This is a genomic window from Paenibacillus filicis, assembly GCF_038070315.1.
Classification (GTDB): domain Bacteria; phylum Bacillota; class Bacilli; order Paenibacillales; family NBRC-103111; genus Paenibacillus_G; species Paenibacillus_G filicis.
Genome location: NZ_JBBPCC010000007.1, coordinates 115,343 through 173,013, shown reverse-complemented (window position 1 = coordinate 173,013; position 57,671 = coordinate 115,343). Strand labels below are relative to the sequence as shown.

At 47.7% G+C, this 57,671-nt stretch carries 48 protein-coding genes, 7 pseudogenes and 1 riboswitch (2 of these 56 running past the window's edge); of the genes and pseudogenes, 16 read left to right on the top strand and 39 right to left on the bottom strand.

Features of this window, described 5'->3' with window-relative positions; translation table 11 throughout:
* Both WMW72_RS13095 and WMW72_RS13090 read right to left on the bottom strand, forming a co-directional pair.
* Positions 1-1,266, bottom strand: the start of a protein-coding gene (locus tag WMW72_RS13095; protein WP_341415926.1) for a family 20 glycosylhydrolase. Its footprint begins 1,758 nt before the window's first position; only the first 1,266 of its 3,024 coding nucleotides appear in the window; the start codon lies at positions 1,264-1,266; its stop codon lies off the left edge, out of view.
* A 458-nt stretch (positions 1,267-1,724) separates the two neighbouring features.
* The gene (locus WMW72_RS13090) at positions 1,725-2,636 is read right to left on the bottom strand and encodes a helix-turn-helix transcriptional regulator (RefSeq protein ID WP_341415925.1); all 912 of its coding nucleotides are present in this window, start codon (positions 2,634-2,636) and stop codon (positions 1,725-1,727) included.
* Positions 2,637-2,738: 102 nt separating this feature from the next.
* Between WMW72_RS13090 and WMW72_RS13085 the strand changes: the two genes are divergently transcribed.
* The 4 genes and pseudogenes from WMW72_RS13085 to WMW72_RS35590 form a co-directional block, all read left to right on the top strand.
* A complete protein-coding gene (locus WMW72_RS13085) occupies positions 2,739-3,203 on the top strand; it encodes a VOC family protein (RefSeq protein WP_341415924.1) in 465 nt (154 codons plus the stop codon).
* Positions 3,204-3,269: 66 nt separating this feature from the next.
* The gene (locus tag WMW72_RS13080; protein WP_341415923.1) at positions 3,270-4,445 is read left to right on the top strand and encodes an MFS transporter; all 1,176 of its coding nucleotides are present in this window, start codon (positions 3,270-3,272) and stop codon (positions 4,443-4,445) included.
* 39 nt (positions 4,446-4,484) lie between these two features.
* Positions 4,485-5,048 carry a YdeI/OmpD-associated family protein gene (locus WMW72_RS13075; protein ID WP_341415922.1) on the top strand — a complete coding sequence of 188 codons (564 nt, stop codon included), beginning with the start codon at positions 4,485-4,487 and terminating at the stop codon, positions 5,046-5,048.
* A 69-nt stretch (positions 5,049-5,117) separates the two neighbouring features.
* Positions 5,118-5,368, top strand: a pseudogene (locus WMW72_RS35590) (IS4 family transposase); the annotation flags it as partial.
* 21 nt (positions 5,369-5,389) lie between these two features.
* Here WMW72_RS35590 and WMW72_RS13065 read toward each other — a convergent pair.
* The 15 genes and pseudogenes from WMW72_RS13065 to WMW72_RS13000 form a co-directional block, all read right to left on the bottom strand.
* Positions 5,390-5,977: a GNAT family N-acetyltransferase gene (locus WMW72_RS13065; RefSeq protein ID WP_341415920.1), complete on the bottom strand. Its 588-nt coding sequence runs from the start codon at positions 5,975-5,977 to the stop codon at positions 5,390-5,392.
* Positions 5,978-6,068: 91 nt separating this feature from the next.
* On the bottom strand, positions 6,069-7,046 hold the full coding sequence (locus tag WMW72_RS13060; RefSeq protein ID WP_341415919.1) for a hypothetical protein: 978 nt from the start codon (positions 7,044-7,046) through the stop codon (positions 6,069-6,071).
* 391 nt (positions 7,047-7,437) lie between these two features.
* On the bottom strand, positions 7,438-8,184 hold the full coding sequence (map, locus tag WMW72_RS13055; protein WP_341415918.1) for a type I methionyl aminopeptidase: 747 nt from the start codon (positions 8,182-8,184) through the stop codon (positions 7,438-7,440).
* Entirely contained in the window at positions 8,172-8,792 is a 621-nt protein-coding gene (locus WMW72_RS13050; RefSeq protein ID WP_341415917.1) for a TetR/AcrR family transcriptional regulator, read from the bottom strand. Before WMW72_RS13050 ends, map begins: the two co-directional genes overlap by 13 nt.
* Positions 8,793-9,043: 251 nt before the next feature.
* Entirely contained in the window at positions 9,044-9,913 is an 870-nt protein-coding gene (locus WMW72_RS13045; RefSeq protein ID WP_341415916.1) for a protein kinase family protein, read from the bottom strand.
* 77 nt (positions 9,914-9,990) lie between these two features.
* Positions 9,991-10,467: a GNAT family N-acetyltransferase gene (locus tag WMW72_RS13040; RefSeq protein WP_341415915.1), complete on the bottom strand. Its 477-nt coding sequence runs from the start codon at positions 10,465-10,467 to the stop codon at positions 9,991-9,993.
* A gap of 79 nt (positions 10,468-10,546) precedes the next feature.
* The gene (locus tag WMW72_RS13035) at positions 10,547-11,425 is read right to left on the bottom strand and encodes an NmrA family NAD(P)-binding protein (protein ID WP_341415914.1); all 879 of its coding nucleotides are present in this window, start codon (positions 11,423-11,425) and stop codon (positions 10,547-10,549) included.
* Positions 11,426-11,672: 247 nt separating this feature from the next.
* On the bottom strand, positions 11,673-14,288 hold the full coding sequence (ppsA, locus tag WMW72_RS13030) for a phosphoenolpyruvate synthase (RefSeq protein ID WP_341415913.1): 2,616 nt from the start codon (positions 14,286-14,288) through the stop codon (positions 11,673-11,675).
* Between the two features lie 230 nt (positions 14,289-14,518).
* Positions 14,519-14,659, bottom strand: a pseudogene (locus WMW72_RS13025) (GNAT family N-acetyltransferase); the annotation flags it as partial.
* 39 nt (positions 14,660-14,698) lie between these two features.
* The gene (locus WMW72_RS13020) at positions 14,699-15,817 is read right to left on the bottom strand and encodes a phosphotransferase enzyme family protein (RefSeq protein ID WP_341415912.1); all 1,119 of its coding nucleotides are present in this window, start codon (positions 15,815-15,817) and stop codon (positions 14,699-14,701) included.
* Positions 15,818-16,007: 190 nt separating this feature from the next.
* On the bottom strand, positions 16,008-16,238 hold the full coding sequence (locus WMW72_RS13015; protein WP_423227546.1) for an SLAC1 family transporter: 231 nt from the start codon (positions 16,236-16,238) through the stop codon (positions 16,008-16,010).
* Positions 16,181-16,477, bottom strand: a complete 297-nt coding sequence (locus WMW72_RS35585; protein ID WP_423227545.1) for an SLAC1 family transporter — start codon at positions 16,475-16,477, stop codon at positions 16,181-16,183. The genes WMW72_RS13015 and WMW72_RS35585 overlap by 58 nt, the downstream gene beginning before the upstream one ends.
* 353 nt (positions 16,478-16,830) lie before the next feature.
* Entirely contained in the window at positions 16,831-17,571 is a 741-nt protein-coding gene (locus WMW72_RS13010; protein WP_341415910.1) for an alpha/beta fold hydrolase, read from the bottom strand.
* A 14-nt stretch (positions 17,572-17,585) separates the two neighbouring features.
* Positions 17,586-18,338: an alpha/beta fold hydrolase gene (locus tag WMW72_RS13005; protein ID WP_341415909.1), complete on the bottom strand. Its 753-nt coding sequence runs from the start codon at positions 18,336-18,338 to the stop codon at positions 17,586-17,588.
* A 184-nt stretch (positions 18,339-18,522) separates the two neighbouring features.
* Complete coding sequence (locus tag WMW72_RS13000; protein WP_341415908.1) at positions 18,523-19,161, bottom strand: nitroreductase family protein; 639 nt, start codon at positions 19,159-19,161, stop codon at positions 18,523-18,525.
* Positions 19,162-19,277: 116 nt separating this feature from the next.
* Here WMW72_RS13000 and WMW72_RS12995 point away from each other — a divergent pair, with 116 nt between their 5' ends.
* Complete coding sequence (locus WMW72_RS12995) at positions 19,278-19,637, top strand: MerR family transcriptional regulator (RefSeq protein WP_341415907.1); 360 nt, start codon at positions 19,278-19,280, stop codon at positions 19,635-19,637.
* Between the two features lie 20 nt (positions 19,638-19,657).
* On the opposite strand, the pseudogene WMW72_RS12990 reads toward WMW72_RS12995, so the two are convergent.
* A pseudogene (locus WMW72_RS12990) lies at positions 19,658-19,891 on the bottom strand (winged helix-turn-helix transcriptional regulator); the annotation flags it as partial.
* Positions 19,892-19,894: 3 nt separating this feature from the next.
* Between WMW72_RS12990 and WMW72_RS12985 the strand changes: the two are divergent.
* Positions 19,895-20,724 (top strand): annotated as a pseudogene (locus WMW72_RS12985) (arginase family protein).
* A 58-nt stretch (positions 20,725-20,782) separates the two neighbouring features.
* Here WMW72_RS12985 and WMW72_RS12980 read toward each other — a convergent pair.
* The 5 genes from WMW72_RS12980 to WMW72_RS12960 form a co-directional block, all read right to left on the bottom strand.
* Positions 20,783-21,364 carry a TetR/AcrR family transcriptional regulator gene (locus tag WMW72_RS12980; RefSeq protein ID WP_341415906.1) on the bottom strand — a complete coding sequence of 194 codons (582 nt, stop codon included), beginning with the start codon at positions 21,362-21,364 and terminating at the stop codon, positions 20,783-20,785.
* Positions 21,365-21,630: 266 nt separating this feature from the next.
* A riboswitch (ZMP/ZTP riboswitch) is annotated at positions 21,631-21,710 on the bottom strand.
* A 74-nt stretch (positions 21,711-21,784) separates the two neighbouring features.
* Positions 21,785-23,395, bottom strand: a complete 1,611-nt coding sequence (locus tag WMW72_RS12975) for a GMC oxidoreductase (protein ID WP_341415904.1) — start codon at positions 23,393-23,395, stop codon at positions 21,785-21,787.
* Between the two features lie 74 nt (positions 23,396-23,469).
* Entirely contained in the window at positions 23,470-24,588 is a 1,119-nt protein-coding gene (locus WMW72_RS12970) for a Ger(x)C family spore germination protein (protein WP_341415903.1), read from the bottom strand.
* Positions 24,585-25,682, bottom strand: a complete 1,098-nt coding sequence (locus WMW72_RS12965) for a GerAB/ArcD/ProY family transporter (RefSeq protein WP_341415902.1) — start codon at positions 25,680-25,682, stop codon at positions 24,585-24,587. The genes WMW72_RS12970 and WMW72_RS12965 overlap by 4 nt, the downstream gene beginning before the upstream one ends.
* Positions 25,675-27,216, bottom strand: a complete 1,542-nt coding sequence (locus tag WMW72_RS12960; protein WP_341415901.1) for a spore germination protein — start codon at positions 27,214-27,216, stop codon at positions 25,675-25,677. Before WMW72_RS12960 ends, WMW72_RS12965 begins: the two co-directional genes overlap by 8 nt.
* Positions 27,217-27,612: 396 nt before the next feature.
* Here WMW72_RS12960 and WMW72_RS12955 point away from each other — a divergent pair, with 396 nt between their 5' ends.
* From WMW72_RS12955 to gerPC, 3 genes are read left to right on the top strand one after another with little or no spacing between them, the layout of a single operon-like run.
* Positions 27,613-27,831 (top strand): spore germination protein, encoded by a 219-nt coding sequence (locus WMW72_RS12955; RefSeq protein ID WP_341415900.1) that lies wholly within the window; start codon positions 27,613-27,615, stop codon positions 27,829-27,831.
* Between the two features lie 13 nt (positions 27,832-27,844).
* A complete protein-coding gene (locus WMW72_RS12950; protein ID WP_341415899.1) occupies positions 27,845-28,027 on the top strand; it encodes a hypothetical protein in 183 nt (60 codons plus the stop codon).
* 46 nt (positions 28,028-28,073) lie between these two features.
* A complete protein-coding gene (gene gerPC / locus WMW72_RS12945; protein WP_341415898.1) occupies positions 28,074-28,484 on the top strand; it encodes a spore germination protein GerPC in 411 nt (136 codons plus the stop codon).
* Between the two features lie 75 nt (positions 28,485-28,559).
* Here the strand turns inward: gerPC and WMW72_RS12940 are convergent, their stop codons facing one another.
* The 6 genes and pseudogenes from WMW72_RS12940 to WMW72_RS12915 form a co-directional block, all read right to left on the bottom strand.
* Positions 28,560-30,824, bottom strand: a complete 2,265-nt coding sequence (locus WMW72_RS12940) for an ATP-binding cassette domain-containing protein (RefSeq protein WP_341415896.1) — start codon at positions 30,822-30,824, stop codon at positions 28,560-28,562.
* A 142-nt stretch (positions 30,825-30,966) separates the two neighbouring features.
* Entirely contained in the window at positions 30,967-31,389 is a 423-nt protein-coding gene (locus WMW72_RS12935) for an SRPBCC family protein (RefSeq protein ID WP_341415895.1), read from the bottom strand.
* On the bottom strand, positions 31,386-31,715 hold the full coding sequence (locus WMW72_RS12930) for an ArsR/SmtB family transcription factor (protein WP_341415894.1): 330 nt from the start codon (positions 31,713-31,715) through the stop codon (positions 31,386-31,388). The genes WMW72_RS12935 and WMW72_RS12930 overlap by 4 nt, the downstream gene beginning before the upstream one ends.
* 196 nt (positions 31,716-31,911) lie before the next feature.
* Positions 31,912-32,682: pseudogene (locus WMW72_RS12925) on the bottom strand (nucleotide disphospho-sugar-binding domain-containing protein); the annotation flags it as partial.
* A 556-nt stretch (positions 32,683-33,238) separates the two neighbouring features.
* A complete protein-coding gene (rarD, locus tag WMW72_RS12920; RefSeq protein WP_341415893.1) occupies positions 33,239-34,117 on the bottom strand; it encodes an EamA family transporter RarD in 879 nt (292 codons plus the stop codon).
* Between the two features lie 857 nt (positions 34,118-34,974).
* Positions 34,975-35,874, bottom strand: a complete 900-nt coding sequence (locus WMW72_RS12915) for a LysR family transcriptional regulator (RefSeq protein WP_341415892.1) — start codon at positions 35,872-35,874, stop codon at positions 34,975-34,977.
* A gap of 124 nt (positions 35,875-35,998) precedes the next feature.
* Between WMW72_RS12915 and WMW72_RS12910 the strand changes: the two genes are divergently transcribed.
* The 4 genes and pseudogenes from WMW72_RS12910 to WMW72_RS12895 all read left to right on the top strand — a co-directional run bounded on the left by WMW72_RS12910 (position 35,999) and on the right by WMW72_RS12895 (position 38,273).
* The gene (locus WMW72_RS12910; RefSeq protein ID WP_341415891.1) at positions 35,999-36,853 is read left to right on the top strand and encodes an alpha/beta fold hydrolase; all 855 of its coding nucleotides are present in this window, start codon (positions 35,999-36,001) and stop codon (positions 36,851-36,853) included.
* 564 nt (positions 36,854-37,417) lie between these two features.
* Positions 37,418-37,534, top strand: a pseudogene (locus tag WMW72_RS12905) (ArsR family transcriptional regulator); the annotation flags it as partial.
* Positions 37,535-37,611: 77 nt separating this feature from the next.
* Complete coding sequence (locus WMW72_RS12900) at positions 37,612-37,980, top strand: MIP/aquaporin family protein (RefSeq protein WP_341415890.1); 369 nt, start codon at positions 37,612-37,614, stop codon at positions 37,978-37,980.
* Positions 37,959-38,273 (top strand): aquaporin, encoded by a 315-nt coding sequence (locus tag WMW72_RS12895; protein ID WP_341415889.1) that lies wholly within the window; start codon positions 37,959-37,961, stop codon positions 38,271-38,273. The genes WMW72_RS12900 and WMW72_RS12895 overlap by 22 nt, the downstream gene beginning before the upstream one ends.
* On the opposite strand, the pseudogene WMW72_RS12890 reads toward WMW72_RS12895, so the two are convergent.
* From WMW72_RS12890 to WMW72_RS12870, 5 genes and pseudogenes are all read right to left on the bottom strand, one after another.
* Positions 38,192-38,440, bottom strand: a pseudogene (locus WMW72_RS12890) (glycosyltransferase); the annotation flags it as partial. The gene WMW72_RS12895 and the pseudogene WMW72_RS12890 sit on opposite strands and share 82 nt — an antisense overlap.
* Positions 38,441-38,631: 191 nt before the next feature.
* Positions 38,632-39,816, bottom strand: a complete 1,185-nt coding sequence (locus tag WMW72_RS12885) for an aminotransferase class I/II-fold pyridoxal phosphate-dependent enzyme (protein WP_341415888.1) — start codon at positions 39,814-39,816, stop codon at positions 38,632-38,634.
* Positions 39,809-40,747 (bottom strand): D-alanine--D-alanine ligase, encoded by a 939-nt coding sequence (locus WMW72_RS12880; RefSeq protein ID WP_341415887.1) that lies wholly within the window; start codon positions 40,745-40,747, stop codon positions 39,809-39,811. The genes WMW72_RS12885 and WMW72_RS12880 overlap by 8 nt, the downstream gene beginning before the upstream one ends.
* Before the next feature lie 38 nt (positions 40,748-40,785).
* On the bottom strand, positions 40,786-42,270 hold the full coding sequence (locus WMW72_RS12875; protein ID WP_341415886.1) for an aminotransferase-like domain-containing protein: 1,485 nt from the start codon (positions 42,268-42,270) through the stop codon (positions 40,786-40,788).
* A 103-nt stretch (positions 42,271-42,373) separates the two neighbouring features.
* Positions 42,374-47,029 (bottom strand): AAA family ATPase, encoded by a 4,656-nt coding sequence (locus WMW72_RS12870; RefSeq protein WP_341415885.1) that lies wholly within the window; start codon positions 47,027-47,029, stop codon positions 42,374-42,376.
* Between the two features lie 786 nt (positions 47,030-47,815).
* Here WMW72_RS12870 and WMW72_RS12865 point away from each other — a divergent pair.
* Positions 47,816-48,034, top strand: a complete 219-nt coding sequence (locus WMW72_RS12865; RefSeq protein WP_341415884.1) for a hypothetical protein — start codon at positions 47,816-47,818, stop codon at positions 48,032-48,034.
* Positions 48,035-48,047: 13 nt separating this feature from the next.
* Positions 48,048-48,359 carry a hypothetical protein gene (locus WMW72_RS12860; RefSeq protein WP_341415883.1) on the top strand — a complete coding sequence of 104 codons (312 nt, stop codon included), beginning with the start codon at positions 48,048-48,050 and terminating at the stop codon, positions 48,357-48,359.
* A gap of 174 nt (positions 48,360-48,533) precedes the next feature.
* Here the strand turns inward: WMW72_RS12860 and WMW72_RS12855 are convergent, their stop codons facing one another.
* Complete coding sequence (locus WMW72_RS12855) at positions 48,534-49,343, bottom strand: putative protein N(5)-glutamine methyltransferase (RefSeq protein ID WP_341415882.1); 810 nt, start codon at positions 49,341-49,343, stop codon at positions 48,534-48,536.
* Between the two features lie 44 nt (positions 49,344-49,387).
* On the bottom strand, positions 49,388-51,118 hold the full coding sequence (locus WMW72_RS12850) for an ABC transporter ATP-binding protein (RefSeq protein ID WP_341415881.1): 1,731 nt from the start codon (positions 51,116-51,118) through the stop codon (positions 49,388-49,390).
* A 698-nt stretch (positions 51,119-51,816) separates the two neighbouring features.
* On the opposite strand from WMW72_RS12850, the gene WMW72_RS12845 reads away from it, so the two are divergent.
* On the top strand, positions 51,817-54,141 hold the full coding sequence (locus tag WMW72_RS12845; protein WP_341415880.1) for a golvesin C-terminal-like domain-containing protein: 2,325 nt from the start codon (positions 51,817-51,819) through the stop codon (positions 54,139-54,141).
* A 93-nt stretch (positions 54,142-54,234) separates the two neighbouring features.
* Here WMW72_RS12845 and WMW72_RS12840 read toward each other — a convergent pair whose 3' ends face one another.
* The 3 genes from WMW72_RS12840 to WMW72_RS12830 all read right to left on the bottom strand — a co-directional run.
* The gene (locus WMW72_RS12840) at positions 54,235-54,585 is read right to left on the bottom strand and encodes an alpha/beta fold hydrolase (RefSeq protein ID WP_341415879.1); all 351 of its coding nucleotides are present in this window, start codon (positions 54,583-54,585) and stop codon (positions 54,235-54,237) included.
* Positions 54,586-54,673: 88 nt separating this feature from the next.
* The gene (locus WMW72_RS12835; protein ID WP_341415878.1) at positions 54,674-56,941 is read right to left on the bottom strand and encodes a family 78 glycoside hydrolase catalytic domain; all 2,268 of its coding nucleotides are present in this window, start codon (positions 56,939-56,941) and stop codon (positions 54,674-54,676) included.
* Positions 56,942-57,133: 192 nt separating this feature from the next.
* Positions 57,134-57,671: the 3' end of a response regulator transcription factor gene (locus tag WMW72_RS12830; protein WP_341415877.1), read on the bottom strand. Its footprint extends 1,067 nt past the window's final position; 538 of the gene's 1,605 nt are visible here — the last part of the coding sequence; its start codon lies beyond the right edge, outside the window; the stop codon is at positions 57,134-57,136.

The window sequence follows — 57,671 nt, the reverse complement described above, 5'->3', positions numbered from 1 at the left end:
GTAGTAGCGCATGTCGATATAAGTATTTGCCGGAGATACGATGACCTTCAACCCTTTTGCTTTCGCCGCAGTTCCAGTTGTAGGGGTGCAATTCCAGTTCTGCAGAACAGTATCGCTAGTTGTTCCGCTTGAGGTATCAGACGGGTCCCACCCAATAGCTTTCTTACCATATTTATCAAGAATGGCTGTTGCTCTTCCAATGAAATAATCGTAATCACTGGCTGAAGTTACATGAGATTCATCTCCTCCTAGATGAAAATAGGGGGAAGGTGATATGGCTGCAATCTCACGAACCACATCATCAACAAATTGATAGGTAATCTCGGAGCGGGCCATGAGTGTGCTATACCCTACAGCTGTATCCGTACGCATGGGTTTTCTTTTCCCATCAGGATTTAGTTCAGCAATGGAAGCTAAAGCCGCATTCGTATGACCAGGCATATCGATTTCTGGAATGACTTCAATATACCGTTCAGCGGCATAGTTGACGATTTCTTTAAATTCCTCCTGTGTGTAATATCCACCAGGACCACCGCCTACCTGCCCCTTGCTTCCATACTCGATGAGTTCAGGTCTGGATTTAATTTCAATACGCCAGCCTTGATCATCAGATAAATGCATATGAAACTTATTAATCTTATACTGCGAGGCCAGATCGATCTGACGTTTAACAATATCCACCGGGAAGAAATGTCGTGCCACATCAAGCATGAATCCACGGTATTCGTAAGTAGGCTTGTCACTAATCGTGGAATTAGGGATCACCCATTGTACGCCAGAAACAATGCTGCTCTTTTCAATATCTGCCGGTAAGAGCTGTAATAAGGTTTGAATACCTCTAAAGACGCCTTCCGGCTTATTAGCAGTCAGTTTAACTTGATCGGAAGTGGTGTTTAAATCATACCCCTCATTACCTTGGGCAGCATTTCCGCCTACTGTAGTTAAGTAAATACTACCTGCACTTGGATTGTTCGATTTTATGACGTTGATCTGATACCCTGTCGATCTATTCAGTTTGCTGGCGAGCACTTGCCCATTTTTGAACAACTCATCTGTTTCCTCAGCGGAATTGCCGGCTACATAGATGGAAGTGGATCTTGTTAACAGAAATTGCCCAGTTCCGACGGAATAACTTACAGGATTCGGGAATATGGAAGGCTGACTTGTTGCAGCGCTAGCAGCTGTAGGAATTAAGCTCATGATGTTCGCGGATAAAAGTAAAGCCATAGCTGTAGAAGCTGCTTTTTTAACGATTGATTTTTTCATTCTTATTGATCACCCCTACTCAATTTTTACATAACCTCTAGGCATGCGCCGAGGCGGTTAGCACGAATTTTGTTAATCACATGACAGTCATTCATGGTGGAAAGTCTTGGAACTTTTCTGCCAAGTCACTTAACGAACTGCCGATTGATCCTGAGGTGGTCTCGTGATGCATGTATGGCACAATCATTCTCCGTTAAATTTTGATGAACTCACCCCCTTCGTATGATCAAGACGACAACACCGAATGGAAAGAACTGGGATTCGGAGCGTTGAAGCGTGATCATTCCGTTATTTTTCTCAAGCGCTAAGATGGTAAAAGCAAAAAGAGCATGAGTAAAAGAAGTTCTTTTTACTCATGCCCTTTCGGTAACACGTAAAGTTTTTATTAATTTAATCAAATTGTATATGGAGAAAAATATATTGTCAATAAATAAATTTTAATTTGGCCGTGGTGCTTGTTAAGTATATTTCTTCATCATTTTATTCAAATAATCTCGAAATTCTTCAACATAGGTTTTCGGCTCTATGATTTCCAGATCCGTACCGAAGCTCGCTAAAAATTGAAATCCATTACTGTTTTGCGGAACATGGATGGTTGCTAATAAATAATCTGAGCTATAGGTTTCCATGCTCTTTCGACCGTACCTTTCAATGAATTGATCTTTGATGCCAGGCGAAATCAACGCCTTGACGGCGACTAGCTCCGGTTGATAGCTTGCTTCCTGCTCTTGTTCCAACAAATCATCTCTAGGGCTAAACGTTTGTTCATTCATATTAAGCTGATCGATCCGAGATAATTTGAAGGTTCTATATCCCATACGTTGCAAACAGAATCCTTTCAGATACCAGCTCATTTCGCTAAAATGAAGCTGATAGGGCTCGACAGCTCTTTTCGTCGCCGTGCCATTTTTATCTATATAATCAAATGAAACTAATCTTCTCTTTACTATGGCTTCCTGACATGTCCTCAAGGTTTGACGAATCTCAGCCCGACCCTCCCAATCATAAAACGACAGTTGAATGGAACCTTTCGGAGCCAACGGGCTAACCATGGCTTCTATTTTTTTGATCGTTATTTCAACTTCTTCGCTAATTAGAATTTGTTCCAATCCGCCGAGCGCAGTCAATATATTCTCTAAGTCGGAGCTGCTCAGAAGACGTTTATCTACCTTGTATTCATCCATCATGCCGTAGCCGCCATGAACTCCAGTGACCGAATAGATCGGGATGTTGGATAAACTCAAGGTTTCCATATCGCGAAGAATCGTTCTTTTGGAGACATTAAATAACTCCACGAATTCTCTGGTGGAAACGACATCCTTTTTCAGCAAGATCATAATGATAGAGATTAATCTCTCAACTTTTTCCATAGATTCCCCTCTTTTTTTCTGCTTCAATATGAAACGGTGACATAAAGCTGTCACCTCTTATGAATTATACTACATGTATAACAAGAAGGAGGTAATTACTTTATGGCAGCTATTGTATACGTAAACTGTGATGGAAATGCAGAACAAGTGATTGAATTTTATTCGGAGGCTTTAAACGCAATTGAAGTAAAAAAAGTGAGATTCGGGGATATCCCGCAAGATCCAAACTACCCCATGCCGGAAAATGAGTTAAATATGATCATGGAGTCTTCCCTAGAATTCGTAGGCGGGAAAATCATGATGTCGGACATTTTGCCTTCCATGAAGGCGGCAACAGGTGAGCTGGTACAGGGGAATAATATTCTGATTAGTCTAGTCATCGATGATAAGCAAAAACTGGAACAATACTTTAATGGTTTGTCCCTTGGCGGCCATGTCATCATGCCGTTATCCAATTATCCCTGGTCTTCGTGTTTTGGAATGCTAGTCGATAGATTTGGAGTTAACTGGAAATTTAATAGTGACGCAGATCAGTTTCTTAATAACGTAATATCCAATAAACAGTAACCCATTCTGAAAAAATGGTCTTCCAACTGAAGGCCATTTTTTTATATACCGATGGAGGCACGATTTATGAAAAACAGCTATTCTTCGCTTATCTTTTTCCTGGCTTTAGGTATATTTGGCATCATAACAACTGAAATGGGCATGATAGGAGTGCTTCCCCAAATCACTCAAAAGTTTCACATCTCGCCCTCGGAGGCCGGGTACCTTGTGAGTGCCTTTGCTTTAATCGTTGCCATTTCAGGCCCATTCCTAACCTTACTCGCTTCAGGCATGAATCGAAAAGCGATCTTACTATCCGCTATCCTGATGTTCGCCGTCTCTAATTTGGTGTATGCTTATACGACCAGCTTCGAAGTTATGCTGGCTTTCCGGATTGTTCCTGCGTTTTTTCATCCTGTCTTTTTTTCGATTGCGCTTGCGACTGCTGCCAGCCTTGTTCCTCCCGAAAAGATCGGTAAAGCAGTCACCCAGGTTATGGCCGGAGTAACCGTTGGGTTCGCTTTTGGCGTGCCGATTACATCCTACCTCTCCACAAAAATTTCGCTGGAAGCTGCTTTCCTGTTTGGAGCTATTGTGAGCGTCATTGCCTTTATAGGCATACTGGTCTGGCTTCCTTCCATGCCTGTTAGGGAAAGAATGTCTTTCGGCAAGCAGCTCGGCATATTGCGCAAACCTCAATTGTGGTTGACGATCTTGATCGTGGCGGTGATCTTTACAGCGATGAGTTCGGTTTATAGCTACTTTGCCGAATATCTCGGAGAAGTCACCCAGATGAACGGTACCTGGATCAGCGTGATGTTGATGATTTTTGGCGTCACCATGATTGCAGGGAACTTCTTGTTCGGGTACTTTCTGAACAAAAGCATGACCAAAACGGTTATCCTGTTTCCTCTCGTCTATGCGGTCATTTACTTATTTGCTTATCATGGGGGTTCTCATTTTGGGCCGATGGCGATCATCGTATTTGTGTGGGGAGCCGTGCATTCCGGTGGGCTTATTCTAAGTCAAGCCTTATTGATGACTGATGCGCAAGAAGCCCCCGAATTCGGTAACAGCTTATTTGTTTCCTTTTCTAATGTTGGCATTACGGTAGGGACATGGATCGGCGGCTTGTTTATTTCCCGGTGGGGCGCGCATCAGCTTGTCTGGAGCGGTATTATGCTTTTGGCGCTTGCTTTCATACTGATCATAATAAAAACAGCAATTTCCAAATCACAGGTTGAGAAAGCAAGCATGAATTAACGGATCTATGATAAATGTAGAAAGGAAATTCTTTTTCAAATGGATCATTTAATTCTTGTAAAATCGAGAGAAGAGTTGAGGTTTTGGCTGCAGGAAAATAATAAGACTGAAAAATTTTGTTGGGCCTTGGTTAGTATGAAGCCCAAATCGGATACACTCTTGTATCTGGACGCGGTCGAGGAAGCTTTGTGCTTTGGATGGATCGATGGAGTCAAGAAGAAAAGTTCTGAAACGGAGCTGGCTCAGAGACTATCCCCCCGAAGCAAAAAAAGCTCATGGACTGAATTGAATAAAGAACGTGTCCGCCGCCTCGAAAAGCTGGGATTGATGACAGACGAAGGAAGAAAGGTTCTTCCTGATATGGATTACGATTCTTTTCGAATCGATCCGGTTATAGAGCTAAGGCTGAAAGAAGAAAAGCAGATATATGAGAATTTCAAGGCATTTCCGTATCTGTATACAAGAGTTCGGATCGACACGATACAAAGCATAAAAAATCAACCGGAATTATTTGAGAGCAGATTAGATAAATTCATAGCCAATACGAGAGAAAACAAAATGTACGGTCAATGGAATGATCATGGACGTCTATTAGATTATTAACTTAACTTTCGCAGAGCAAAAATCAGCTTGATTTCTTGTAATTACAGGCTTTCTGTGCAATCCGATAAGGCTCCGCAGGTCATCATCTCCATGCTGGATCAGGCGCTGATCGCCCGATCCAGCGCCTCCTACGTCCTGAGGGACAGTTGGTTTAGGCATACGCCGCGGCGTCTCTCATTGTGAGCAAGAAGCGCGGCATGCTACGCTCCATCCGAACCGAGCTTCCTTCGGGCATTCCGGTTCAGGTCGTGTTTGTTCGCCATCGTTCGAAGAAAAACAAATGGCCGGTAATTATGGGGACCGATCTTTCCCTTATGGTAAGATTGAGCTTAGCATCTTGGCTATGTATGATGATGTTTGTTAAGGAGATATTCCGTATATTCATCCTTAGTTAATCCGTACAGGATGGAATCGTGATATCTTCCGTTTATGTAAAACACTTGGCGTCGAACTCCTTCTTGAACGCATCCTACTTTTCTAAGCATAGCGGCCGATGCCTCGTTCCCTTCAAGAACATTATTATTGAATTTATTAAGTCTTCGCTCGAAGAAAGCATACTTTAAGAGTATGTGTATTGCTCTGGTACCATACCCCTTACCCCGGTATGGATTATCAATCACTATGCCTATACTAAATGTGCCGTTCCTCTCGTCTATGCTGTTTATATTAATGCCGCCTACAATTTCACCATTCAAATTTTCAATAGTAAACATTATCCTTCTGTTCGTTGAAGAAAAGTCCGCATTTTCTTCTGTAAACTTTTTCGCTCCTGAAATTGTAGGAGGCAGTTCTATAGCACACTCTAAAAACCGACGTGCTGGAGTATCATATGCACTTACATAACAACTTTCCCAATCATCTGGTGCAATCGCACGCAATCTTATAGCCTCGTCTTGCCAAAAGTAAGCGCTGTAATTTATATTTTGCATAGAAACACCTCCATTTTCTGGATACTCTCTATTATAACCATGGTTTTTAGTGAATGTATGGTAATTTTAGATTATAAGTATTCTTCCCCCATCAATCGAACATGTAGACTCTCCACTCATTGCTGCTTTGCTGCTTTCGCACACAGATCGCCATAGTTCCGACTGAATCATCTTTTACATCAATTTGATATCGAAGTCCCACGCAAAACGGAGCCTGCTTATCTTCGTTTGTTGGTGGGTATGCTCCGATAAAAGTATATTTGTGCTTCTTCATGGGCTCGATCCACGATTCGGATGCCCCTTCTACAAATAGCTCACGGACTTTCTGCTCATCTTGTGCTAACCAGTGGTCGGCAAAACGTTTGATGATGTCAAGAGCCGCTGGATTACCATGAAATCGCAGGATGGATGCCGTGTTGAAGAGATGCCAGCTTGAGCCGTTGTCTATTGTTTCATAATAAACAGTATCGGATCCCTTTTCCTTTATAAAATCGGACCTGACCGTTCCAAACCTAATCCCATCCTCTTGAACCATCATTGAGTTGACAAACCCGCTGATACTGGATGTTAAGTCACTATTGAAGGTCCATGTTGTTCCGCCGTCTTCTGATAGGTACAGCGTTTTTTGGGTTATATCCCCTTTTGGCTCAGATTGCAGCAAGAGCCAAGAGGATCCATTCTGATGAAGTGATGCTAGGATATGATCTTGATCCACTTCAGCTTCCCATGCTTGCTCGATTGGCAGCTGATTGGAGTTCCAATTTACCCCATGGGTATCCGTACGATAGACTTGGAGCCCTGTCCTGACGCTAGCATTTGGTGGTCGGTCGACTGTCCATCCTGTCAAATCGCCTTCATAAGTAAAAAATATCCGATTCCCGCTTGTTAATGGCATGGGAAACCCACTCAACACGACTGGAGTGGACGTTGTGTCAGGAGTTTCGATAGGATCCTGGCTGATAATTGCCATTGACGCAGGAGTTTGCTCATTTTGTGGTTTAGAATGATCACAACCTGCAGCAAGTATGGCTGACAGTATCAAGGTCTGGATGATCAAACATAGTTTCAATTCGTGCCTGTCCTCCTTTGTTAGCCTCGTTGCTTAAACAAGTGCTGTTCCTTGAAGAGCCCTCGGAGTATGTCGGCAGCCCTTCTTATAATCGAGCTAACTTCTCTGCAGTGCGAACTGCTTTGTCTGCGAAGGCCCCTATTCAAGCGCAAGTTCTTTTACTTGTTAAGACTCCTCCCTAATTATTTATATCTTGCTTACATACTACCATGTCTAGAAATGTTATTGGAATATTTTACATATCAGGTCAATGTGCTAGATTCGAAGCCATTCAAGAAAAACAAAAATCGGCCCTTTCACAAACATGTGAACGGTGGCCGATTTTTGGCTTGAAATCTGAAGCGGGAAATCACCGCTCAAAATCAAATTTGAATAAATAAAGGATTGAATTCTATTGTGCGGTCAATATAATCGGTCCATCCGCAGTGATGGCGATCGTATGTTCGTATTGCGCAGAAAGCGAGCCGTCAGCGGTTCTGGCGGTCCATCCGTCGGCATCAACCGTCATGAACGCTTTTCCGGCATTTAGCATCGGCTCGATCGTAAAAACCATTCCTTCCTTCAAGCGGAACCCTTTTCCCGGATACCCGACGTGAGGATAATTAGGTTCCTCGTGCATCTCCCGGCCTACACCATGACCGAGCAGATCGCGCACCACCGAGAATCCGTTTCGCTCGGCATGGGTTTGAACTGCGTGCATCACATCACCGATCCGGTTGCCGACGACAGCTTTTTCGATACCCAGATCTAAGCATTCCTTCGTTACCCGCATCAGCTTACGGGCTTCTTCCGACACCTCGCCGACCGCATAAGACCAAGCTGAATCGCCGACCCAGCCATCCGCTTCCGCGACGATGTCGATTGTGACGATGTCGCCTTCCTTGAGCGGCTTCTGGCTCGGAAAACCATGCGCAATGACGTCGTTGACAGACGCACATGTTGCATAAGGATAGCCGTTGTAGCCTATCGTATAAGCCTTAGCGCCATGCTCCTTCAGGAACCGCACCGCGAACGACTCGATATCGAGCGTCGTGACACCCGGCCGGATCATACCTGCGATGGCTTGATGAAAATCGGCGACAATTCGCCCGGCTTTTCTCATTTCTTCTATTTCTGATCCTGATTTCAGGATGACCATTCGATTCCTCTCTCCTTTGCCTGTATGCCTGAAAAAATCATATCGACGATCCCTTCCACATCCATCTCGCTGCGCATATTGTGGTGGATGTTCAATGCTGCGTAGCCGACAAGCGAGCCGAATATCAGATTAGCTGTTTTCTCCGGTGATTGGGAACCGGTTCCTTCACGAATCATGTCCACAAACGGCAAATAGATCCGTTCCTGAAAATCGGCAAACAGCTTGACAAACCGGTTTCCCGGGAAGTGATGAAAATTATCCGCTACCGTTTTAAGCAAAATAAATAGGGAAGGATCCTGGATGCAATTCCGCAGGAGCAGCCTTGAGAACGATTCCGCTTTGAGCAAACTGCTGCCGTCCTCCGTCAAAGCAGGCAGTATTGCAGACTCCGTTCGATTCAAGGCATCCCACAGCAAGTCTTCCAACAGCATGTGCTTATTTTTGTAGTAATGATACACGGTTCCGTAGCCGAGCTCTGCCTTGACCGCAACATCGCGTATTTCCAATTGAATGCCCTTCTCCACATATACTTCCGCTGCCGCTTGCATAATTTGGTTCATCCGCATCTCTCGAATCTCTTCATTCTGTTCTTTGGTACGTGGTGACATGGCTCCTCCTTTTTTTAGACCTGCTGAAATGTCAATGTAAAATAATATACATCATTTAGAAGTAAGGATCAAGTGACATCTGATTCTTCACCCCACCGAACCTTTCAGGCTATATAACTACTTTTGTCCTTAACCAATCAAGAAAGGTTCCAGTTAGTTAAGAAAAGGCAACCCATAAAAAGCCGGCTGCCTGCAGAAGTTCTTTATTCAAATACGTGAGCACAATTAAATTCTTACAACATTTCAATGGATTATTTAGCTGAATCCCAAGCATGTACAAATTCATGAATCGTATTATATCGTTGTTCTCGTTCCTTACTAACGGCTCGTAAAGCGACTTCGTAAAGTGATCTGTTTGCTTCCCATTGTGAAAACGAATGATCCATTTCCCCGCCAAGTAACCCGAATGCGATAGCTCCCATTGTGAAAACATTCGTTCTTGTATCAATAGGAGAACCTAATATAAATTCTTCCGGAGATTTCGAACGTCTTGCTCCCCAAAAATTCTCTCCCATGTCATTTACAGAAGGCGCTACCCTGTAGAAGTCGATGTCACAGATCTTGGTTAAGTCCTTTGAAAAATCATACAGAATACTACCGTCATAAAAATCAACGGCAACGTACCCTTTTGACTCCACGTATCTATGGAATTCATATAGGGTATCCAGGGACTGCAGCCTTTTCTCGATGGATAATTGTTTAAATCTGTAGAAAGGCGACTCAGGATGACTATGCTTTGCTTCACCTGCAAATAACCAATGTGAATGCAAGCATTCGCCAGTAAACCATTCAAATATGGCAGCATACCCATCTCTCGTTTCAAAATGATCCATAAGCTTAATGAGATGTGGGTGTTCTAATGCTTGGTACAACCGCACGGCAGCCGATAACCTAGAAATTGCATCTTTAGGGTTTCCGGAAAACTCCAGGGGTCTACAACCCGCGTATTTAACAAATAGCTTGTTACCATTCTTCTCGATTCCGAAACTAATGTTACCAGAATCTTGCTGATCAAACACGCAAAAAACGGTGCCAATAGATTGAAGCCATGTGAAATCATGCTCATCTTGAAGCTCAAAAGAAACATTGTCAATCTTGAACTTAATCGGCTGTTGATTCATAGCATAGTCCCCCTAATACAACAATTACCCACCTAATATACTGCTCCATCAGAATTAACAAATCAACTATCAGAAGATCAGAGTCGTAATACAGTTATGGATTCGTCGTTGATGACTTCACCGTTGTCACGGAAGCCGTAGCTTTCATATAGCTTTTTGGCAGGGATGTTATCGGATTTATAAGGGATCCAGCAGTAACCAGCTGGCCCTGCTGGAAAGGTGCGGATAAATTCCAAGATTCTTTTCATAGCTTCCCGGCCATAACCCCGGTTCTGGTATTGCTTGTCAATCATCAGTCGCAAGATGCAATAGTTGTCTTCTGCGATGGACGGTTCTTCGTATCCTGTGATTCCATAAACCAACATAACAAACCCCACGGGCTGCTCATCCGCGTAAATAACAAATGGGAATGGATGTCCCCCATTGGTTACAAGAACATAGCAGGAAGCCACGCTTGATAGATTAGATGCAACAAAGCGTCGCTGGTCCTCTGAAACTTCCAAGTTAAACATGGCACGCCGGTTTTCCAGTGTGATTTTTCTAAGCGTAATCATAGAAAACTCCTCCTTTCATGATCGCTTTATTTCACCCCTCAAACAAAGAATAATAAAAAATGTATGGTTCACGCTGCGTTCAAGGTGTTGGATTCGAATAACCCGCCGTTTTCCATACGCTGGCATGCGCGGCAGCAAAATCGGCCAGTGATCGCGGCCGTCTTCCCGTCACCCGCTCCACGGTATCTGTGACCTGATCTTCCACACCGCCCCTGCGGATTCCCTCATCCAGGCCGGCAAGGAATTCTGCATAATCTGCGGGAATTCCGGCTTGCGCTATTCCGCTGCTAAGCTCGCGGACTCCGATCGACTCGTGCCGGACGTTGATCCCTGCCGCGTTCCCTATCATGCGGGCCGCATCTGCGTAGCTGAGCGCTTCGGGTCCCGTGATGACATGGTCCTGGTTATGGGGCTGCTCATCGGTGAGGGCGCGAACGCCGACCTCACCGATGTCATCCGCGTCCACAAAAGCAACCCGACCTTCCCCTGTTGCCGTAACAATCTTCCCCCCATCCCGAATTGTGGCGGCATGCTGTCCTTCGGTAAAGTTCTGCATAAAGTAAGAGGGCCGCAGTACAGCCCATTCCGATGCGATTCTCCTTAATGCCTCGTGTATGCCGCCAAATACAGGGCCTCCTTCGGCTATAGAGGCGCTACTGAGTAAGACGAATCTCTGCGCACCGGCTTGTACAGCCTCTTCCACAAAAGGAATCACCAATTCTTCCGGATTCATAACCGCGATAGGGGCGACCATATATATGGATTTGACGTCGTTATAAGCATTTTTGTAAGTGCTTCTGTCATTCCAATCGAAATAAACGTGCTCAGTCTTGTCTGCTCCTGGGCGACGTCCGGCTGACCGGACTGTGTATCCGAGCTGATTCAGCTTTGCTGTAATTCGGGTGCCTGTCTTGCCGGTTGCACCGAGCACCAGAATTTTGTCTTGCGGAGTAGTCATGTGGATTCGCTCCTTCGGTATATTTGTCACATACTTCTTCCTTGCTCTTTTATTCCGGACCATTCAGTCTAATTTGAGCAAAGGATGATCTCAGTTTCCTTACGACAGCCATCGTATCATTTCCAGATCGTTCAGTCAATAATGGATTTTCATAGGTGTATGGGTCTAGTAAAAAGGATGAGTTCAGATCCAATGGTTACCCATGTGAACCTCGCTCATCCTTGTCTACACTAGATGTACTCAGCCATTACAATATTTCGATATATCCTTCTGTTCCATGCAAGCGGATTCGCTGCCCGTCTTTGATTAGTTTGGTAGCATTCTCCACGCCGACAACGGCTGGTAAGCCATATTCACGGGCAATAACGGCTCCATGGGTCATCAGTCCGCCAACTTCGGTGACCAGGCCTTTGATGGATACAAACAAGGGGGTCCAGCTGGGGTCAGTAAAGGCCGTGACTAAGATATCTCCCTCTTCCAGATCAGCAGCTTCTAGGTTTAGGATGACACGTGCTCGTCCCTCAATAACTCCGGAAGAAACAGCCAGACCTGCAATAGCTTCGGCTGGGAGATGTTCTCGGTTGTACTTACCTGCAATGATCTCACCATCAGACGTCATCACACGCGGCGGAGTTAGTTTCTCATAACATTTGTACGTTTCTTTCCGTGCGCTGATGATCTGGTCATCCAGTTTATGGGTGCTTACGACTTCATGAAGCTCTTCGAAAGTGAGATAGAATATATCTTCTTTCTCATGAATAATACCCGCTTGTACGAGTTGTTCGGCTTCTTTCAGTAGAGCCTGCTTATAGGCGAAGTAGCGATTAATCATCCCGTATTTGGGATATTCCCGATAACCGCTGAAATTCCGGATGAGGTCGATTCTTTGTTTGGTTTCTTTGGCTTTTTGTTCGCCATCCGGTAATCGCTTCAATCGATCTAACAACTCTTGTTCTTTGTTCCAAGCTTCCTGCCGTCCCTGCTCAAATTTCCGGTGGCTGGCATGAGGCTCAAAGCTTTTGATATGACCAAGAATCATCGGGACAAGTATAGCTGGTTTTTCACTCCAACGAGTTCGAGTCATATCGATTTCCCCGGCACACCGCATTCCGTACTTGCTAAGATAATCACAGATCGCAGCTTGGGCTTCCCTCCCACCCTCAAGCTTAACCAGGTCATCCAACAAGTTATCATCTGTTACCTGTTGCAAATAAGCGATGACTTCCGGATAAGGACGAATTACATCGGCTACATCCAACAGCGCCAGCCCCATTTCCGAAGTTATATTGCCCGGTACGGATTGAGAAAGCGTGTCTGCTGCGTTTTTTTCTCCCAACCACTCCTTCATGTTTTCATTGATCCAGGATGAAGCATCCATAGCGGTCATAATCACCCTTGTACTTTGTGGGTCAAATAAGATCTTCTTTAATTGCTGCATATCTTCCAGGATAAAATCGAACAAATCCGAACCGGATTTTGTTTGGATGCTATGTTTTAACTCTTCAATCGAAGCTTGACTGCTCTTTATCAACTCCGCAACGATAGCCGGATCGTTGTCGATTGGGGCTTGAAGTCCCGCAGACGACACCCCTTTATGGCTTGGATTGGGACTCGTTTCATTTAGATCATGGGGTAACAAGGTAATAAAATTTTCTCGCTCTATGAGGGTCGTAAGTGCGTCTTTGATGAGCGGATCGGAATGGCCCAGAGTATTGACTAAAGTTTCTCTGCCGGCAGGCGAAGCAAGCATAGGTGTAACATCAACAAACAGCCTTCCACCCGCTTTGCGCATGGGTGCACGAGTCGTGAGCAGGTAAAACGACAATCCCAAGGGTTTTATCGGATCGGTCATCATCTGCTGATGCCCGACGGATACATAAACGTGATTTTCCTGATCATTCGCTTCAGGAATCGGGTATAAGGTCGTGATGGGCCGACTCTGGACGATATAAAAGGTATCATGGGCCAGACACCATTCGATATCTTGTGGGCAGCCCATATAAGCTTCGATCTGTCTTCCAATGCTTGCTAATTGTAAAATTTGTTCTTCAGTGAGGGTTTGGGTCTTTTGCAGATCAGGATCGATCGGCCGGGTCTCTGTCCCGCCTTCTTTTCGTCCATAGATGGCCAATTTTTTGGCGGCTATCCTCTTGTCGACGATTTGCCCTTCCTGCACTTGATAATTATCTGCAGATACCAAGCCGGAGACCAGTGCTTCACCAAGTCCAAAGCTTGCATCGATGGATAGCACCTTTCGGTTGGAGGTAATGGGATCAGCGGTAAACAAAATCCCTGAAGCTTCTGGGAAAACCATCCGTTGAACGATAACGGATAAATAAACTTGACTGTGGTCGAATCCGTGCTGCATCCGGTAGATGACCGCGCGATCCGTAAACAGGGAAGCCCAGCATTTGCGGATATGCTGCAGTATCGCTTCTGGGCCGATAATATTTAAATAGCTGTCTTGTTGACCGGCAAAAGAAGCATGTGGCAAATCTTCAGCCGTCGCACTAGAACGCACGGCATAAGCTTGCTCCTCTCCAAAATGAGAGAGATAGTGAGTTACGACTTGGACAACGTCGGAAGGAATCTCTGCTCCGATCATGAGTTGTCGAATCTGCCTGCTGGTTTCACCAATTTGATCTCGATCCTCTGCTTGCAGCATGGTTAGTTGCTTCAACAAAGCATGATATGTTTCATTTTGTCCGATAGCTTTTTGATAGCCCACGGTTGTCACACAGAACCCTTCTGGTACTTGTATGCCTTGAATTTTTGATAATTCCCCTAGATTTACTCCTTTTCCGCCAACGAGATCAAGCTGCGTTTTTTCCATTTCCTGAAAATCGAGAACCAAAGCATTCATTCTACATCTCTCCTAACCATTTGAAATGAGAAAAAACATTTGACAAGAGGTTACCGGCATGATAAATTTAAAGTGTAGGATGTAACAAATGTGTTCATTAGGAATAAAACTTAAAAACAGTCGTGATCCGATTATAGCACCGCGTCTGTTTATGTGCAATATAAAAGAACCTGGTAAAGCAGCCCAGGTTCTTTTTGATTTTCTGTTATCGAGTTGAACTTATCTCCTGCCTAGATATCCTCTGCCGGGTTCATGATGGCTAGAACTTGATGGTCTTCCCACACCCCATTAATCTTAACGTTGTTGCGTGAAATCCCTTCTTTATGGAAACCCACTTTTTCAAGCACGCGGATAGACCCGGGATTTCCAGGAGGGAATTGTATCACAAGAGCAAGGGGATTGTTAAATGACTAAATATCTCGTGACTCAAATGCAAAGGGTTCTTCACACGAGTAGATTTCATCGAAAAATCCCATATACGGGATATCGTCTTCCAGGCATTTGATCAGATACGACAACTCCTCATCACATTCTGGCTCATCCCCATTGTTCCGCATACACTCGAATTCATCTACAATATGCTCCATCAGGGTTGCTTGGATAAATAAGGGCAATTGTTCCACCGCCGAGTTTTCAATCCTGGTCTCGGATCTGTATCCGTCGAGGACTGTTTTAAAGTAATCATCCATAAACTTCTGGCGTTTAACAGCGTCCGGTTCAGTTCGTATCCAGCCTACCCCGCTTCTCCAGAGATCTGCCAGGTCATACATATACCAACCGAAGCATGAATTATCGAAGTCATATACCGTGATTTGCCCGGTATCAAAATCTATCATATAATTCCCATCGTTGAAATCAAAATGGATCATACCGTAAGACTCATGGCTTCTGTCCAAGCCTTCTAAGGCTTTAAGGAGCTCTACCAGCTTCTCCTTGAGCAGAGCTAAAGAGTCGGGTATCAGTTGATCGATATATTCAGCGTTGTATTTCTCCGAAAAGCTATACCGGCGATGAACAGGTGTGTATTCTTTTGACAATTGGTGCAGTTTCCCTAGGACTTTACCGCAGTTATAATAATATTCGGCAATAGGAGCTCCTTCCCGATATCGATAATGATTGTCCGCGAGTTTTTTTCCTCTGGCCCTGTCAAACAGGCAGACAAAGAAAGTGTGATGATGATGAGTGATCTCTTCCAGCAGATTCCCGCTCCTGGAGCTGATTACATCCGAGACACTGCCGCCATGCTCGAATAAATACCTGATATATTCAACTTCGGCCAGCACGTCTTCCCGGCTCCTGTCATGCAAGAAGGCGATCCTGATTATTTTTGAGCCAGCGCCCTCCTTCTCGCAGGTATAAGCGACATTTCGCCCTCCGGCATGTGCCTTCACCAGACTGATTGCATAGCCTTCTAATCCGTACAGCTCGGATACGAGTGGAAGTAAATAGTCATCACCGATTGTAACAACCTCGTTATAAGTCATAATCTCTTCGAGTCCCCACTTGTCGATGTTGTCCTTATTGAGCATGGATCCATCACTCCTTTGTGCTTTTTCCACTCTTAATTTACCTGAAAATTCCAATTGAATTCTAGAGAAACTTTCTATATAACAAAATTCAATTTCCTGTAAATAAAAAAGCCGCGATTTACGCGACTTACAAACAAGGTGAATGGTTCCGGATATTATATCGCCAAAACGATCTCCAATTGCTGATATATTATCCTCTCAGCCATTTGCCAGTGAACAGCATATTCAGCGTTCGAATAAACAACACGATCAGAACAATACTAAGCAAGGCCAGAATGACCGCGGCGATAGTGCTTAACAGCCAGGAATCCACAAACATCGCATACTTCAAAGCAGCATTGCTAAGCGCAGCCATCGGAAAGCTTACCCCCCACCAAGTGGCACCGAACGGTACTGACTTATTGAAGACTTTAAAGAACAAGCTGGTAGTGGAGCAGGATGGATCAATCTGGATACGATCAGGGTGAAGAATACTAAAGCAATCATTCCGCCGATGGCTAAGCACAACAGATTCATTTCATGCGCCCAAGGGAACGGCATGGTGCCGCCGGCAACGCCCACGTCAAGTGCAGCCACTACCGGAATAAGCCATGCAGGCACCGCATTACCTGGTTCTTGGTCCCCCTTTAACAATCGTGATACGAAGATATAACTTATCACTAAAGTGGTCTATACCTAATGCGATAAACACAATAACCGCAACGATACCAATCAGATCAGCGATGACGGGTGAAGTACCGAATAGCTTGCTCGCTTGCCGCCAAGCCAACGATAACCCTGAAATCCCCACTTTATCATAAAGTGATTCAGTTTAGTTATGAAAAGACTCGATATCCGCTATATCAAAACAAGATACTTGTTACCAGGGAGCATAAGAAAAAGCGGTAAGCATCTAAGCCCAAACAAACTTAGACGCTTACCGCTATTCTCTTATTCAAAGGCCGTTATCGAGAATCGATGGATTAATTTATTGCAAGTTGATGGGTCACTATCTTTGTGACGTATTGTCATAATTACTCCAGGAACTGCAGAATCGTATCATTTACTAAAGTTGGGTTTTCCCTAACCATATGTGGTCTATGGCTTGCGTTGGGAACAACAAGATAAGTTGATCCTTTGACAAGCCAAGTCAGACGCTTGACTCGTTCCTCACCGGCGTATGGATCATGTTCACCTGTAATAAATAGCGATGGACATCGAATACTGCTAATCTGCTCCTCTGTAAGTTGAGGGTATAGTCGCCAATCTTGTGCTGATTGCCTCATGTACTCTTCCCAATTTCCTTTATGTGCTTCTTCATGTCTTTCAAGCATTTGATTGATCGTATCGTGTAATCCTTTTTCAATTATCGATTCCGGCTCAAATTCTTCAACACCAGTTGGATCGCTGAAACCACTCGTGCCTATTGTAGTGAGCGTGATCACGCTTTCAGGATGATAAACAGCAAGGTAAAGCCCAACATTCGCCCCCAAGCTATAACCAATCAAATGAGCTTTTGTAATATCTAGTTGCTTCATGAATGCTACGATGTCATCTGCAATTTGAGGTGTAGACCATTCAAGACCTTCACACCTTGTTCTACCGTGCCCTCTGAAATCTGGAAAGTAGCAAGTATATTGTTTTTGAAAATCTAATATCTGACTGGCGAATGCCAATATACCGCGTGAATAACCACTGTGCAAAAAAATGATAGGATCCCCATTACCCATTTTTTCGTAAAACATGTCCAAGTCCTTAACCTTCACATGAGGCATTATTCCTATCCTCCTTATTCACTGTTTGTTTCTAAAAATTGAAGAATGTTATCGTTTACAAAGACAGGGCTTTCTCGGCTCATATGAGGTCTATGGCTGGCACCAGGTACTATAACATAACGCGAATGAGGAATTAGGCTTGTCACCCGTTTAAGATCTTCCTCTGGAGCGTATTCATCATATTCCCCAGCGACAAACAACGAGGGACATGGTATGCTACTTAATTGATCATTCGTTAGTTGAGGATATGTGCGCCAATCCTTTATTTTTTGTCTTAAAAATTCTTGCCAATTTCCAAGGTGCGCATCTAGATGTCTTTCTTCCATAGATCTAATAAAATCATCTTTTTTGTTTTGGATAAGCCATTCCGGTTCAAACTCTTCTGAGCCCATTGATGCCATGAAGCCACTTTGACCAATTGAAGTCAATGTTGCAACTCTATGGGGCTGATTGACAGCACAATAAAGAGCAACTCCTCCTCCCATGCCATATCCAATCAAATGGGCTTTTGGAATGTCTAACTGATCCATAAACATAAGAATATCGTCAGCATGCTGTGGGGTACTCCACACAAGGGAATCGCTCTTTGTTCTGCCATGACCTCTGAAATCCGGAAAGAAACAAGTATACTTTCCTTGGAAATCGAGTATTTGACTCGCAAAGGCTAGTATTCCTCGGGAAAATCCGCTATGTAAGAATATAACCGGGCTTCCGCTGCCCATCCGTTCGTAATAGATTTCTACACTTTTACCTGGAAGATAGGGCACTCTTATTCAGCTCCTTATTCGTAGCAAATGTCGTTTTTGCAGTAATCCATACAAGAAGTTCTACACCATCGGCGGATACTCCTTTTTCCTGAACCTCAGTTCCCTCCTTCTAAGAGAAATAAAAAAAGCGCTGGAAAAATCCAGCGCTTAGCCCTACTCATAACTTCCACTAACTCCGCAAAGACTATCTCCAAAATACAATCTTGTCAGCACCCAATCGAACGGACTCATGTCCCTCTTCTTTGGCTTTTCCGATGGAAATAATCATGACTGGGGCATAGCGTTCCTCATCTAGATCAAATGCTTTTGCTACCTGATCAACTTCAAAGCCTGCCATTGGATTCGTGTCATACCCATGTGCACGAGCCACTAACATGAACTGCATCGCAAAGAGGCTGCTATCGATTTTTGCAACTTCAACTTTGATTTCTTGTGGCAGCGTCGGATACATCGACAGTATGGTTCCGAGTTGTCGATCTCGTACTTCAGCTGGCATTTTCCCTTGTTCCACGGCTGTATTGTAAATTTCCTCCACATATAATTCGCTCTGAGTATCCCCAAAAATGATTAACATGGCCGATGAAGTATCGTTTTGTGCTGTATTGAAGCGCACAAGAGGTCTTAGTTTTTCTTTTCCTTCGGGAGTGTCTACGACGACTACACGCCAAGGCTGCATATTAGCAGAGGAAGGAGCCAGGCTAGCTTCCGAAATCATTGCGCTCATCTCTTCTTTGGATATTTTAATGCTCTCATCATAATGACGCACAGAACGCCGTCCCTTGACTATATCGGTGAAATCATTGTTTAGAATATGGTTAAGCATAAAACCTCTCCCTTTGATAACGTTAAATTTTTGACATGGGCTATGTCGTTCGTTATCATATTCGTATTATGAACTATGAACCTAAGTTTATAGCAATAGATACAGGAGGTCATGCTATGAAAATAAATGATGTTTCCAAATTAACGGGTCTGCCCATATCCACTTTGAGATTCTATGAACGTAAAAACCTGATTCCAGGCCAGTTTGTTCAAAGAGATGTCAATAATTATCGTATTTATTCGGATGAGATTGTTGAGTTTCTAAATGATGTGAAGCTGCTTTTATCCGTCGACTTTTCTATAGACGAGTTAAGGTTGCTTGTAGATCAACAAATTAACTTATCCTACGAGGCCAAGAAACAAATGGTTGAGCAAAAAATCAAGGAAATGGATGAGATCCAGAAACGTTTGAGTGCGTCGAAAAAATTCTTGTATGCAGTCTTGGAAGGAAAAGCCAATTTTCAAACAAAGTGTTGAAAATGCGATATGCAAGTTACCTATTCATTCGAGCTTTGATGTGTGACTCCCCACTCGCATAACCCTTCCAAAACGGGCAATAAGCTTTCCGCTTTCTCTGTGAGCGTGTACTCGACTTTAGGCGGAACTTGAGGGTATTCGGTCCGTTTCACCATACCAGCTGCTTCCAATTCTTTAAGCTGTGAACTCAACATTTTATACGTGATAGCCCCTATCCGCCTTTGAAAGCGAACCGGTTGATTTTCGGCCAGGAGTTGATGCCGCAATGGCAAGGGGGCAACAACCCTAACTACTCTTTTGGAGCCGAGCTGCTTGCTTGGCTGGCTCCTGATAATGATCAGCCCCTTATTCATGTTCCCGTTCAAGCTTATGACGGAAATCCGCTTGAAAACGAGAACGGCATCTATGGAAAAAACAGCTGCTTGAACAATTAGAGGCTGCTCAACATATCATTCATGCTCATAAGCCGGATCGCATAGTTATGTTCGGTGGGGACTGCTTGGTCGAACAAGCCCCATTTGCCTATTTAAACGAACGATACGGCGGGAATTTAGGGTTAGTTTGGATCGATGCACACACCGATTTAGGTAGAATTTTCGGGTATGACTACGGCCATACTTTGCCTCTTGGGAATCTGTTGGGAGAAGGCGATGCAGAGTTCGCCAAGCATGTGAACATCCCACTCAAACCTGAAAATGTCTTCTTCGCAGGATTAGATGTACAAACAGAGCTAGATACAGAAATCATTCAAAGACTAGGCCTTAGAACGGCTGGCACCCAAGAGTTAATGAAAAGTACTGAATCTATAAAAGATTGGATTAAACAAAGCAACATTGAGCACCTGGCCATTCATCTTGATCTAGATGTGCTTGATCCTAAGGAATTTCGCTCTTTATTATTCGCCAATCCTGATGCACATTATGATTTTTCCGCGGCTGGAACCATGCAAATGCCGGGGCTCCTTCATCTGATTAAAGAACTATCTGAAGAAGCAGATGTTGTTGGATTAGGTATTACGGAGCACATGCCGTGGGATTCTATAAACTTGAAGAAGCTGCTTGGAGAGATACCTATTTTGAATAAGTAAGGTCATACAGACAAAAGCCAGGATGACATCTCATCCCGGCCTTTTGCGGTACTAGCAACTATAACACAGCCTTCAACCCCATAAACCAAACGGCCATATACTGCTTGGTGATCTCCGTCATCTGGTCACGGTCGGAATGCGTCCGAATCATATCGAAATATCCTTCGAGAAAAGCGACGGCAACCGGTCTCGATACTTGCAGGCTTAAAGGGTTAGTTGGGTACTTGCGATTGTATTCATTTATATGGATGCCCATATGTTCGGCCAAATGATCGAAAAACTCGGCTTTGGCCCCCTCATACGCTGTGCCCGAGCTTCGGTATAACAAAATAAGCAGCCCTTCCCTATGCTCGTACACGAGCTCTGCAAAAATAGTACCGATCTTGTCGATGACGGCTCCTCCTTCGATCGGCTCTTTCTCATTCACTTGAATGAGCTGCAATAGCTGCTCATAAGCCGGCTTGACGACCGCCTCGAACAACGACTCTTTATTCGGGAAATAGCGATATAAATTACCGACGGCCACTCCGACTTTGCCCGCTATATCTTTCATCGATGTTTTGTCGAAGCCAAGCTCCAGGAACGTCTCTCCAGCGCGGCGTAAAATCGAATGACGAATTTCTTCCTTTAACACTTGCATATGATGAACCCCCATTCGCTAATCAAATCGTAGATAAATAAACAGCCTCTGTCAAGAACCTGGGCAATAACAACAACCATTGCAGCTTTCGATTGATATGACGGGCAGCTTCAAGTCCGTTAATAACGAATTATTATTCATTATTATGTGTTTCTTTGGCGATGTCTGCGCCAATAACGAGGGTGTTTTTTCATTCAATCCTCAAATTAATTCATTACAGGAATGGCTCCTATAAACAATAAAGAGATAATGGTGATTTTATCCATTATCTCTGCCCAGGCGTGCGGCGTTATAAATATGTGTTCCCTCGTGGTTCTCCACGTTTACGCCAGTCACATATATAGAATGAATGTAAAAATGTTCTCGTTATCGGGCGAGCATAGACATTCGGGCTGAATCTTTTGTACGCGGTAAGTCGTTTTAAGCTTGACGGATGATATGATCGGCCGTCCGGATGGCCAGAGCGACCGTTGACAACGTCGGATTCGCTGCAGATATGGAAGGCAACGCGCTGTTGTCCGCTACAAATAGACCGGATACGCCAAAGATCTCTCCATATGGATTCGCCGCTGCCGTCTGCGGATCGGTGCCAATCCGGCAGGTTCCCGAGAAATGTCTGGCACGTCCGGGATACAGAACACAAATCGGGGCTTTTAGAGTAACCCCCAGAACTTGAACAATATGCTTCACACTTTCCAAAGCTTGTCGAATCACTTTTTTATCGGTATCACTGTAAGAAAAATGCACTTGCAGCTCAGAAAGTCCAAGTTCGTCCTTTTTCAGAGGATCAAGCATCACGCAGTTGTCATAACGCGACTCGGTTTGTCCGGCTCCAAAAACAAAAAGTCCCAAATCTTTGAGTACCGGTTGCTCCTCAAATTTATAAACGTAATACTTGTCAAACCTTTGAAGTTCAACCTGGAACGGGGATTGATCCGACTCGGGGATGTATAGACTTAAATTGCCAAGGACTTCAGAGAATTGATCGCGTCTGACAAATCCATCTGCCCAGATCCCTGAATGTGCCGCAAGATAATGCCCTATCGCTCGATTTTGAATACCCGAATCAAGCAATATTCGCGGAGTTTCAAACGTACTAGCTGATATCACCACTTTTTTAGCTTTAAGCGCGAACTTTCTTTGATCTCGAGTGATGACCTCCACACCTACTGCCTGTTCATTGTCGATTAACACCTTGACTGCACGGGCATTCACAGCAATATCGACAGGTCTGCGGTTCAATGCACGAGCAAAAAAATGAATCGAGCTGAAAAAAACGTTGGAGTGGAGCATTCCATACTGTGAGGATGCCAAATCGACCGCCATCGGTCTGTAGGACGCATGGGCATATCCATTTTGCTGAAGACGTTGCAGCAAAACCTCCGAGAATGATGAACCTTTGGCAAAATCCGTATTCACATTCATGATTCGCTCCGCAATGGTGTAATAATCATTCATCTCTTGTATCGGAACCGGCCATTTTGCAATCTCGGTATTCAACATGCGCGGAGTCACTGCCCCCCAAAATAATGTCCCCCCGCCAAATACCAGTTTCTTGACGAAGCCTGAATATTTCGGTCCAATAGGTTTGTACTGCTTCTCAGCAAGCATATAACCTTGTTGGAAGTTGATCGTAGGCACATTTAAGACGTGAGTAGGCATGAAGAGATCCCCTGCTTCCACAACGCCGATCTTTTTCCCATTGTTTCCCCACTGCTCGGACAATCGCCAAAGAACGGCGCCGCCTCCTGCACCGCTGCCTATGATTAAAACGTCATATTCCGAGTCGGCCATTTGCTCCAATGGAGTAAGCGGGAGCCAATGATCGAGTTTTCCTTCAACAATCGAAGGGGGACACATCCCGATATCGGACGGCTGTCCCTCCTCAGGGAGCCTTATTTGTGAGCCTTGAACCATTCGATCAAGATCTGCAACAGAAGGATTATAAAGATGAAGCTCTGCAGCATCCAGATGAAACTGACTTGCGATTGTTCGCAAGGTATCCCCTTCCTTGGCCATATAGATTCTCAAGATCATGCCTCCGCCCTTGAATGTTCATATCATTCAAACTGTATGTAGGCGGTGCGCCTCTCATTCCACCTTCGTCATTTCACGGGCCCCATTGAGGTAATAATGGCTTTTACCACAACGTTGACGTCTGCGGTGGCCAGTGCATCGCCCCAATGATCCTCCACCTTCTTATACTGGTCGTACTCATGAGCCCGTGCATAGAGCCCCAGCCCAATCGCGTCGATATGATGTTTTTGGTTTTTTTTAATAAGCTGCTGAATTTGTTTCTGCGTTTGTTCAGAAATCATCTTCTCCAATTGGGCTCCTTTCGTTCGTACATCATAAGCAAATAATTTTTCCGTAAGCGCAACGGCCATCGTCACGTGAATATCAAATTGAAATTTATCTTGACGGTAGGAGGTCTTAATTTTCGTTTTTATTTTATGCGCCTCAACGGCTATTCGGTCTGTGTCGAACGGACCGGTCTTCGGTTTGCCGGGAATGGCAAACGTTAAGCTGGCGGACTTTTTCACACTCTTTTTCAGAATATGCAAAAAAGCCGTTTCCTGCATATTCAGCGAATCAGCATATTTACCTTGAGCATCCAGCAGCGTCGTACCGGTCAGCCTGACGTTCTTATCTATACTGATTTCTGAGATCGAAGCAGTGGTACCTTTCTCATACATTTGCCGGTGCAGCTCCTGCAAAGTCGTTCTAACCGTTTCTGACGATTTATACTTTGTATCAATTAAGCCCGCCATAAATACGGGAAGCATCGGCTTGTCTTTCGGGTTGTTATAAATTATATCAGAAACAGGTCCGTCTACAGCCACGACTCTCATAGTTACTGAGTTTCTCGAATCGCGAAAGAAAGGCTCGAGCAGGAGAAACCAGCCTTCATGCTGCAAAATTCGTTTGCCGACAAGCAGGACTTGCGTCTTCCTTCCGAGGATTGCGCCGGCCGTATAGGCATCCAATTCTTGTCTCGACATACGCACCGTTTTTGTTTTCACTTCGATTTCTTGGCTTCTCTTCTTGACATCCCTGCTGAATACGGAAGTTGTTGTATAGACGATAAGATGGTTTTCTTTGTCGAGGTCGAGTCCTAGCGCAAGAGAAAAAGCGGCATCCTCCAAATCCAAGCGATCGCTGCACCCTGGGAGGAGCGCTAATGCGAAGGAAATAAGCGAAGCGTACAATAAGCGCTTGTTCATTTGCTCCTCCTCTGATAATGATCATGCAGCCACATATAGATAAGCAAGCAGATTGGAACTACCAACTCGACGCCCATCCCGAAACGGTTTAGATATATGGACATCTGATCGCTTTGGTTAAACGTAGGCAAAAAGAAAAAGGTGCCCGCAGCAATGATCACACAAAAAAGCCGCAAAAAAACGCGATCGTGTTGCCGTCCGAATAACCAGCTTGCACAATAGACACTTAAATATAAAGTGGAAATCCAAGACAATGAAAATAAAAACAAAAAAAAGGAAAAAAACAAAATTTCGATACGTTCGATAAATTTAAATTCGATAATTTTCAAAACGTTTACAATGGGCTCATTGAACTGCGTTATTTCATCAGGACTGAATATAACAAAACAGACCAACGTAGTAAAGACTAGCGTAACCATTGAGAGCGTACTGGAAATCACAATGCCTATGGAAGCCTTCTCCTTGTTTGTCAAAAACGGATACAAGATCAGCGCGGCACCAAATCCTGAAAACGAAAGGTACGTTACGGGAAGCGCAGAAAAAATGGGTCCCCATCCCTCCTTCAGTATGGGCAGCAGATGATTCCAGTGGGCCTCCCTCAGTGGAATCAAATAAACTAACGGTACCCACAAGGACATATAAAAAATGAGCTCCGCATATCTGCCTATGATACGGAGTCCGCCGCTTGCAATCACATAGGTGGGGACGAGGAACAGAATCATGATCAGATAATTCGGAGTTTGCGGCAGAAGCCACGCCTTCGTATACAAAATCGACCTGACGATTCCCGCATATGCGTAAAACAATACCCAACTTCCATAGAGAACGGCTCCAGCTTTTCCGACCCAATGGCCCAAATACGCCTTGATTAAATCAGGCAAGGTTTTTTCAGGTTGCTTTTTCATCACTTGAATCACGACGAGGCTGGCCGTGAGCGAAATGATCCAAAGGATGATGATCGTAATCCAGCCGTCCGTGTTAGCCCTTTCGGCCAGATCCTGGGGCAATGACAATACACCGAGACTGATCTGAACGCCGAAAATAATAAATATAAACTGCAGCAGAGTGATTTTTTGGGCAGCATGATTATTCATTCGTATCATCCTCCGGACGATTCGAGCCTTGTCTCTTCATTTGAATGGCGCTTGTGCTTAAAGGACGGAGAATCATTTTCCAAAGCGGCAAGCGGACGAACCCGTCTTTCCAATCCTGGAATCTTACCGGTGCGAACGGGCTTCCGTAAGGAGTTCCAAGCGACTCGAGCTTGATGAGATGCCCGATCATGGTCATCAGTCCTATAACAATACCCACCATGCCGAAAATCGATGCTGCCAGCATCATAATAAAGCGAGTCAGCCGGACAGCGGCAACCATATCGTAATTGGGCAGGATGAACGAGGCGATGGCCGTAAAGGCAACGACAATGACCATAAGGTTGCTAATGAGACCTGCCTGTACGACTGCTTGTCCGATCACGATGCCTCCGACAATTCCGACCGTTTGACCTACTGGAGCAGGCAGCCGTACACCCGCCTCACGCATCATTTCAAGAGTTAACTCCATGATGATCGCTTCCACAAACGGTGGGAAAGGTACATGTCCCCTGAACAGACCGATGGTAAATAGCAATTTTAACGGAATGATCTCGAAGTTAAAAGAGATAACGGCGATATAGAACGCCGGCAAAAAGACTGCGGTGAAAAACGCAAATAAACGCAGTAAACGCATAAAAGTGGCCATAGACCAGCGCATGCTGTAATCATCGACACTTTGAAAGAACGAAGAAAACGTGACAGGCGCAATCAATACGCTTGGCGAACGATCCACGACAACAACGAATCTCCCCTGCAAGATCTGCGAAGAGGCCGCATCTGGCCGTTCGGTCAAAATAAATTGAGGAAATAGCGAAAACGGACTATCTTCAATAAACTCCGCCAGCTCGCCGGTGTTGATGATCGAATCAACATCCAATTGCCGGATGCGTTCTTCCAGACGGTTCAACAAAATCGGATTTGCGACATCGGCCAAATAAAGAATAGAAATGGTGCCGCGGCCTCTCTGCCCTACCGTCAATTCTTTAATCTTAAGCTCGCGATTGGGAATATAGCGGCGGATTAAAGCAATATTTTGACTGCTGGTTTCTACAAAGCCTTGGTGGGCTCCTTTCAATGAAGCCTCAAGCTGGGGATCCTCGATTGCGCGCTGCGGCCAGCCCTGGGTCGTTAATGAATAAGCCTCCATCCTTCCATCGATAAATAACACGCTGCAGCCCTGAAAGATACATGACTCGATTTGCTGCCAAGTTTGAAGCGATTGCACCTGGCCGACAGATACCTTAAACTCGCCGTTCTCTTCGCCGCTTTGCTCTTCGTATTGCAGAGGTCGAAGCACGTTATTATTAATGGCATTTTTATCGGTAAGTCCGTCCAAATACACTAGTGCCGCCGGATCTCTAGACTGCTTGATGGTAAATTGACGTATAATCAGGTCGGGAGTTAGACTAAACAGACGATTCAATTCCGCTAAATTTTGCTGCAACGATTCACTTAATGGATAAGTAGCCAACGGATTTTCCTTGGATGGAGCTGAGTGGTACTTGTTTCTTCCGAACCGTCTTGTAAATAGCATAAGTCGTCACCCCAACTCGTACGAAGGATGGACCTCTCCGTTTTTTACCGAATCTTCATTAGATTAATTATTTCCATCTGAAATCAATCTATACGCCAATGCGCCCCGATTCCTCCTGTACATTTGGAGACACAGATGCCTAGGCTAATGAATACACTACAGCACAAAGCGTGAATCAAAGGGAGTGGGAAGCCGATGAAACAGACGAATACGACTTTCCGTAGGATGCTATGACACACATCTTCGGACCGGATTTCGTGTCCAATTCGCCACTACTGCAAAAGACTTCACTCTTCGATTCCGATATCCGTGGCGTATTGAACCTTCGCATCGCAAATACCACAAGTGCGCAGATTACCGATATATCACGGTCAAACTGCCCAAAGGATGAGCTTTATGCCGAACGTGTTTAACATCTTTAACATCAGAATCAATGAAATCGCGACGGGTGGCGTCGTTAATTTTGGAGATAACCTGTTGCGTGGAAATGCGGCAAACTCCAAAGCATCTGGCGGCAACACGATCAATGGGGATGCCACATCCTCGGTTAATAATGACCTGAACAACGTCCTGGATCCGGATGTCATCGATCAGGGGAACAGCAACCTCATATAGGAGTGTGCAAGCGATGAATTTTTATATCAATCATATAAAAATCAACTCCATCGCCAACCTAGGCTCCCTCAATATCGGCTGCAACATTTTGTCGGATAACAGGGCGACAGAGATTGCGGAAGGTGTGAACGAGAAGAACGCCGATGTGGTTTCGGAAGAAGAGTTGGTGCCGCCCGTACACCCTGTAGCCAGGTGAATGGCGGTAATATATCAATCTTCACATCCTTTAAGGAGGCGGCATCATGTATGATACATACCTGCATTCCTGCCTGTGTCGATTCGAGCAAAGAATTGCCATGCTGGAGTCAAAGCAATCCGAGTTGCAGGCGGAAAACCAACGGTTGAAAGATCAACTGTTTGGACCGGTACTCCACGACCTGAATGACCAGCTTCAGGCTCAACTGAAGGACCATATGGATAAGCTCGAAGAGAAGCTGAGCCATCACTTGGATGATCTCAAGCCTGCAGCTCCACCTTCTATTACTTACAAAATTCAAGAGTTACATGTAAACGAGCTGAAAGGTACGCTGAACATCGGTCTGACCTCCACGGCAACGACCGAACAATTGCGCGGCATGCTTGAAAAGCTTAAAGCCGATCAGGGATATATGGCCGAAAACATGAATTTTTCACAGGATACGGAGAGCTCCTGATCAACGAGATTGGAATAAAGGCTGCCTATTCTGCTGGCAGCCCTGGTTGAACAGATATAAGTTTATCCTTTACCTTCAAGATGTTCCTTGCAAGTATCTCCCCGTAATCGACGCCTCTGCATGGATAATCTGCGCAGGTGTGCCCTCGAATACCACCTGGCCGCCCTGGCTGCCTCCGTCCGGTCCCATATCGATGATCCAATCCGCTTGACTGATCACATCGAGGTTATGCTCGATAACGATCACCGTATTGCCGGCGTCCACGAGGCGGTTCATGATCTCCATCAGGTGGCCGATATCGGACATATGCAGGCCGGTCGTCGGCTCGTCCATCACGTAGATGCTGCCCTTCTTATGCAGCTCACTGGCCAGCTTGATGCGCTGACATTCCCCGCCCGAGAGCGTGCTGAGCGGCTGGCCGAGCGTAATATAGTTCAGCCCCACATCGCTCATCGCCTGGAGCTTGCGCACAACCTCTTTGAGCTGGAAAAATTCGAGGGCCTGCTCGACCGTCATCTCCAGCACATCGGCAATGGACTTGCCATTCAGCTTGTATGCGAGCACCTCTTCCTTGAAACGTCTGCCCCCGCATACTTCGCACGGCAGCTTCACGCTCTCGAGGAAGGCCAGATCGGTATACACAACCCCAAGCCCTTGACAGTTCTCGCAAGCTCCCTTGGAGTTGAAGCTGAATAAGCCCTGATTCACCTTGTTGGCGGAAGCAAACGCCTTGCGCACATCATCCATAATCCCTGTATAGGTCGCGGGATTTGAGCGTGTGGACACGCCGACCGCCGATTGGTCGATGACGATCGCGTCCGAATGCTCGCTTAGAAATACGTCGTTAATCAGCGTGCTCTTGCCTGAACCGGCCACGCCCGTGACGACGGTCAACACGCCGGTTGGAAGTTCTACACTTACGTTACGCAGATTATGCAGGGTAGCCTTCTGGATGTGCAGCTTGCCGGCCGGCTTCCTAGCATCCCGCTTCAGCTGGAGCGGGCGCTTCATGTGGTTGCCTGTCAGTGTCCCCGACTCCAGCAGGCCATGGAAGCTTCCTTCATACATGATGGTACCGCCGCGGCTTCCCGCGTGAGGCCCGACGTCGACGATATGATCTGCGACCTTGATCACATCGGGATCATGCTCAACGACGATCACGGTATTGCCTTTGTCGCGGAGCTTCTGAAGCAATCCATTTAACCGGTGTACATCGCGGGGATGCAAGCCCACGCTGGGCTCATCGAAGATGTAAGTGACATCCACCAGACTGCCGCTCAGATGCTTCACCATCTTGACGCGCTGCGACTCGCCGCCGGACAAGGTATCCGTCTCACGGTCCAGCGTCAAGTAGTCCAGTCCGATATCCACTAGATGCTGCAGCCGCTCCGTCAGCGACTTGACGACTGGTCCGGCGACCGGGTCGTCAATCTCCCGGATGACGCGGATGAGCTCTCCAACCTCCATGGAGGACATCTCGGCAATGTTGAGCCCGTGAATCCGGCAGCTGAGCGCAGCCTGACTGAGTCTAGCGCCGCGGCAGCTGGAGCAGGCGCCCTCGATGATGAACGGCGCAACGGTTTGTTGGGTGCGCTCGGACATCGTTTTCACATCCCGCTTGATGTACTTGTTGGTGAACTTCTCGATGAAGCCTTCCACGGTAATGTTCATGGTCTTGCCGCCGAACTGCGTCGCCACTTTCCTTGCTTTGCCGTAAAGCAGCTGTTCCAGCTCTTCCTCTGAATAGTCACTCAGCTTCTTATCAGGATCGAAGGGTCCCGACTGCACGATCATCGTCCAATCAAAGCTATCTGTCGAATAACCAGGGAGCATGATGGATCCTTCATTCAACGACTTGGACATATCCAGCGCCTTGTTCATATCGACGCACAGGCTGCGGCCGATCCCGTTACACTCGGGACACATGCCTTGCGGATCGTTAAACGAGAACATATGCGCTTGTCCCACATAGGGTTGACCCACACGGGAGAAGAGAAGGCGGAGAATGGGAGAAATATCGGTAATCGTGCCCATCGTGGAATGGGAACCGCCTCCCAATCGCTTCTGATCCACAATCACGGCCATGCTCAGGTTCTCGATCGCATCTGCATCCGGCTGCGGAGCGCGAGGCAGAAAATTGCGCACGAACATGCTGAAGTTTTCATTCAGCAATCGTGTGGATTCCGCGGCGATCGTATCGAAGACGATCGATGACTTGCCGGATCCGGATACCCCGGTGAAGATCGTGATCTTGCGTTTGGGAATGCGCAAGGATACGTTCTTGAGATTGTTTTCCCTGGCACCTGAGATAACGATATACTCCTGATTCGATTCGCTCATGTCTAGCATCCTCCCCATCATGTTCATTTCTACTCCTATGCTCATTGTATCTCAACCGGAATCTGCAAGACATATCCGGTTGTCCGAATCAGCATAAACCGGCTGCACGAAGCTTGCAGCCGGTTTATGCTGATTCGGGTAGTTATTGTTCCAGTACCTTGGAAAGCTCCCCGCTCCATTTACCCCATCCGTACTTAGCGCCTTCAAGCCCCTGAGGATTCGAGAATCCGGTTTGCTCGAGATGAAGATTAACTTTACCGTCCCCTAGATCCTGCAGCGTCCAGGTGACCGTGTGCTTCTCCCCTCCGCTGGCCCAGGTATAGGACAAACGGTTTGGTTCGTCCACGATAAGCACTTCGCCGTTAATCACTCCATCCCACCATTCGCTAGGCTGTGTACGGAACTGGAATTGGTGTCCTACGACGGGCTTGAAATCATTTTCCATCGCCTGGCCGCTGTGGATGTTCACGATCCACTTGGCAAGCTTACTTGAATCCGTTAAGGCCGACCAAAGCTTCTCGACCGACGTCTTGTATTCAAAGTCTAAGGATAAGGATAAACTCATTGTTCTTCCTCCTCTAATAGTTGGTTCAAGCGCAGCATATTTATACTCCAGAACTTGTTGTAGAAAGCGACCCAATCCTGAATCTCTCGGAGTGGAGAGGCATTTAGTCGATATCGCGTTTCTCGGCCGACTTTTCGGTCAAGTACCAGTCCGGCCTCTTTAAGGATAGTCAAATGCTTGGACACCGCTGTACGGCCCATCTGAAACGGTGCCGTTAATTCATGAAGCGGCAGCTCCTCAGCCTCAGCTAATAGACGAATCAGCCGGCGCCTGGTTGGATCTGCAATCGCGTCAAATACGTCCCGCAACGGATTATTCTCGCTCACAACACCCTCTCCTACATCATTATTGCCAAGGAACGGCCTTACCTTTCACGGTTTTCCTTAAAGCTTGTGCCTCTTCCATGCAGTGCCTGCGAGGCGGGAATTCATGATTGGACACTGTTTGGTGTCCATTTAATAATAGGCCACCATTTGGTGTCGTGTCAACACCCATTTTTGTCCGACACATGAATACGGTCAGTCAGCTATATATGCGATACTGGCGTTTAAATTCCAAAATCTCATCCACCGCTTGATGATACCCGCCTGATTGTAAGAAGGATTCCCTGACATTTGCAGCAGCATTCTTGAATGATGAGAGGCTCCATACCCGATCTGCCGCTTCACGTAGCTGATTGGCGGTCAAGCTTTGCATATGCAAATGAATACCTGCACCGATATGGGCGACTTGCCTGGCAATGACCGGCTGATCTGCGCTTTGGGGGATCACAATTAACGGAACCCCGTAGTAGAGAGCCTCGTGGGTACTATTCATTCCGCCATGAGTAATAAATAATTTCGTGTAGGGCAGCAATACGATTTGTGGAACATAAGGCTGGACGATGAAGTTTGAAGGAAGTTCTCCTAAATCCGAGACTGGCGTTCTGTTCCCAATAGACAGGACAACCGTATGATCCGTGTTCCCAAACGCTTCGAAACAAAGCTTATAGAAATCAAGGGCTTGGTTAAAGACGGTACCTAGTGAAATATAAATGGGGTTCTTCTCCCGAATTGCAGCTAAGTTGAAGTTTTCTGGCAGGGGTCGTGCAGAGATGGAGGGTCCTACGAATGTATAGGTCGGATCAATGGCTTCCCCATCTGGTTGAAACTCTCGGGTTGTATAAACGATGGTTAGAGGTGCAGGATTACAAAACACCTCGTAAGGAGAATGGATATCCACGTCATATTTTTCCTTCAGCATGCCCGTCCAGCTTCGAAACTTATCCTGGATAGGTTGAACGATTTCTGGAGGGATTTCGGTGAAGAAGCGTTCCAATATTAGCTTCCGAAACTAAACTTTCAGGACACCTTGTCCACTTGATATAGATTGAGAAAATTCGTCTGACTTTATATAAAGATGCGTATCCCCCATATCTATAATCACCAGGAATCTTGCTGACAAATTCATTAGGATTATCAAAAGAGAATGTTCCCTTATTCTTGCTAGTATAGTATTCAGACTTAGTTGGGAGGAATCTTGTGGGGAGCAATCTAAGTTTTTCAAAAATGAAGCGTGCGACTTCTTCTGTCCCTAAGAATTTGTAGTCGTTATATGCATTCCTAAGGTTTGTGGTTGACCTTTTTCAAACATATGAATCCCCTCTTTGGAAACAATCTTATACACATTCCATGAAGATAAATCCCTGTTACATCAATGAAAAAGCAGCCGATTGTAAGGCAGGCTGCAGTATTGTGCGTTTCCAGCTATCGTACCTGATAGCTTAACCCCATACAGAAAACAGCCATCTCCCCCCCAGCGGACGGAAATGGCTGTTATGACGGTACCGGGTGGCTGGACGTGTTTGCCGTCAGCGCGCCTTCGCGAGTTTCGTGCCGCGAACTGATGCCGCAGCGTATACGACAAGTGCTGTCCAGATGAGCGCGAAGCCGATGAGAAGAACCGGCGAGACCGATTCCTTGAACACGAATACGCTCAGTAACAGCATGATCGTCGGCCCGATGTATTGTACGAAGCCGAGCGTGGACAGCGCCATCCGGGCGGCCGCTCGCGCAAAGAAAAGCAGCGGTAGCGCTGTTACCACGCCGGAAAGAAGCAGTTCGACGAAGGTGGATACAGGTAGCGTCCATGCCGTCGTCTTTCCCACGGTGGCCAAATAGATCCAGTAGCCGAGCGAAACAGGCAGGACTACAGCCGTCTCTGACAGCAAGCCTACAGAAGCGTCTTGTCCGATCTTCTTCTTCGCGAGGCCGTACAAGCCAAACGTCGCGGCCAGTGAGATTGAGATCCATGGGAACCGTCCGTAGTCGATGGCGATGATGAGCACCGCGGCGCCAGCGATGGCAATCGCGAGCCACTGGCCACGGTTTGGCTTCTCACGAAGGAAGACAACCGCAAGCAGCACGTTCAGCAACGGGTTTAAATAATAACCGAGACTTGTCTCGACGACATGGTCGTTGTTGACAGCCCAGATGAAGATGAGCCAATTAGCAGCGATCAACAGTCCGCTAGCGGTGAGCGACAGCAGGAGCGAGCGGCTAGCCGCAATCCGCTTCAGGTCACCCCAGCGACGCTGGACGGTGACGAGAATACCCATGAAGACGAACGACCAGACAACCCGATGTGACAGAATCTCGCCTGCCGGCACATCGTTAAACAACTTCCAATAAAGCGGGAGAACCCCCCACATGATATACGCGATAATAGCATTGACCAACCCGTTGTTCATAATCAATTTCCCTCTTCTCACTCCGATGTCTTAACGGATTATACGCCTCGATCATCGTTTAAGTAAAGGGATTAATATTTTGGTCCAAATAATATGTTACGGTATTGTATCACTTATTATAGGAAGGATGGCATCCCGTGAATTTTGCTTCTGTACGCATCATTATCGTCTCGTCGAGTTCTATGAGATAATCTTAGGTATTTCGGCGGAACGCCCAAAAGGCGGTTTGTTGAGTTATCGTACTTGTTAGTTCAACGATTCATTATCTACAGCATCATCGTAAGCATCACCAATTGATTTGTTTCGTGTTGAATAGGTCCAAAGCTTTAAGCTATAGCGCCTCCTGCATAGTTTAATGCACTTGCAGTAACCAAATGTCTCCGTGTATCGCCCTTGATTCTCTCAACACTTATCCTTGGACACATTATAAAATCTGGATATTCCTTCTTGATTACTGAAAAGTATCTTGTGTACAAGGTTTCCTCCAGAAGTTCTTCTTTAGGCGGTCCGACAGGTTCATCCTTCGATCACGAGTCGTTGGCTTGGTACGACTGAACAGGATGCGGAGGCGCAGATGCGCGATATATGGATGAATCCGCTTTCCTATGGACAGAACACATAACCCCCTCTAGAGAGTAAACAACCTTACCGCGCTGACGATGCAAAAAACTAGCGATGGTACCGGCATAGTTCAAAACGGCATAGACAGGAACGATTACCGCCTCAAGGTTTAGTGTTGGACGTGATCATGAACAGCGTTTATCAATATGGTGACTGATCGTTATAGCAACTTAAACGAAGTGAAACCATTGTTTTTATCAAAAGTAAGAAGCTAGCGAAGTTTTAGAAAAAATTTGCTAGCTCATATACCTATTAAAAAAGCACAGGAGTTCAGATTGAAAACTTTTTGCAGTAAAACTAAGCTCACGATTTTTATGAACAATTAGACCATGTGAAAAACTCATTTTGGAACTAAAAGGAAGCAGCTTTAGTGTACCCGTCTTTAGTTCGTTGTTGATAGCTATTTGAGGGACTAAGGCAAAGCCTTTTCCACAGCTTACATATTGTTTTATCATCTCAAGACTAGATAACTCTAACGCATCTTTAACCATAATACCGGCATTTTTTAAAACATCTACAGCAGACGTATGATACAAACAAGATGTCCCGCTACTGATAAAAAGCTCGTCATTTAGAATCTGGACTCCCGCATTTTCCACTTTCCGAGCTATATCCTCAGATGCAGTAAAAACGATCGTCTCTTCCATAATTGGATAAAAAACAATATCTTGGCGATTCGGATTTTGAGGAACAATCCCAAAATCCAACTCATAATCCAGTACACCTTTTAGGATATCTTGATACGATCCTTGTTCTATACGCAAATTTACGCTTTGATAATTTCTTGTGTATTCCTGAACAAAGGGAAGCATCCGTGTAAGAAAAAAAGATTCCTGTGTTTTAATACGTATTGTTCCGCATGGCTGATCCAGTTCATTCATACTTTCTTTAAGGGATTGACTTAAGTGAACATACTGATAAGCATATTTGGAAAATACCTTTCCCGCTTCCGTAAGTTCTATCCCTCGTGGATATCGGTGAAACAATTTTTGTCCGCTAATTTTTTCTAACTGTTGGATATGAGTTGTTACAGTGGATTGAACATAACCTAAACGATCTGCAGCTCGACTGAAACTTTTTTCTTCAAGTAAGGCAATAAAGGCCAGAATAAAACGACCTTCTAATGAATCTATCATATCGATCACCTTTCTATATTCCAATTCAAAATAGTAGATATTCGATTTATTCGTTAGTCAAATATGTATTTTTATTATACGATAACCGTAGTTTAAAACCAATTGATATAAAGGAGATATAAAAATGAAGATTACTTATCATCAGCAAAAGGTTGGAGATGTCGAAGTTTTTTATCGTGAAGCCGGCCCTAAGGACGGTCAAGTTATTTTACTATTACACGGTTTTCCATCTTCAAGTCATATGTTTCGCGACCTAATTCCCAAACTGGCAGAACAATACCGTGTCATTGCCCCTGATCTCGCTGGATTCGGTCATACAACAACCCCACCGCGCAGTCAATTTGAATTTACTTTTGACAGCTTGTTCCAAGTTATTGAAGGCTTTACTGAAGCATTAGCTCTCAAACAGTATGTACTTTATGTATTTGATTACGGTGCACCTGTTGGTTATCGTTTGGCAGTTGCTCATCCGGAAAGAGTTCAAGCAATAATTAGTCAGAATGGGAACGCTTATACTGAGGGATTCAGTGACGCATGGGGATCCTGGGAGACGTATTGGCACTCTCCAACACCTGAAAATCGTGAAGCATGTCGCGATTCCTTGACCCCAGAGACCATTCGTAACTTTCAGTACCTACATGGAGCTGATGCCAGCCTTGTTTCACCTGACGGTTATTCCCTAGATATTGCTTTCATGTCGCGTCCAGAAGCTGAAGAAATCCAACTGGACTTGATTCTTGATTATAGAACAAATGTGGATCGTTATCCTGATTTTCAAGCTTATTTCCGTAAGTATCAACCTAAACTTTTAGCCGTATGGGGTAAAAATGATCCTGCCTTCCTCCCTGCTGGAGCTGAGGCATATAAGCGTGATATTCCATCTGCGGAAGTCCATCTACTTGATACTGGGCATTTTGCTCTCGAAACACATGCTAAAGAGATCAGTGAGCTAATTCAACAATTTTTGAAAAAATGTTAAAAAAAACCGAAAATTTCGATGAACCGATTGATCCAACATTCTTTTCCTTATGCCAGGTCCCAGCCCAGTATCCATTGTTTCTTGCAAACCTATTACTGATTTTCTAATAAAAATTTTAGTTATCTTCGACGCATTTAGTTTCATAAGGGAATTCCCACTTCTGGAGTCACGGGACCGTTCCCCGTTAGTTTGACACAGGCTTCCGATTCTTCGGAAGCCTATTGCCGTTTATGCTAATGTTCTCCGTTAACCACTCATGCAGAACTGCTGCACCAAAGATGATGAAAATGGTTTGATTCAAAAAGGCTGGGTGTTGCTTTGCTTACGCTCAAAGCTCCTCCAGTTTTCGACCGGGTAGAATATCAATCCAAGCAGCTGGACGCTGTGAGATACTCCCGGAAGATGAACGGAGTGGAGTCGTATTCAAATGAATAAACAAGAACGATAGCAGATGGCCAACTTTCGCTACGGTCTCATCGCGCCACTTGTCAGTCCCATACCAGAAAACGGAATAATGGCTGCTGTGGACAATAAAAATCTCCAGACCACACAGCCGAATGTAAGCAGCATTTAAAGAAATTAAAAAACGGCGGGCTTGTAAATGAAACGCGCCGCAGTCAATGGATTTACTATTCCCTTAATACGGAGGACAAACCTCATCTACGCGAGGTTATGGCCTAGCTTCCAAGTATGAAGGAACGTGTGCAGCGACTCGGCAAAAATAGTTGTGACTAGACGACTGAAGGAGTTCTACCTAGATGCTCAAGAAGAAACTCATCTCTGAATTCATCGGCACTTATTTTCTTATCTTTGCAGGGACAGGCGCCATCGTAATCGATACGCTAACGAAATCTTTGACGCATGCCGGCATAGCAGCTACGTCCGGACTCGTTGTAATGGCGATGATCTTCACTTTCGGCCACATCTCCGGCGCTCAATTTAATCCGGCTGTTACGATCGGATTCTGGATCCGAAAGGATATCAACAACAAAGAAGCGATATCGTATATCCTCATTCAGATCATCGCCGGATTTTGTGACAGCGGCACGGTATTAATGCTTTTTGGAAATATCAGCGATTTAGGTGCTACCCTTCCTCGAGGTTCATGGGTCAATCATTTGTTTTAGAGTTCATTCTGACATTTGTTCTTATGCTTGTCATTCTGGGTTCAGCTGTTCACGGCAAAGCGACAAAGTCGTTTGCCGGCCTTGCGATAGGTTCGACAGTTGGCTTGGAGGCCATATTCGCCGGTCCAATTTGCGGTGCTTCTATGAACCCGGCACGATCGATCTTTAGGACCCGCTATTGTATCAGGCAATATGCATTTCTTATGGATCTATCCGCCGTCAGTAACAGGCCGTTGACTCTTTCGAGTAAATGCTCTCTTCCGCCTGAGATGAAGGCTTTAATAAATTGCTGACCGTCAATGGTTCGCACGGCTGCCCCCGTCTGCTCCATACGCTCCCGAAAAGCTTCTATCGTAAAATACACAACCTCTTCCCCGCGCGCAATAAGCTCTTGTACAACTCCAATCGTCGGATTGATATGTCCCTCTGATCCGGCATTGATAAATAAAACACGCGCCATCTCTATCCCTCCTAAGGTATGAATAAGTTTAGATTAAATCAAGTTTATCATCAATAAACGTTGAGTGGTAATCCCATACAGGATGCAAAAGAGCTTCAACCTCACGGCCGTGAAGTTGAAGCTCTCTCTAGTTTCTCTCTAGTTTCTCTCTAGTTTCTCTCTAGTTTCTCTCTAGTTTCTTTGCGTTGACATCAAACTGGCTGAAGCATCCGCACGAATTTTCCCATCCGCTCAAGTCCCTTCTCCAGATCGACGAGCGAAGTGGCGTAGGAGCAGCGGATATAGCCCTCTCCGCCCGATCCGAATACATGTCCCGGCACGACGGCCACCTTCGCTTCCTCCAGCAGCCGAAGCGCGAACTGCTCCGAAGACATGCCCGTAGAAGCAATGGAAGGGAAAGCATAGAAGGCTCCCTCGGGCTCATGGCAGGCCAGCCCGATTGCATTCAAGCCGGCTACGAACAGCTTGCGGCGTTCATTGTAGCTCGCCATCATCTCATCCTTGGCCACGAGGCCCTGACGCAATGATTCGAGAGCGGCGATCTGGGCCAGGGTCGGGGCGCTCATGACGGTGTACTGATGGACTTTCAGCATGCCGGCGATCAGCTCACGTGGGCCGCAAGCGTATCCTACCCGCCAGCCTGTCATCGCGAACGCTTTGGAAAAGCCATTGATGACAATCGTCCGCTCCTTCATCCCCGGTAAGGAGGCAATGCTAACATGCTTTCTGCCATAAGTAAGCTCCGCGTATACTTCATCTGAGATGACGACCAAATTATGCTTGAGAATGAGCTCTACAATCGGCAGCCAATCCTGCTCGGTCATCACGGATCCAGTCGGATTACAAGGATAATTGATCATTAATACCTTGGACTGTGGCGTAATCGCTGCTTGCAGCGCTTGCGGGGTCAGCTTGAACTGCTCCTCTGCGGTAGCGGCCACCTCCACGATTTTGCCACCATGCAGATAGGAAATCGGCTCATAGGCAATATAGCTTGGCGCCGGAATCAGTACCTCATCCCCCGGATTAATGACGGCCCGCAGCGCCAGGTCCACGGCTTCGCTGCTTCCCACCGTCACCATCATTTCCTCCTTGGGATCGTAGGAAAGGTTGAAGCTGCTGGCCAAATAATCCGAAAGCTCCTCTCGAAGCTCCATCAAGCCGGCATTCGAGGTATATTTCGTCTGCCCTTCACGCAAGGCTTGGATGCAAGCTTCCCGTACCTTTTCCGGTGTTACGAAGTCGGGCTCCCCGACGCCCAGGGAGATGATATCTCCACTGGCTGCACTTAGATCAAAGAAAGCTCGGATACCCGAGGGCCGAATATCCTTGACACGTGAGGACAAGAACCCCCTTGTGCTAGTTTCACTAAACATACTGCTCCATCCCCCATTCCTGTTTCCGCTCCTGTAGTGAACTTGCAATAATCCGGTCCAGCAGCTGGGAGAAGGTCATCCCTGCCGCAGCTGCGCTCTTCGGGAGCAGGCTGGTAGCAGTCATTCCCGGTAAAGTATTGACTTCCAGCACGTAAGGTACATCCTGACACAAGATTATATCGACCCTGGCATAGACCTTGCACTGCAGCAACTGGTAGCTGGTAAGGGCCGCCTCGCGCACTCGCTGCTCGATAACAGGAGGAAGCTGGATCACCGACTCCTCAGCGCCGCCGGCTTCATATTTCGCTTGATAGTCGAACCACTCGGAATGTGCGGAGCAAATCCCGATCATCGGCATTAGCTCGCCGTCCACAATTGAGCAGGTCAGCTCCGTCCCCTGCAGATAGGGCTCAATCAAGATCGCTTGATCCAAACAGCAACACTCCTGAACGGCCGGCAGCAGTTCCTTTTCATTATGCACAAGCCCAATGCCGATGCTGGAGCCCCCCGTATTCGGCTTCACCATAACCGGATAACCCAGCTGTTCTACCGCTTGCGGATCATAATCGTCCATTCCCTTCCAGCAAAGGCCTGCAGGCGTAGGCACGCCCGCTGCCCTCAGCAGCAGCTTCGTTAACTGCTTATTCATACATAGGCTACTAGCCAATACACCACTGCCTGTATAGGGAATGCCCAGTGTCTCCAGCGCTCCCTGCACCGTGCCGTCCTCGCCATATTGGCCATGAAGTGCCAACAACGCGATATCGATGCCTGCCTGCTGAACCTGTGCGATGAAATCGGATCGCCGATCGATCACCAGTGGAACCACCTCATAGCGGCTGCGATCCAAGTGGCGAATCATCTCTTGACCTGTCTGCAGAGAAACCTCGCGCTCAGAGGAAAACCCTCCCATAATAACGCCAATCTTCATGAAGCGCCCTCCTCTATAGCTATGTTTATCGCTATCCCTTAAAGAAACTTGGTTAATTGTTCGCCGATGATTCGAATCCCTTGCTCGATATGTTCATCCGTGACTCGTGAAAAACCAAGCCTCAGCGTATTCAGCCCTTCGCCTTCCTGAATAAAGAATCGGTCTCCCGGCGTAAAGATCACGCCCTGTTCCTTGCAGGCTTCCAGCAGCCGGTGTGTATTTACTCCTGACGGGAACGTAAGAAACAGATGCAGGCCCCCGTCGCCGGACAGCTGCGTCTCAGGGAGATAAGTTTCACAGCTGGCCTTCGTCAGCTCATATTTGCGCTTGTATTCCATACGTGCTTTTTTAACGTATTTATCGAAATTTCCATTCAGCAAATATTGATAAAGGATCGATTGATCGATCGTGGAGGTATGTATGGTGCGTGCACGCTTAATGCTTTCCAGATGGTCGATCAGCGCCCGGTCTCCCAGCACCCAGCCGACTCGCAGTCCGGGAAACAGCACCTTGGAGTGGCTGCCGATGTAGATCACGCCGTTCCCTTGCCCGGCGGTTGCGATCAACGGTGCAACATGCGCTCCCGAGTAGCGCAGCTCCTCATTGAATCCATCCTCAATCACTGGAATCTGATAACGCGTCATGAGGCTCATCACAGCGCTGCGCTTCGCCGGAGACATGACGATGCCTGTAGGATTGTGATAAGAAGGGGTCAAATAGGCCAGATCGAAGCGGGTTGGCTGCTTCTGCAATACCGCCTCAAGCTGCTCTACATCAATCCCGTCACGCTCCATCGGAATGCCGGTCAACTCAAAGCCCTGGAGCTTCAAGTTTTTAATCGCCGTATGATGGGTCGGATTCTCACAGATTGCCGCTCCGCGACGCGCAGAAGGTCGCAGGGCCGACAATACCATATCAAAGCCTTCTGTAAACCCGCTTGTAATCAGCATATCCTTGCCGCTTAGATCCACGCCCTTATTCTCCATATATCGCATCAGGTAATCGATCAGCGGCTTGTAGCCCTTGGCGTAGCCGTAATTGAGCAGCATCTGCCCTTCGATCGCCATCCGATCCAGAAAAGCTCGCCGGACATCGCCGAGATCAAACAGCTGCTCATCCGGTGCGATGCTGGTGAATGAGATGGTTCCTTTTGGCGCACGAATCCCCTGCTTCATCCTATCCAGCTCTACAGCCGATACCGCATAGTCGTTCATTCTTGCCTTCCAGTCGATCTGCCAGGTGAAGGAACCTTCCGCTCCACCTTGATCTGCCGCCACATGGCCCGCCATAGCGGCCACATAGCTGCCTTTGCCGGGAATGGCATAAGCAAATCCGTCATCCTCCAGGCCTTCATAAGCCGCAATGACTGTATTGCGGCTCACCTTGAGCAGACCGCTCATTTCTCGGGTGGAGGGCAGCTTCTGATCCGACTGAAGAGACCCTTTTATAATTAAACGTTTGACGTATTCCTTCACTTGAATGGCGACCGGACGGTCACCGACGTGCTTGAAATCCTGGAACATCCTTCATCGCCCCCATTTACCATGATGGCATAGGAGACGCCAGAAAAAAAGAACCACCCTACTAGATTTTTCATCCATGGGTGGTTCTTCCGTACCCGGCTTATCAATCAAGTAATTGAAGCACCTTGGCGTGAGCGATCGCTTGGGTTCTTCGGTTTACCTTGAGTTTCGTAAAAATATTTTTCACATGAACCTTGACTGTGCCTACGGCTACGACTAGCCGCTCTGCGATTTCTTTATTCGATAAGCCTGAGGCGAGTAAAGCGAGCACTTCCATCTCGCGCTCCGTAAGAGGTTCCTCCATCGTGTTCGGTGCTTTGCTGCTTCTTCTCCCGTCCTCCCGTACTTTGTCGGATGGTCCCACTGACCGCAACAATTCACAAATGTATAAGATTTGTGCGGCCATAGTATGAAAAATACGGATTCTTTCTGCAGAAAATACACCCGGAACCAGCGTATTTTCCAAATAAAGCACCCCGACTGACGCCCCGTGAACGTTCACGGGCAAGCATAATGCAGATTTGGGCAGATGCTTCAGCAAATAAGGATTGTGAAGCAGCCAGCTATCCTCCGCCCCGGTATTATAAACAACCGATTCTTTCGTTCGGTAGACATAACGCACAATACCGCTGGGCAATAATTCATTGTCCTCCATGGGGGTAACCGTACCGTATGTTTTCACCTCACCACCGGCAGCGTAGATCCGGACATACGGCTCGCCCTGGGATTCCATCAGCACCGCGCCTTTTTGCGCTCCGGCGTATTTCATCAAGGTGCTCATAATTTCCACCAGGACCGCGTCCAAATCCATCTGATCCGTGATGGCCTGTGTCGCTTTGAGGATGGCGACCAGATCCATCCACTCCCCGCCATGCGTCTCCTTGCGGATGCCGTAAGGAGGCAGGGTCGCTTCGAATGCCCTGGGGCCGTTCTGCGCCTGCTCATCGGGCTGCAAGCTTTCGGCGGGCCCGGTACCCCGCAGCGAGTGAAGCCGGTCCGCAAGCGCCTGGGCTTTGACACGGATTCCCCATCGCGCGTAGCCTTCATAAGCAGCCTGCCAATAATAGAGGGCGATCTTGGTTCTTCCCTGACTTGCATAGAAATGGGCCGCTAGCTCCTGGGCTACGCTCTCCATTTGAATGTTGCCCTGTTCCCTGGCATGCCGGATCGCTTTATCATACATCGGCTCGGCGACAGCGTAGCGTTTGGTGCCTCTGGCCCACTCCGCTTCAATTAAAAGCAGCTTGGACAGGAAGTTGTCCGGACTCGACTTGACCCATATTTTCAGCTGGCGTATCGTTTGTTTCACACGTTTCAGCTGGCTGTTCTCCCCTTGAAGCCCGGCCGGATCCGACAAGATCGCCAGTGACTCATAGAACAGACATTGCGGCAGATGCGGCAGATGAGTAGCATAGGCGGCAAAGGCTTCGGCCTGCTGCGCCCATTGAGCGGCTTCGTCATAGCGGCCGCTCAGGTAGCAGAGCTGCGTTTTGTACGTATGGTACTGGAATAAAGTCGTAGAGCTGGTCTCCTCGGTATTAATTCGGCTCAGGAACCGTTCTTCGTCAAAGTCCTGGTCGTTGAATGAACACGACTCTTCCGTTTCGCCTTGCAGGGCGAGTATATATTGCCGGTATAGGTAAAAATTTTGCAGCACAAACTCATCCTTCGTTTCGGCGAGTACGTCCAAATATTCCGTAATCTTTTTGGAAAACACGTCTAGCGGAGCTCGGGTGTACAAGGAATTGATATGTGCCCCCATCGAATAGCTCGAATACACATAATCGCCCGATTCCATGCTGTAACGAAGCGCTTTTTCTAAATAAGCGTCTCCCTCCTCCGCATTTCCTACGAACTGGCACAGCACCCCACCGAAAAGCATATGTGTGATCCCTTTGATCGAAGTCACCTGGTAGCGCTTGGACAGCTCAAGACCGATCTTGGCCACCTCGTAGCCTTTTTCGTAGTTGCCCAGCGAAATGCCCAAAAACATGCCGTATATCGAGTAAATGGCTGCAGAAACGGGAGTATTTCCGTCATCCAAAGACAATTGAATCGCTCGAAAGGCAAGTAGAATAAACACTTTCTTATCGGTAAAAAAGGTCGAAGCCAAGATCGCAAACATCATCTGGAGCATCGCGATGCGGTTTTTATCCGTCATTTCCGGCAAGACGGCGAGCCTTTTATAGTGGGGCCGAAGCTGCCGTTCCATCTCTAGTGCCTCCGCGTAAACAGCGTCCATCGAACGGGCTGGCGAGATGTCAATCTGGAACTCTTTCAAGCCCTGCAAGCCGAGAACGGTTGCTTCTTCATATTCTCCCAAGTTAATACATTGAGTAATCCGGATCATCCACGCTCTGGCTCGTTCGAAGGGATAGCGGGCATGGACCAGTAAATCGCCGACCAACTGCTCCGCAGCCTCGTGGTTTCCGCATAAATACTCGCATTCGGCTCGCTCCGCATGCAGTTCAAAGCATGATGCATAATGCCGGTCCCAGTCAGCGGGGTCCAGCAAGGCCGTGCCTTTTCTAAAAAAGACCAAGGCGATATCGAATGCGGTTGAGGCTTTGGCCCGTTTCCCGGCCACGAGATTCATCTCCATAAGCTGGACCCATTCCTGCCGGTCCCCGATAACGCCTGAACCGATATTATAGTGGTTAACGGCTGTGAAGAAATCCTCGGATTGCTCACCGTTCCCTGCTCGCAGCTCTCTGCCGATGGAAAGATGCATGTGCTGCCTTGCTTCGTGCTGGATCCGATTGTATATCCATTTCTGAAAGTTGTCATGCAGAAACCGGTAGCCGTCCACGCCTGAGATCGCAATTAAGCCTTCATCCAAAGCCGAAGTCAACAAGGACGTTACAGTCTCCACCTCCCGTCCCGAAACCTTCGCAATAAAAGCCGCATCAAACTCGCTGCCCGTGCAGGCCGCAATCTGCAGCAGCAGCTGGGCTTCGCTGGAGAGCCGCAGCAGCTTATGCTCCATCAGCTCCTGAACTGTAAGGAAGGGCTGCCGTTCCAAAATATGCCCCAAGCTCCAGTGCCAGCGCCGGTCTTCACGGCTATAGCGTACGAGCCCGTCATCTTGAAGGCGCTGGAAAATTTGTTTCAGATAAAACGGACTTCCACCCGACCTATGATGCAGCACTTCGGTAAGCGGCAGTGCTTCCTCAGCATCGCAGTTTAAGGCGTCCGTGACCATAGGATTGATTTGTGCCAAGGTCAACGCGCAGAGGGAGAGATGGTGGACTAAGACCTCCTCCGTAACGCTTCCGTCCTCTTCATACCCTGGAAGCTTATTCAGTTCGGACTCCGTGTCGCGATAAGCGCCGACAAACATGAAGTATTGAATTTCCGGATCGCACAGAATCGAATGGATCAATTGAAGCGATGAGGCATCCGCCCACTGTAAGTCATCGATAAACAAGACGAGCGGATTCTCCTTGGAGGCTAGAACTTGAACGAATCTGCGAAAGGCGTAAAAAAACCGCTTTTTGGCTTCATCTGGAGGCAGTTCTTCAGCCGCCGTGAAATCCCCAATCAGCAGCTTAACTTCCGGAAGAATCGCGCCAAGGATGGCTTCGTTGGACTTTAAGGCGTTACCCAGCCTACTTCTCCAGGCTTCCACCTGTTCTGAGCTCGCCCCGAGCAGATGGCGAAGCAGCCCGCGAAAAGCTTGAATCATCGGGTAGTACGGGGTTTCCCTCGAAATTTGCTCAAACTTTCCTGTGATGTAGAACGTCCCCCGCCAAGACCTTCTCCGAAGAAAAACTTCCTCCAGAAGACTTGTTTTTCCAATTCCCGCCGGTCCTGATACATACACCGCTTCTGTAGAGCCGCAGCAAACCGATTGAAAAGCTTGGAGCAAGAACGAGATCTCATGTTCCCTGCCGTAAAGGGTGTTTCTCATCACGATTGGTTCGTGCTGTTCCCCCATCTTGTTCAAATCCGCGATCAAGGCGTCAGCATGAGCGTAGCGATCGTCTGCGATTTTTTCCAGCAGCTTCATCACCATGGAGACAACAGAGGCATCCATGGCCTGAACCAGATGATGGACGAGAGGTTCCGGTGCTTGGGCCAAATGGGCATGAATCCATTCCAGCGGCTCCGAAGCCTTGAAGGGCCATTGACCGGTGAGCATTTCGTAATATAGAACACCAAGTGAATACAGGTCGCTTCGTTCATCGATCTGCCTTTGCTGCATACTGCAGGCAACCTCAGGAGACATGTAAGGAAGTCTGTCTAGGCTGACGTGCAGGTCCTCCAGATGTAACGGATTGTCTGTTGCCATGCGTAGAGAGTGGCCTAACCCGGTCAGAGACAACTTCATCGTTACCGGATGAATCAGGATATGCTCTGGCCGTAGATCCAAGTGAAGAAGCTTGCGGCTATGGAGCTCCTTGACGCTGGAGGCGATTGCCCTGGCCAGTTGAACGAAGGTGTCATGGTCCAGACCATGGCTCTTGGTCAAGAACTCCCTTAAGGAAATACTTCCGTCGTCCGCGAGCACAAGAGCGAGCGAGCCTCCCCATTCTCTCAACGCAATTGGTTTTGCGATCTTGTCCAACTGCAAAATTTTGGCGATTTCGAATTCACGAAGCAGCAAGGCGTGCCCGGTGCTCATGTTTTCTTCGCTTTTAGCTACTCTGACCAGGACTGGATTCGCCGGATCGTCATCCGGGAGAATCCCCCGGTAAAGCCTCATGCAGCTATCCTCACTCACAATATCTATCCAATGGAATCCCAAATGAGGATTCATAGCCGACACCCCTAGTGTACTCCTTGATAAAACCTATTTTAGAAGCCATCGAAGGAGCAAGTCAATTCGTCATTCGACGAAAAAAGGGACGGGCCGCAAACCCGTCTCCTCTTCTTGCACGGCATCTGCCAGGCGCAGCGTTCTAACAACGTTTTAGCTTTAAGTCCAAAAGAAGGCGTATCCTCCCACGATCAGCGCGGCAACTAGAAAAATACCACTATACCATTTAATAAATGTTAAACTGACATTCGAACCTTCCCACAAAATCTTAAAGAGGATTACACCCCCCAAAACGACAATGCTGATAAATGCTATAAGGGCATTCTCCATTCTCTCACCCGGCCTTTCGTTTTAAACCGTCGTATCTTGTTCGCCATAGGTTTTACAATAATGCCGATAGTACCATGCTTCCATACCTAAAAAGAGGTATTTGTTTCTTGGCTCCTAAGTATTTGCGCGTAATTTCGGTAGCTTGGACGCAGGCTGTCTTTTACAAGGGGAAAGTTTGTTTTAGAGGGACCTGTTGGGAATCGCGGAGATATTGGAAGAGAAGCTGCAGAAGAAAATGCTGCATATCGCACCGGGCTGCTGAAGAAATTCCAATTGCGTTCCCATACCCTACATAGATACTTTTCATGCTGGGGTTGCGGTTAAATCCGTAAAGCTTACGGAAAATTCAAAACAACTGCATTTTTATACAATTGAAAATTATTTTGAATGTACTACATAAATTTCAATTGAATTGACAAAATAAAAATACAAATAAAAATAAAAGGAGTCTAAAAAATGTTAGGAATTTTGCTTAGTATTGCTTTGGTCGTTTGCGTATTTTCTCTAATTATTACCTTCGTTATTATGAAAAAACAACAAAATAAAGAACTAGATAAAAGTATGAATCTCACTACAGCAAAACATCCGTTTATAGCTAATCCAATCATTATTGCTTACGTGCTTTTTCCTATAGTTCTTATTTTAGGCGGAATTCTGTGGATGTACTATTCTTAACCAAGGAGGTAAAATGATGGAAAAGAAAAAGTATTATGTATCAGTACAATCTAGAACAATAATGCAAAACCAAGGTGATGCAGCCTATGAGTTGGAAATTGAAGCAACAGACGAACAGGTATTACAACTTCAAGAATTGTTTGAAGAAGAAGAGGACTTTGATATCGATTCCTTCATAAGAGTGCATTCTCCTAGCGTCCCATATCATCATGACGAAGCAAATGATGGTTATGATATAGTTTTAACGGAAATTTATCGAACCTTGCATCATTTAGGGACAGAAGAAACAAAACAACATATTGAAAGCATGCAAATACTGAATTAATCGGATAAGCAAACAGTAGGTTAAGTAGGAGTTTCTTAATAAGTAAGAGGGGGTTGCTATCCCCCATCCTCTTTTAGACCACTGTACATGTAGATATCAGCATACTGCGGCTCCTAAGGATTAACGAAGCTGCTTACTATTCTAGGCAGATAGGTTCATGATTTTAATGCCTCATTAAGCAGGCTTGTGTCCGATGACGACGGTGGCATCCAGTTCATCGAGCCTGACGGTCTGAGCGGTCAGCCTGTTTTGAGTGAAGATACGACCTGTTTCCGCTGCCTGCCTCTCGCTTGTTTCTACCAGCAGGTAGCCGCCCGGTGCCAGCCAGCGGTGCCCCTCTGCGGCAATCCGCCGTTGGATGTCAAGGCCGTCCGCTCCACCGTCAAGAGCGACCCTCGCCTCGTGCAGGCGAGCTTCTGAAGGCATCAACTCGATGGCTTCGGTAGGTACATAAGGGGTGTTGGCGACCAGCATATGGACGCGGCCTTGAAGAGCAACAGGCAGCGGCTCGAACAGATCGCCCTCGAATACCTGGCCGTGGTCAGCCATATTGCGGCGGGCACACCGCACCGCGGCAGGGTCGATATCTGCGGCGTACAGTTTAGCCTGCTTCAGGCATCGGGTTATGGCTGCGCCGACTGCGCCAGAGCCACAGCATAGATCAACGACGATAGGATTTGCGAACGGTTCCGCGAGCCGGATAGCCTGCTGAACGAGAAATTCGGTGCGCTTGCGCGGGATAAAGACGCCGAGGTCCACCTTGATCCGCAGACCGCAAAATTCCGCCCAGCCCAGAATATGCTCGAGCGGCAAACCGGCGACTCGCCGGGTTACCATGTCATCGAGCTCGGAGCGCGACCTTGCTGCGGAGATGAGCAGCTCGGCCTCATCCTCCGCGAATACGCAGCCGGCAGCTCGAAGTTGGTTGGTGATCTTCGTGTAAATGGCCGTATCTACTCCTAAGTCTAGCAAAATGTGGTTCATATGCTATCACAGTAGAAAAGTCAGTGGTCCATTTAATTATCCGCCTAATCCCGGCCATATGCAACCGTTGCTGAGGAATGACGAATCTCTTTATTCCATAATGCCTGGAAATATCCGCTGTTATGAATCAAATAGTTGAAGTTGCCTTCTTCCATGACTTTCCCGTCCTTCACAAGTACGATCTGATCCACGTCTTTGATAAATTGAAGCCGATGAGCGACGATGATTAAGGTTTTGTCACGGAACATCTCTAATACGGTGTTCATGATCTGTTTCTCCGTCACGTTGTCAAGGGCCGAGACCGGCTCATCGAGGATTACAATGCTCCTCTGCTGGGCTATGATTCTGCCGAAGGCTAGCCGTTGCCTTTCACCACCCGATAATTTCAAGCCTCTCTCTCCAACCATGGTATCCAGCTGATGAGGATAGCTCAGCACCTTCTCCTTCAGATGAACCTTCTCCAATATGCTGTAGATCTGCTCGTCCGGCATCGGATGATCAAAGACCATATTTCCGCGGATCGAACTATCAAAGACAGGCGTTTCCTGAGACATATACGAAACATGATCGTAATAACTGTTCAGCTTGATCTCATCCAGATCGATGCCATCCACCAGAATTTGTCCAGACTTCGTCTTCAACAGTCCTAGTATCAGCTTGACAATCGTGGACTTCCCGCTCCCGCTTAAACCGACAATGGCCACAGAGCTCCCCTGCTTCACGGTAAAAGAAACACGCCTCAACAGCCTGGAGCTGCCGTAATCGAAGGTCACGTTTCTAAACTCGATATGTCCTTGTATAGATTCGAGCTCTCTTCCCGTATCCAGGTTTACATCCTCCGGTGCGTTCACAAACTCCTCAAGCCGGGCAAATGTTACCCGATTCAGCCTATAATCCACGTAAAGAACATTAAATATGGCCACAGGGGTATACACCTGATCGATAAATAAAATCAAGGCCACAATCACGCCGATCGAGGATTCACCTGACAGCACACTACGGACCCCATACACCAAAACGACAACCTTCATGAGACTGACTAGCAGAGCGAATATAGCGAAAAAAGATTCGTGAATCATTCGAATCTGCACACTCTTCTTGACGATGTCGCCGGCTGTCTTGTGCAGCCGCTCCATCTCTGTCCGGTATCTCTTGTTAAGCCTGAATACGACTAATTCCATAAACCCGCGGATGGAGTATTTGGACATGTTTTCCTGACTTTCAAGTAAAGACGATTTGATTCGGTAAAGGACGCGGAGCAGCCAATGATTGAATAAGAAAAGGATCACATAGCCCACAGCCATGATGAACATGATCTTGATGTTATAAAAGCTAATGAAAAGTAAACTGAAGAGAATCGTTGGCAATAATTCGTGAAGCACTCTCAGATAAAAGGAATGGATGATGCTCTTCCCGGCTGAAGCGCCATTTTCGATGACCTTGATCATTTCTCCCGTCCCGATATTTTGGTAGGCGGCATAGTCAATGTTGGACACTTTGGACAGTGACATGATTTTTAACTTTTCCGAGATGCTGGTGGATAAATAGGTGCGGGGATATTCGATGAAGTAATTGAGTAGACTTGCCCCTGCTAACAAAGCGCCGTATAACAGGATATGCGAGACTACATCGCTGAAATCTTTGGCTTGAATCGCCTGGTCTAACAGCTCTTGAAATACCTTGATCCCAAGCGTGTTCAACCATTGAAGCAGAAAACCCATAAGGATATATAACAAGATCGTCCATTTGAATAATGCCAAGCATTTGTGCAGCATGTGAGTTTGCCTCCATAGAGATGAATAAAAAAGCCAAAGGTACGTCGGTAGCTTGAAACAGGAATGAATCACTCATTCATCCCCGCTCAGAAACCGGTGTCCCTTTGGCTTTTCATATAAGTAATGCCAATCGAGACCGTTCGAGCTTAGTTTTCGTTGGATCAAAGGGCAGAGAAACCCCTTGATAGCTGGTACGCGTTTTACCCAGCTCGAAAACTAAATACCTCGAACGGTACGGATGGTCATCCTTTTCACCTCTTGTTGGAAGATACCCCCATTATAAGGCTGAAACCGATGATACTCAAGTCATTTAATCCTAGAAGCTAAACGCTTGAGGTACGCAGGGAGTGAATGTCAGTGCTCCCAGGCAGCAAAGTATGCCGGATTCTGACAAGAGCTGCCGGTTACCTTTATGCTTGCGCTTAGCTTCTGCACGCCTGGATCAAGCATGTACGCAGTTGTCAAGGCACTTTTTACGGCTTTTTTCTCTGGAATGTAAATGAGAAGGCCTGTTTTCATCATACGATATTGTTTACGATAAAGAAGTAAGCTCTCGACAACGAGCAGCAAACATTATTGTAACCGCTTTAATTTATTTCTCGAAAAGCTGGTGACCGCAGGTAGTCTACCCGCTCATGGCAGTAACACTACAGCAGAAAGGATCCGCCATATTCACAATTTGACAGGAGGTCCATCCCATGAACAAATACTGCAAGCTTCTCTCTCTTTCCATGACCGCCGTACTTATCGGAGGCATCGGCTTCACGGCTGTGATTCCGGAAACGGCTGCGGCCAGCTTTACGAATTATATTACACGAAGCGGCGATACGCTGAAGGACGGAACGGCTGCCTTCCGCTTCACCGGCTCGAACGCCCCGCTGCTGCTGCGGGCGTGGACGGATCCTGACGAGATCACGGATGCGATTCGTTCGGCGGCAGAATCCGGTATCGACGTGTTGCGGCTCTATCCGTTCGAAGTGAAGATGGCGGCCGATCCGGAGGGAACGCCCCGACACGTCATGGGCCCCGGGGTCTACAACGAGGGAGCCTTCAAGCTGTTCGACAAGATCTTGCAATTGGCCAACCAATACAATGTCCGGCTGATCGTGCCCTTCGTGGACAGCTATACCTATATCGGCGGCACGGCCGACTGGGCGGCTTTCCGGGGGCTCAGCTCCGGCAGCTTCTGGAGTGATCCGACCGTGAAGCAGGACTTCAAGGACTTCATCAGCTACGTGCTGAACCGGACTAACACGCTGACCGGGGTTCCGTACAAGAATGACAAGGCCATTTTGGCCTGGCAGTTAGGAAATGAGCTCCCCTCAACCGACGCCTGGGTAACAGAGATGGCGGCTCACGTCAAAAGCATGGATGCCAATCATCTGCTGGCAGACGGAAACTACGTGTTTTCGCAAGGAATCAAGACCAATTCGCTGAATGATGCCAACATCGACATCATTGATCCGCACATCTATAAGGGTGAAGGGGACTTGGTCAGCAAGCTAACGGAATGGCGGAACACCACCGCAGGCAAAAAAGCGCTGATTATCGGGGAATTCGGCAATTATTCTAGTGCAGAGGTTAGCCAGCTGCTCTCCATGGTCCAATCGAACGGCACGGTTGGCTCGCTGTACTGGGGCACCATGTTCCATCACAAGATGGGGGGCTGGCACTTCCCGTCACCCGGCAACTGGAGCTACCTCCGCTATCCCGGCTTCGCCTCCGGAGATTGGGCCTATGAAACGGCTATTATCAATGCCTTGCGTAGCTCCGCATACGGCTACAAAGGATTGTCCGTACCTGCATGGCCGACGCCAGCGGCCCCCCTCTTATTTCCATCCGACTCGGTCCATACCCTCTCCTGGCAGGGAGTCTCAAGCGCAGCCTTGTATGAGGTGGAACGAGCCGTCAGTGCCGCGGGTCCATGGGCTACAGTCAGTAGCGGTGTGAAGGATGATGTCACCACACCGCGCCATCACACCTTCGCGGTTCCGATCTTCGATGATACGACGGCTGCAGCTGGCAGCTTTTACTATTACAGGATCAGGGCCAAAAATCCAGCGGGTGCCTACTCTCCGTATTCCAACGTGGTAGGTCCGGTGAAGTCAGCAAGCGTCACCATCGTCGACAACGGCGGACCTGGTTACAGTGAGAGCGGAACTTGGACGACGAGCTCACTGGCAGGCAGCTACGGCGGAAGCTCCCGCTACAGCAACAGCGCCGGAAGCACGGCGACCTGGACACCGGTCATCCCCGTGCCGGGGTATTACAATGTATACGTGCGTTACCCGTATTCCCTCTCCTCCGCGACGAATGCCCAGTACACCGTCTTCCATAACGGACTCACGGATACGATCGAACCCATCGACCAGACCAATATCGCGAACGGCTGGCGCTTGCTGACAACCGCTTACTTCTCCGGCGGCGGCACGGAATATGTGAAGCTGACGGCACCCGGCAACGGCACCAATCATTACAGAGCCGATGCGGTCATGTTCGAACCCCTGGCTTTCGGCGATGGCTTCCAAAACAACAGCTCCAGCAATTGGACTGCTCTTAGCGGCAGTTGGTCGGTCGTCGACGATCTTAGCAAGGTGCTGAAGCAGACGGGCACTGGAGTAGCTGAAACCAGAGGCGGAGCGGTCTACACGGATCTCTCCCTGACAGCGGCTGTCAAGGCGTATGACAAGCCTGCGGCGAACGCTTCCTCCGGCCTCGTGGCCCGGGCCAGCGCAGATTTTTCCGACTTTTACCTGTACCGTATCAACTATGACCTGAACAAGCTGCAGCTCTACAAGAGAGTGGCCGGAGTCTTCACCCAGATCGGGGAAGCGAACTTCACCGCTAACCCAGGTAGTTGGAATCTGCTCCGACTTGAGCTCAAGGGGAATTCGATTAAGGGCTATGTGAACGGAGTGCAGAAGATCAGCGTCACGGATTCCAGCCTGACCAGCGGGTACATCGGACTGCGTACTGTCGGCCAGACTGCTGTATTCGATAACATTCTCGTATCGGAGAATTAAAGACAACAAGAAGCAAAGAGCGCGGCGCTGGCCGTTCTCTTTGCTTCTTTCTTGAACCATAAGTGATCTGGAGTATCCAACGGGATGAGTCACTTAGTTCTCCTGGATGAAGTCCGCGATGAGATGTCCGATCTCGTCCGGTGCGTCTTCGAGACAGTAATGACCTACGCCGGGAAGCCAGTGGACAGGAGCACTTGGGAACAACTCCATGAACAGCGGTAGAAAATGCTCGGCATGGAGCGTCCGATCCGCTTCTCCCCAGATCGCCAGCGCAGGCTTCTGACGGACCTCGTCTACAGTTGACGCGTCGGGCATCTCGAATTGATGCGCACCCGAGTATATCCCTTCGCCCAGCCGAACGCTCCAAGACAATCGGCTGGGCTGGCCGAACGGCATCGGTCCATTGGTTGAGATCACCCGGCAGTACAAAATAGAATGAATCATTAGACATTAAAAATAGCGCCAGACTAAAACTTGAACATAAGTTTTAGACCGACGCCGTGTTCATGTTTAAATCTAATTTCCCTTTCTTCTATCCCTGCATCCGCACGACATGCTCACCAGCGCCGTAAGAAGCTCCTTCAGACAACACCGTCACCCCTTTGGGCACAGTTAGGTTCAGACGAATACCACCCGCCAGCTCAGCTTCGCGTTCCACCCGAACAGCCAGAACGCCGCATTTCGTCGGAATAGCGCCTTCTGCCCAGGCCAGCCCGCCTAGAAGACGAGGGGCTATCTCGACGACCTGGTGTCCGGGCTTCAGGGAGCGCACCCCCAGAACCGACTGCAAAAACATATACACGGGCATACTTCCCCAGGCATGGCATGCTGAGCTGAATTGAACCTCCCCCGACTGCTTATCCGGATAGAACAACCCCCACCACTCCCATACGGTCGTAGCCCCGGCCTCCACCATTGGGCCGTACCGTTCACGCACCAGCTCCAGCATGCGTTCCTCTCGGCCAAGCTTGCATAGCGCCCTGTACACGACCAGCATGAAGAAAGGACTGGCTGCAATGGCGCACCCTGCAGCTTCGGGCGAAAACACCGCCTTATAGATCGACTGGCTTCGCTCGTCTTCAGCTCTATGTAACACGACCAAAGCCAGAGCATTCGCTGATTCACTGTACAGGGGGCTAGGGACTCCCTTAACCAAGCATTCCGTATAGGTGCCGACCTCCGGCAGCCATAAAGCTTGCTTGATGCCGTCCGCCAGCCGATCGCTGGCACGAGTGTAGTAGTTATCGGCCTCCTGATCCCCCACCTGTCTGGCATAGAGGATCGCCTGGCGCATCGCTTCCAGATAAAGCAAGTTGAGCGACGTTACGATCCCTCCCCGTTCGACATCCGGCCATCTCCCCAGGGGAGCCTCACCCGCATCCACGTATGCCCAATACGGCACATCCACGAGTAACCCCGCTTCGTTCTCGAAGCCGGAGAACCAGCGAAGCGCCTGCATGATATTCGGCCACCATTCGGCCAGCAAGCCGTCATCGCCGTAAGCCTCCAGGTATTCGCCGAAGGAGCTGATCCAATGCAGGCAGAATGACGGGATCGGCGGGTAATTGTGATGACCGTCCGGATACCGCTGGGCTGTCATGCCCTGCCAGTCCTGCGATTGGCCGACCTGCTCCAGCAGCTTGCGATGCAGCCTGCCGTCTCCCGAGTAATACGTCTGGTAGAGCGCCTGCCAACGCCCATCCCCCATCCACTGCTGCTGCTCCCGGCTTGGCGAATCGACGAAGGCATCCTGCATACAGATGCGCAGTGTGTGCTCGGAGATGTCCCAGATTCGCTGCAGGGCCGGATCGCTGCACCGGAAGGACGCGTGCTGTGCCATTGGGTAACGGCGGGTTCGCAAGCCTACCCGATGCACGCAAACCGGGCGAGCATCAGCATGACGAATCCGCAGCTGGACGTAGCGGCAAGCCTTCCAGCCGAAGCCTACCTCCAGCCGCCGCCGGCCCTCCGAGAGGATAAACCTGTCGATGGAACGATTATTATTCGGATTAAGCAGCGCCTTGCCTTCCCACAGTTCTTCGGCATAGACCACATCGATAACCGTTCCAGAGGTTCCCGTGACCTCAAGCTGCAGATAGCCCGGCTCAATCCTGCCGAAATCGTAGGTCAGCACTTCGGCTTCCGCAGATGAAGGCGATTCGGACCACACGTCCTTCACCGTATCCGAGGGGCTTGCCCCGGACAGACCGATCCCCTTCGTTTCCTCGATGATATCTAGATGCATGCGCTCGGAGGATGCCGGACGCATCGGAACGATACCGCGGTTTACGACCCGCAGTGCATCCAGCTCCTTCTCCTCCAGCAGCGGAATGGGTCTTCGCAGGAAGTTCCAGAAGGGCGACAGCCGGAAGCCTCGTGACTGGGCATTCTCCCAGCCTTCCTCCGCCGCATCTGGCTGATGCCAGTCCCCCGTGTCCAGCCGGGCGTCGTAAATTTCGATAGGCCCTTGGCAGCCGTTCACGCGGGGAGCCTCAGCATCGTAGGCGTCCGCTTTGCGGCACAGCCAGGTGGAGTCCGTCCCGATCCGAATCGTCCCACCCTCTGGCCCGGACACGCGCAGCTCTGCCAGCAGGGCGGGAATCCGATCGATCGATTGTCCGGTTCCGTAGCCGTAATACAGCACCATGACGGCGATGCAGTTGCGGCCTGGACGAAGCAGCTTCGAGACTGGGATCTCGTCGACATATTGCCATCGAGGGTCGCTGCGGCAGGGGCCTCGGCCTGCGTATATCCCGTTGACATATACGATATACCGGGAGTCGGCGAACATGGTTAGCATTCCGAGAGCCCCTTCCTCCATGGGGAGCTCGAAGGTTCTGCGGAACTGACAAAAGGACTGCAAGGGGTGCTCATAATGGGTAGCCACCTCGGAAGGATGCCAAATGAGGCATGTATCTTCCCCCCACTCATATTTCTGTGGCCTTTGTCGCTGAAATCGGGATCTAGCCACTGCCAATCCTCTCGCTTTCCGTTAGACTCGTCTGCGGTTCGTCTCATATTTTTGTGGAGACGTTCCGGTCATTTTTTTGAAGAGGGTACAAAAGTACTTCTCATTCGGAATGCCAACGGCCTCGGCAAGCTCTTGATTCGTGTACGCTCTTTTGCGCAGAAGCTCGATGGCTCGCTCGATCCGGCGCCTTGCCACGTAGTCTGTAAAGTTGATTCCCAGCTCTTTCTTGAATAGCTCACTGACATACGACGGATTCAAGTGAATATGATCGGCCACATGGCTTAGCGACAGCGATTCGTGCAGACGCTCCTCCACGTACAAGATCGCTTTGGCCATATCCGGCCGCAGCCCCGCAGGTGTCGCTCGGGACATGATCCGCTCCCACTCCAAGCGGAGTCGTTCTGTCAATTGATGCAGATGCGCGCAATTCTGGAGTCCGGGGGTCTGCGGATCTTCCAGTTGATGACCGGCCGGCAGTAGCTTGCGCCGCAATCGGACTAGCCACCTCTCGACATAGGGAATCAGCTTGTCCGGGGGAAGGCGGTACGTGTGTAATAGC

Bases quoted from the DNA above. Each gene is read 5' to 3' on its own strand.
- WMW72_RS12940 (WP_341415896.1), bottom strand. From the start codon at position 30,824: ATGAGCGAATCGAATCAGGAGTATATCGTTATCTCAGGTGCCAGGGAA.
- WMW72_RS12840 (WP_341415879.1), bottom strand. From the start codon at position 54,585: ATGATTCATTCTATTTTGTACTGCCGGGTGATCTCAACCAATGGACCG.
- WMW72_RS13085 (WP_341415924.1), top strand. From the start codon at position 2,739: ATGGCAGCTATTGTATACGTAAACTGTGATGGAAATGCAGAACAAGTG.
- map (WP_341415918.1), bottom strand. From the start codon at position 8,184: ATGGTCATCCTGAAATCAGGATCAGAAATAGAAGAAATGAGAAAAGCC.
- WMW72_RS12995 (WP_341415907.1), top strand. From the start codon at position 19,278: ATGAAAATAAATGATGTTTCCAAATTAACGGGTCTGCCCATATCCACT.
- WMW72_RS13080 (WP_341415923.1), top strand. From the start codon at position 3,270: ATGAAAAACAGCTATTCTTCGCTTATCTTTTTCCTGGCTTTAGGTATA.
- WMW72_RS12855 (WP_341415882.1), bottom strand. From the start codon at position 49,343: ATGAACCACATTTTGCTAGACTTAGGAGTAGATACGGCCATTTACACG.
- gerPC (WP_341415898.1), top strand. From the start codon at position 28,074: ATGTATGATACATACCTGCATTCCTGCCTGTGTCGATTCGAGCAAAGA.
- WMW72_RS12965 (WP_341415902.1), bottom strand. From the start codon at position 25,682: ATGAATAATCATGCTGCCCAAAAAATCACTCTGCTGCAGTTTATATTT.
- WMW72_RS12865 (WP_341415884.1), top strand. From the start codon at position 47,816: ATGTTAGGAATTTTGCTTAGTATTGCTTTGGTCGTTTGCGTATTTTCT.
- WMW72_RS13075 (WP_341415922.1), top strand. From the start codon at position 4,485: ATGGATCATTTAATTCTTGTAAAATCGAGAGAAGAGTTGAGGTTTTGG.
- ppsA (WP_341415913.1), bottom strand. From the start codon at position 14,288: ATGAATGCTTTGGTTCTCGATTTTCAGGAAATGGAAAAAACGCAGCTT.
- WMW72_RS12935 (WP_341415895.1), bottom strand. From the start codon at position 31,389: ATGAGTTTATCCTTATCCTTAGACTTTGAATACAAGACGTCGGTCGAG.
- WMW72_RS12870 (WP_341415885.1), bottom strand. From the start codon at position 47,029: ATGAATCCTCATTTGGGATTCCATTGGATAGATATTGTGAGTGAGGAT.
- WMW72_RS13040 (WP_341415915.1), bottom strand. From the start codon at position 10,467: ATGATTACGCTTAGAAAAATCACACTGGAAAACCGGCGTGCCATGTTT.
- WMW72_RS12875 (WP_341415886.1), bottom strand. From the start codon at position 42,270: ATGTTCCAGGATTTCAAGCACGTCGGTGACCGTCCGGTCGCCATTCAA.
- rarD (WP_341415893.1), bottom strand. From the start codon at position 34,117: ATGAACAACGGGTTGGTCAATGCTATTATCGCGTATATCATGTGGGGG.
- WMW72_RS12960 (WP_341415901.1), bottom strand. From the start codon at position 27,216: ATGCTATTTACAAGACGGTTCGGAAGAAACAAGTACCACTCAGCTCCA.
- WMW72_RS12900 (WP_341415890.1), top strand. From the start codon at position 37,612: ATGCTCAAGAAGAAACTCATCTCTGAATTCATCGGCACTTATTTTCTT.
- WMW72_RS12880 (WP_341415887.1), bottom strand. From the start codon at position 40,747: ATGAAGATTGGCGTTATTATGGGAGGGTTTTCCTCTGAGCGCGAGGTT.
- WMW72_RS12845 (WP_341415880.1), top strand. From the start codon at position 51,817: ATGAACAAATACTGCAAGCTTCTCTCTCTTTCCATGACCGCCGTACTT.
- WMW72_RS13035 (WP_341415914.1), bottom strand. From the start codon at position 11,425: ATGACTACTCCGCAAGACAAAATTCTGGTGCTCGGTGCAACCGGCAAG.
- WMW72_RS13000 (WP_341415908.1), bottom strand. From the start codon at position 19,161: ATGCTTAACCATATTCTAAACAATGATTTCACCGATATAGTCAAGGGA.
- WMW72_RS12980 (WP_341415906.1), bottom strand. From the start codon at position 21,364: ATGCAAGTGTTAAAGGAAGAAATTCGTCATTCGATTTTACGCCGCGCT.
- WMW72_RS12895 (WP_341415889.1), top strand. From the start codon at position 37,959: ATGGGTCAATCATTTGTTTTAGAGTTCATTCTGACATTTGTTCTTATG.
- WMW72_RS13065 (WP_341415920.1), bottom strand. From the start codon at position 5,977: ATGCAAAATATAAATTACAGCGCTTACTTTTGGCAAGACGAGGCTATA.
- WMW72_RS13010 (WP_341415910.1), bottom strand. From the start codon at position 17,571: ATGCCTCATGTGAAGGTTAAGGACTTGGACATGTTTTACGAAAAAATG.
- WMW72_RS12970 (WP_341415903.1), bottom strand. From the start codon at position 24,588: ATGAACAAGCGCTTATTGTACGCTTCGCTTATTTCCTTCGCATTAGCG.
- WMW72_RS12950 (WP_341415899.1), top strand. From the start codon at position 27,845: ATGAATTTTTATATCAATCATATAAAAATCAACTCCATCGCCAACCTA.
- WMW72_RS12850 (WP_341415881.1), bottom strand. From the start codon at position 51,118: ATGCTGCACAAATGCTTGGCATTATTCAAATGGACGATCTTGTTATAT.
- WMW72_RS13050 (WP_341415917.1), bottom strand. From the start codon at position 8,792: ATGTCACCACGTACCAAAGAACAGAATGAAGAGATTCGAGAGATGCGG.
- WMW72_RS13045 (WP_341415916.1), bottom strand. From the start codon at position 9,913: ATGAATCAACAGCCGATTAAGTTCAAGATTGACAATGTTTCTTTTGAG.
- WMW72_RS13020 (WP_341415912.1), bottom strand. From the start codon at position 15,817: ATGCTCAATAAGGACAACATCGACAAGTGGGGACTCGAAGAGATTATG.
- WMW72_RS12885 (WP_341415888.1), bottom strand. From the start codon at position 39,816: ATGTTTAGTGAAACTAGCACAAGGGGGTTCTTGTCCTCACGTGTCAAG.
- WMW72_RS12860 (WP_341415883.1), top strand. From the start codon at position 48,048: ATGATGGAAAAGAAAAAGTATTATGTATCAGTACAATCTAGAACAATA.
- WMW72_RS12955 (WP_341415900.1), top strand. From the start codon at position 27,613: ATGCCGAACGTGTTTAACATCTTTAACATCAGAATCAATGAAATCGCG.
- WMW72_RS12915 (WP_341415892.1), bottom strand. From the start codon at position 35,874: ATGATAGATTCATTAGAAGGTCGTTTTATTCTGGCCTTTATTGCCTTA.
- WMW72_RS13090 (WP_341415925.1), bottom strand. From the start codon at position 2,636: ATGGAAAAAGTTGAGAGATTAATCTCTATCATTATGATCTTGCTGAAA.
- WMW72_RS12835 (WP_341415878.1), bottom strand. From the start codon at position 56,941: ATGCTAACCATGTTCGCCGACTCCCGGTATATCGTATATGTCAACGGG.
- WMW72_RS12910 (WP_341415891.1), top strand. From the start codon at position 35,999: ATGAAGATTACTTATCATCAGCAAAAGGTTGGAGATGTCGAAGTTTTT.